Annotated in this window: 53 protein-coding genes (1 of these 53 cut by a window edge); 20 read left to right on the plus strand and 33 right to left on the minus strand. The window is 64.1% G+C overall.

Annotated features, from left to right (window positions below; translation table 11 throughout):
- From AB1A62_RS16560 to pdhA, 3 genes are all read right to left on the minus strand, one after another.
- Positions 1-273, minus strand: a 273-nt coding sequence (locus tag AB1A62_RS16560) for a biotin/lipoyl-containing protein (RefSeq protein ID WP_366662569.1), incomplete at its 3' end; no start/stop codon positions are given.
- Between the two features lie 3 nt (positions 274-276).
- Complete coding sequence (locus tag AB1A62_RS16565; protein ID WP_366662570.1) at positions 277-666, minus strand: VOC family protein; 390 nt, start codon at positions 664-666, stop codon at positions 277-279.
- Between the two features lie 3 nt (positions 667-669).
- Positions 670-1,665: a pyruvate dehydrogenase (acetyl-transferring) E1 component subunit alpha gene (pdhA, locus tag AB1A62_RS16570; protein ID WP_366662571.1), complete on the minus strand. Its 996-nt coding sequence runs from the start codon at positions 1,663-1,665 to the stop codon at positions 670-672.
- Positions 1,666-1,971: 306 nt separating this feature from the next.
- Between pdhA and AB1A62_RS16575 the strand changes: the two genes are divergently transcribed.
- Positions 1,972-2,727 (plus strand): SDR family oxidoreductase, encoded by a 756-nt coding sequence (locus AB1A62_RS16575; protein ID WP_366662649.1) that lies wholly within the window; start codon positions 1,972-1,974, stop codon positions 2,725-2,727.
- A gap of 40 nt (positions 2,728-2,767) precedes the next feature.
- On the opposite strand, the gene AB1A62_RS16580 is transcribed toward AB1A62_RS16575, so the two are convergent.
- The 3 genes from AB1A62_RS16580 to AB1A62_RS16590 form a co-directional block, all read right to left on the minus strand.
- A complete protein-coding gene (locus AB1A62_RS16580) occupies positions 2,768-3,067 on the minus strand; it encodes a septum formation initiator family protein (protein ID WP_366662572.1) in 300 nt (99 codons plus the stop codon).
- Positions 3,068-3,217: 150 nt separating this feature from the next.
- Complete coding sequence (locus AB1A62_RS16585) at positions 3,218-4,345, minus strand: Xaa-Pro peptidase family protein (RefSeq protein WP_366662573.1); 1,128 nt, start codon at positions 4,343-4,345, stop codon at positions 3,218-3,220.
- Positions 4,346-4,500: 155 nt separating this feature from the next.
- On the minus strand, positions 4,501-5,691 hold the full coding sequence (locus AB1A62_RS16590; protein ID WP_366662574.1) for a phosphoglycerate kinase: 1,191 nt from the start codon (positions 5,689-5,691) through the stop codon (positions 4,501-4,503).
- Positions 5,692-5,831: 140 nt separating this feature from the next.
- Here AB1A62_RS16590 and AB1A62_RS16595 point away from each other — a divergent pair, with 140 nt between their 5' ends.
- From AB1A62_RS16595 to AB1A62_RS16605, 3 genes are all read left to right on the plus strand, one after another.
- Positions 5,832-6,338, plus strand: a complete 507-nt coding sequence (locus AB1A62_RS16595; protein WP_019296866.1) for a peptidylprolyl isomerase — start codon at positions 5,832-5,834, stop codon at positions 6,336-6,338.
- The gene (locus tag AB1A62_RS16600) at positions 6,331-6,879 is read left to right on the plus strand and encodes a peptidylprolyl isomerase (RefSeq protein WP_366662575.1); all 549 of its coding nucleotides are present in this window, start codon (positions 6,331-6,333) and stop codon (positions 6,877-6,879) included. Before AB1A62_RS16595 ends, AB1A62_RS16600 begins: the two co-directional genes overlap by 8 nt.
- Before the next feature lie 154 nt (positions 6,880-7,033).
- Entirely contained in the window at positions 7,034-7,996 is a 963-nt protein-coding gene (locus tag AB1A62_RS16605; protein WP_366662576.1) for a DUF3179 domain-containing protein, read from the plus strand.
- Positions 7,997-8,049: 53 nt separating this feature from the next.
- On the opposite strand, the gene AB1A62_RS16610 is transcribed toward AB1A62_RS16605, so the two are convergent.
- The 6 genes from AB1A62_RS16610 to AB1A62_RS16635 all read right to left on the minus strand — a co-directional run bounded on the left by AB1A62_RS16610 (position 8,050) and on the right by AB1A62_RS16635 (position 13,917).
- Positions 8,050-9,417 carry a calcium-binding protein gene (locus AB1A62_RS16610; protein ID WP_366662577.1) on the minus strand — a complete coding sequence of 456 codons (1,368 nt, stop codon included), beginning with the start codon at positions 9,415-9,417 and terminating at the stop codon, positions 8,050-8,052.
- 247 nt (positions 9,418-9,664) lie between these two features.
- Positions 9,665-10,222, minus strand: a complete 558-nt coding sequence (locus AB1A62_RS16615) for a polymer-forming cytoskeletal protein (RefSeq protein ID WP_366662578.1) — start codon at positions 10,220-10,222, stop codon at positions 9,665-9,667.
- Complete coding sequence (locus tag AB1A62_RS16620) at positions 10,212-11,543, minus strand: M23 family metallopeptidase (protein WP_366662579.1); 1,332 nt, start codon at positions 11,541-11,543, stop codon at positions 10,212-10,214. Before AB1A62_RS16620 ends, AB1A62_RS16615 begins: the two co-directional genes overlap by 11 nt.
- A gap of 221 nt (positions 11,544-11,764) precedes the next feature.
- On the minus strand, positions 11,765-12,286 hold the full coding sequence (locus tag AB1A62_RS16625) for a hypothetical protein (RefSeq protein ID WP_366662580.1): 522 nt from the start codon (positions 12,284-12,286) through the stop codon (positions 11,765-11,767).
- A gap of 86 nt (positions 12,287-12,372) precedes the next feature.
- Complete coding sequence (locus tag AB1A62_RS16630; RefSeq protein ID WP_366662581.1) at positions 12,373-13,215, minus strand: ferritin-like domain-containing protein; 843 nt, start codon at positions 13,213-13,215, stop codon at positions 12,373-12,375.
- A 240-nt stretch (positions 13,216-13,455) separates the two neighbouring features.
- A complete protein-coding gene (locus AB1A62_RS16635) occupies positions 13,456-13,917 on the minus strand; it encodes a peroxiredoxin (RefSeq protein WP_366662582.1) in 462 nt (153 codons plus the stop codon).
- A 50-nt stretch (positions 13,918-13,967) separates the two neighbouring features.
- Here AB1A62_RS16635 and AB1A62_RS16640 point away from each other — a divergent pair, with 50 nt between their 5' ends.
- The 5 genes from AB1A62_RS16640 (at position 13,968) to AB1A62_RS16660 (ending at position 21,328) form a co-directional block, all read left to right on the plus strand.
- Positions 13,968-17,432: an AsmA-like C-terminal region-containing protein gene (locus tag AB1A62_RS16640; RefSeq protein WP_366662584.1), complete on the plus strand. Its 3,465-nt coding sequence runs from the start codon at positions 13,968-13,970 to the stop codon at positions 17,430-17,432.
- Positions 17,433-17,493: 61 nt separating this feature from the next.
- Positions 17,494-18,543, plus strand: a complete 1,050-nt coding sequence (queA, locus tag AB1A62_RS16645; RefSeq protein ID WP_366662585.1) for a tRNA preQ1(34) S-adenosylmethionine ribosyltransferase-isomerase QueA — start codon at positions 17,494-17,496, stop codon at positions 18,541-18,543.
- A 202-nt stretch (positions 18,544-18,745) separates the two neighbouring features.
- Entirely contained in the window at positions 18,746-20,020 is a 1,275-nt protein-coding gene (locus AB1A62_RS16650; protein ID WP_366662586.1) for an MFS transporter, read from the plus strand.
- 138 nt (positions 20,021-20,158) lie between these two features.
- The gene (locus tag AB1A62_RS16655; RefSeq protein WP_366662587.1) at positions 20,159-20,737 is read left to right on the plus strand and encodes a DUF924 family protein; all 579 of its coding nucleotides are present in this window, start codon (positions 20,159-20,161) and stop codon (positions 20,735-20,737) included.
- A gap of 135 nt (positions 20,738-20,872) precedes the next feature.
- A complete protein-coding gene (locus AB1A62_RS16660; RefSeq protein WP_366662588.1) occupies positions 20,873-21,328 on the plus strand; it encodes a GFA family protein in 456 nt (151 codons plus the stop codon).
- Positions 21,329-21,335: 7 nt separating this feature from the next.
- Here AB1A62_RS16660 and AB1A62_RS16665 read toward each other — a convergent pair whose 3' ends face one another.
- Complete coding sequence (locus AB1A62_RS16665) at positions 21,336-21,755, minus strand: hypothetical protein (RefSeq protein WP_366662589.1); 420 nt, start codon at positions 21,753-21,755, stop codon at positions 21,336-21,338.
- A gap of 194 nt (positions 21,756-21,949) precedes the next feature.
- Here AB1A62_RS16665 and lpdA point away from each other — a divergent pair, with 194 nt between their 5' ends.
- From lpdA to uvrA, 3 genes are all read left to right on the plus strand, one after another.
- Positions 21,950-23,344, plus strand: coding sequence for a dihydrolipoyl dehydrogenase (lpdA, locus tag AB1A62_RS16670; RefSeq protein ID WP_366662590.1), 1,395 nt, complete (start codon positions 21,950-21,952; stop codon positions 23,342-23,344).
- Positions 23,345-23,667: 323 nt separating this feature from the next.
- The gene (locus AB1A62_RS16675; protein WP_366662591.1) at positions 23,668-24,837 is read left to right on the plus strand and encodes an MFS transporter; all 1,170 of its coding nucleotides are present in this window, start codon (positions 23,668-23,670) and stop codon (positions 24,835-24,837) included.
- A 175-nt stretch (positions 24,838-25,012) separates the two neighbouring features.
- Positions 25,013-27,871 (plus strand): excinuclease ABC subunit UvrA, encoded by a 2,859-nt coding sequence (uvrA, locus tag AB1A62_RS16680; RefSeq protein ID WP_366662592.1) that lies wholly within the window; start codon positions 25,013-25,015, stop codon positions 27,869-27,871.
- A gap of 91 nt (positions 27,872-27,962) precedes the next feature.
- Here the strand turns inward: uvrA and AB1A62_RS16685 are convergent, their stop codons facing one another.
- On the minus strand, positions 27,963-28,397 hold the full coding sequence (locus AB1A62_RS16685) for an excinuclease ABC subunit A (RefSeq protein WP_366662593.1): 435 nt from the start codon (positions 28,395-28,397) through the stop codon (positions 27,963-27,965).
- Positions 28,398-28,518: 121 nt separating this feature from the next.
- Here AB1A62_RS16685 and AB1A62_RS16690 point away from each other — a divergent pair, with 121 nt between their 5' ends.
- Positions 28,519-29,289 carry a helix-turn-helix transcriptional regulator gene (locus tag AB1A62_RS16690; RefSeq protein ID WP_366662594.1) on the plus strand — a complete coding sequence of 257 codons (771 nt, stop codon included), beginning with the start codon at positions 28,519-28,521 and terminating at the stop codon, positions 29,287-29,289.
- A gap of 16 nt (positions 29,290-29,305) precedes the next feature.
- Here AB1A62_RS16690 and AB1A62_RS16695 read toward each other — a convergent pair whose 3' ends face one another.
- From AB1A62_RS16695 to AB1A62_RS16715, 5 genes are all read right to left on the minus strand, one after another.
- Complete coding sequence (locus tag AB1A62_RS16695) at positions 29,306-29,647, minus strand: excinuclease ABC subunit A (protein WP_366662595.1); 342 nt, start codon at positions 29,645-29,647, stop codon at positions 29,306-29,308.
- A gap of 97 nt (positions 29,648-29,744) precedes the next feature.
- A complete protein-coding gene (locus AB1A62_RS16700; RefSeq protein ID WP_366662596.1) occupies positions 29,745-31,316 on the minus strand; it encodes a choice-of-anchor L domain-containing protein in 1,572 nt (523 codons plus the stop codon).
- A 218-nt stretch (positions 31,317-31,534) separates the two neighbouring features.
- Positions 31,535-32,410 (minus strand): 3-hydroxyisobutyrate dehydrogenase, encoded by an 876-nt coding sequence (mmsB, locus tag AB1A62_RS16705; RefSeq protein WP_366662597.1) that lies wholly within the window; start codon positions 32,408-32,410, stop codon positions 31,535-31,537.
- A complete protein-coding gene (locus AB1A62_RS16710; RefSeq protein ID WP_366662598.1) occupies positions 32,407-33,453 on the minus strand; it encodes an enoyl-CoA hydratase/isomerase family protein in 1,047 nt (348 codons plus the stop codon). Before AB1A62_RS16710 ends, mmsB begins: the two co-directional genes overlap by 4 nt.
- 50 nt (positions 33,454-33,503) lie before the next feature.
- A complete protein-coding gene (locus tag AB1A62_RS16715) occupies positions 33,504-34,643 on the minus strand; it encodes an acyl-CoA dehydrogenase family protein (protein ID WP_366662599.1) in 1,140 nt (379 codons plus the stop codon).
- 222 nt (positions 34,644-34,865) lie between these two features.
- Between AB1A62_RS16715 and AB1A62_RS16720 the strand changes: the two genes are divergently transcribed.
- The gene (locus tag AB1A62_RS16720; protein WP_366662600.1) at positions 34,866-36,698 is read left to right on the plus strand and encodes a hypothetical protein; all 1,833 of its coding nucleotides are present in this window, start codon (positions 34,866-34,868) and stop codon (positions 36,696-36,698) included.
- A gap of 75 nt (positions 36,699-36,773) precedes the next feature.
- On the opposite strand, the gene AB1A62_RS16725 is transcribed toward AB1A62_RS16720, so the two are convergent.
- The 3 genes from AB1A62_RS16725 to AB1A62_RS16735 all read right to left on the minus strand — a co-directional run bounded on the left by AB1A62_RS16725 (position 36,774) and on the right by AB1A62_RS16735 (position 40,264).
- The gene (locus AB1A62_RS16725; protein ID WP_366662601.1) at positions 36,774-37,379 is read right to left on the minus strand and encodes a L,D-transpeptidase; all 606 of its coding nucleotides are present in this window, start codon (positions 37,377-37,379) and stop codon (positions 36,774-36,776) included.
- 148 nt (positions 37,380-37,527) lie between these two features.
- Positions 37,528-38,562, minus strand: a complete 1,035-nt coding sequence (locus AB1A62_RS16730) for a fatty acid desaturase (protein WP_366662602.1) — start codon at positions 38,560-38,562, stop codon at positions 37,528-37,530.
- A gap of 202 nt (positions 38,563-38,764) precedes the next feature.
- Positions 38,765-40,264: a CoA-acylating methylmalonate-semialdehyde dehydrogenase gene (locus tag AB1A62_RS16735; protein WP_174144791.1), complete on the minus strand. Its 1,500-nt coding sequence runs from the start codon at positions 40,262-40,264 to the stop codon at positions 38,765-38,767.
- A 137-nt stretch (positions 40,265-40,401) separates the two neighbouring features.
- Between AB1A62_RS16735 and AB1A62_RS16740 the strand changes: the two genes are divergently transcribed.
- The 3 genes from AB1A62_RS16740 to coaD all read left to right on the plus strand — a co-directional run bounded on the left by AB1A62_RS16740 (position 40,402) and on the right by coaD (position 42,385).
- Positions 40,402-41,298 (plus strand): LysR family transcriptional regulator, encoded by an 897-nt coding sequence (locus AB1A62_RS16740; protein WP_065267135.1) that lies wholly within the window; start codon positions 40,402-40,404, stop codon positions 41,296-41,298.
- Positions 41,299-41,353: 55 nt separating this feature from the next.
- Positions 41,354-41,788, plus strand: a complete 435-nt coding sequence (locus AB1A62_RS16745) for a CBS domain-containing protein (protein WP_366662603.1) — start codon at positions 41,354-41,356, stop codon at positions 41,786-41,788.
- A 96-nt stretch (positions 41,789-41,884) separates the two neighbouring features.
- Positions 41,885-42,385 carry a pantetheine-phosphate adenylyltransferase gene (gene coaD, locus AB1A62_RS16750; RefSeq protein WP_366662604.1) on the plus strand — a complete coding sequence of 167 codons (501 nt, stop codon included), beginning with the start codon at positions 41,885-41,887 and terminating at the stop codon, positions 42,383-42,385.
- A 146-nt stretch (positions 42,386-42,531) separates the two neighbouring features.
- Here the strand turns inward: coaD and AB1A62_RS16755 are convergent, their stop codons facing one another.
- Together AB1A62_RS16755 and gap are read right to left on the minus strand one after the other, a co-directional pair.
- Positions 42,532-42,675 (minus strand): hypothetical protein, encoded by a 144-nt coding sequence (locus AB1A62_RS16755; protein ID WP_366662605.1) that lies wholly within the window; start codon positions 42,673-42,675, stop codon positions 42,532-42,534.
- 76 nt (positions 42,676-42,751) lie between these two features.
- Positions 42,752-43,753, minus strand: a complete 1,002-nt coding sequence (gene gap, locus AB1A62_RS16760) for a type I glyceraldehyde-3-phosphate dehydrogenase (RefSeq protein WP_366662606.1) — start codon at positions 43,751-43,753, stop codon at positions 42,752-42,754.
- A gap of 244 nt (positions 43,754-43,997) precedes the next feature.
- Between gap and AB1A62_RS16765 the strand changes: the two genes are divergently transcribed.
- Positions 43,998-44,969 (plus strand): DUF808 domain-containing protein, encoded by a 972-nt coding sequence (locus AB1A62_RS16765; protein ID WP_366662607.1) that lies wholly within the window; start codon positions 43,998-44,000, stop codon positions 44,967-44,969.
- A gap of 126 nt (positions 44,970-45,095) precedes the next feature.
- Here the strand turns inward: AB1A62_RS16765 and AB1A62_RS16770 are convergent, their stop codons facing one another.
- Both AB1A62_RS16770 and tkt read right to left on the minus strand, forming a co-directional pair.
- On the minus strand, positions 45,096-45,695 hold the full coding sequence (locus AB1A62_RS16770; RefSeq protein WP_366662608.1) for a hypothetical protein: 600 nt from the start codon (positions 45,693-45,695) through the stop codon (positions 45,096-45,098).
- Positions 45,696-45,861: 166 nt separating this feature from the next.
- A complete protein-coding gene (gene tkt, locus AB1A62_RS16775; protein ID WP_366662609.1) occupies positions 45,862-47,883 on the minus strand; it encodes a transketolase in 2,022 nt (673 codons plus the stop codon).
- A gap of 243 nt (positions 47,884-48,126) precedes the next feature.
- Here tkt and AB1A62_RS16780 point away from each other — a divergent pair, with 243 nt between their 5' ends.
- Together AB1A62_RS16780 and AB1A62_RS16785 are read left to right on the plus strand one after the other, a co-directional pair.
- Positions 48,127-48,969, plus strand: a complete 843-nt coding sequence (locus tag AB1A62_RS16780; RefSeq protein ID WP_366662610.1) for a colicin transporter — start codon at positions 48,127-48,129, stop codon at positions 48,967-48,969.
- Entirely contained in the window at positions 48,969-49,364 is a 396-nt protein-coding gene (locus tag AB1A62_RS16785) for a cell division protein ZapA (RefSeq protein WP_366662611.1), read from the plus strand. Before AB1A62_RS16780 ends, AB1A62_RS16785 begins: the two co-directional genes overlap by 1 nt.
- An 84-nt stretch (positions 49,365-49,448) precedes the next feature.
- On the opposite strand, the gene grxD is transcribed toward AB1A62_RS16785, so the two are convergent.
- From grxD to AB1A62_RS16820, 7 genes are all read right to left on the minus strand, one after another.
- Complete coding sequence (gene grxD / locus AB1A62_RS16790; protein WP_366662612.1) at positions 49,449-49,811, minus strand: Grx4 family monothiol glutaredoxin; 363 nt, start codon at positions 49,809-49,811, stop codon at positions 49,449-49,451.
- A gap of 138 nt (positions 49,812-49,949) precedes the next feature.
- Complete coding sequence (locus tag AB1A62_RS16795; RefSeq protein WP_366662613.1) at positions 49,950-50,210, minus strand: hypothetical protein; 261 nt, start codon at positions 50,208-50,210, stop codon at positions 49,950-49,952.
- Between the two features lie 5 nt (positions 50,211-50,215).
- Complete coding sequence (locus tag AB1A62_RS16800) at positions 50,216-50,452, minus strand: BolA/IbaG family iron-sulfur metabolism protein (RefSeq protein ID WP_366662614.1); 237 nt, start codon at positions 50,450-50,452, stop codon at positions 50,216-50,218.
- A gap of 65 nt (positions 50,453-50,517) precedes the next feature.
- Positions 50,518-51,036, minus strand: coding sequence for a hypothetical protein (locus tag AB1A62_RS16805; protein ID WP_366662615.1), 519 nt, complete (start codon positions 51,034-51,036; stop codon positions 50,518-50,520).
- 79 nt (positions 51,037-51,115) lie between these two features.
- On the minus strand, positions 51,116-53,281 hold the full coding sequence (gene purL, locus AB1A62_RS16810) for a phosphoribosylformylglycinamidine synthase subunit PurL (protein WP_366662616.1): 2,166 nt from the start codon (positions 53,279-53,281) through the stop codon (positions 51,116-51,118).
- Between the two features lie 103 nt (positions 53,282-53,384).
- Positions 53,385-54,455 carry a BamA/TamA family outer membrane protein gene (locus AB1A62_RS16815; RefSeq protein WP_366662617.1) on the minus strand — a complete coding sequence of 357 codons (1,071 nt, stop codon included), beginning with the start codon at positions 54,453-54,455 and terminating at the stop codon, positions 53,385-53,387.
- A 43-nt stretch (positions 54,456-54,498) separates the two neighbouring features.
- Positions 54,499-55,972, minus strand: the 3' portion of a protein-coding gene (locus AB1A62_RS16820) for a mechanosensitive ion channel family protein (protein ID WP_366662618.1). The gene runs 797 nt beyond the window's last position; the window shows 1,474 of its 2,271 coding nt (coding positions 798-2,271); the start codon falls outside the window, past its right edge; the stop codon is at positions 54,499-54,501.

Here is a 55,972-nt window from a genome sequence, read left to right on the forward strand (position 1 = left end):
GGCAGGGGCGGCGGAGGCGTCGTAGCTTTCGCCGTCTTCGACCAGCACCGCGATCGGGGTGTTGACCTTGACGCCTTCGGTGCCTTCGCCGATCAGGATCTTGCCGACGGTGCCCTCGTCGACGGCTTCGAATTCCATCGTTGCCTTGTCGGTTTCGATCTCGGCGAGGATGTCGCCGGAATTCACGGTATCGCCTTCCTTGACCAGCCATTTGGCCAGGGTGCCTTCCTCCATGGTCGGCGACAGGGCGGGCATCAGAATTTCAGTTGCCATGTCTCAGTTTCCCTCCGGGGCCGGGGTGATCATCCCGACGATGTTTCCTTGTCCGTCTTCCACATAGGCGCAGCGGCCGATGCCGGGGTAGTCGGTTGGCGGCAGTGCCTCGGCGCCGCCGTTGGCCAGCGCCCAGGCGTAACGTTCGTCGCAGTCCGTGACCTCAAAGGTCATGGTGCCGCCGCGCACCGGGCTGCCTGCATCCGGTGCATCGCCTAGGCGCTGCATCAGACCGCCGGTGAGGCCGAGGCCCATGCCGATCTGGTTGCCTTCGATCAGGTGATAGCCGACGTCTTCGCCGCCGGGCATCGGGTCGAAGCTCCAGCCGAGCAGGCCGGTGTAGAAGGCCTTGGCCTGCTCTACGTCGCTTGCGTGAATTTCAAAATGAGGCATCGGTCACGCCTCGTCGTAGATGTCGGTCCACAGCTCTTCGAGAGCCGGTTCGGGGCTCTCCTTGGCGAATTCTGCGGATTTGTTGACGATCTCCTTGATCTCCTTGTCGATCGCCTTGAGATCCTCTTCGGTGGCGTGCTTGCCGGTCAGCAGCATCTCGCGGACCTGCTCGATCGGGTCGCGCTCCTCGCGCATCTTCTGGACCTCTTCGCGGGTGCGGTACTTGGCCGGGTCCGACATCGAGTGGCCGCGGTAGCGGTAGGTCTTGACCTCCAGGATATAGGGGCCGTCGCCGCTGCGGCAGTGGGCCACGGCGCGCTCGCCGGCCTCCTTGACGCTGAGGACGTTCATGCCGTCCACCGCTTCGCCCGGGATGCCGAAGGCCTTGCCGCGTTCCCAAATCTCGGCGCTGGAGGTGGAGCGCTGCTGGGCGGTGCCCATGGCGTACTGGTTGTTCTCGATCACGAAGACCACCGGCAGCTTCCACAGGGCGGCCATGTTGAAGGTCTCGTAGACCTGGCCCTGGTTGGCGGCGCCGTCGCCGAAATAGGCGAAGGTCACGCGGCCGTTGCCCTTGTATTTGTCGGCAAAGGCGAGGCCGGCGCCGATCGGCACCTGGGCGCCGACGATGCCGTGGCCGCCGTAGAAATGCTTCTCTTTCGAGAACATGTGCATGGAGCCGCCCTTGCCCTTGGAGTAGCCGCCCTCGCGGCCGGTGAGCTCGGCCATCACCCCGTCCGGGTCCATGCCGCAGGCCAGCATATGGCCGTGGTCGCGGTAGGAGGTGACGCGCTTGTCGCCTTCCTCTGCTGCCGCCTCAAGACCGACGACAACCGCTTCCTGGCCGATGTACAGGTGGCAGAAGCCCCCGATCAGGCCCATGCCGTAAAGCTGGCCGGATTTCTCTTCGAATCGGCGGATCAGCAGCATCTCGCGGTAGTGTTTTGTCAGTTCTTCGGCAGAAACGTTTGGTTTCTTTGCGCTTTTTCTAGCGGCCATGGTGGTCAGCTCCCCCTGAAGGCTAGATAGTTTAGTGTTAAACAAATTCATAGCGGGTTTTGCCGCGGCTGAATAGTGCTATTCTGACGCGGGGCGGACGCGGGGTAAAGATCCGCCGACGGACGCGCAAAAATGCAACGCTTGCGGGGCTGGTGAGGGGGCAGGGCGGGTCTGTTTGGCGCTGCCCCGCCGGCCCGGATCTTGCGCCTTCCTTTCCGGGGTGCGCGGCAAGCGCAAGAAACGGGTCGCCGCGCACAGGTTTTCCTTTTTTGCTGATTGGCGTGCAAAAAAGCGAAAGGCATGACCATGGAACTGAAGGACAAGACAATCATCATCAGCGGGGCGAGCAGCGGGATCGGCGCGGCCGCGGCGCTGTTGTTTGCCGCCGAGGGGGCAAATGTGGTGCTGGGCGCGCGCAGGGAGGCACGGCTGAAATCCATTGCCGGGCAGATCGGGCAAAGCAACGGGAACGCCGTTTTCCTGGCCGGGGATGTGCGTGAGGGGTCTTATGCCGAGGCTCTTGTCGCATTGGCTGAGGAACGCTTTGGCGGCCTTGACAGCGCGTTCAACAATGCGGGCATGATGGGCGACGTGGGCCCCATTGCGGAAATGGAGCCCGGCAATTGGCAATCCGTCCTGGAAACCAACCTGACCAGCGCATTTCTCTCTGCCAGAGCCCAGATCCCTGCGCTGCAAAGGCGGGGCGGCGGATCAATTGTCTTTACGGGAACCTTTGTTGGCGTCAGCAACGGCGGCATGCCGGGCATGGCCGCCTATGCAGCGTCAAAGGCCGGGTTGCTGGGGCTGACCCGATCGCTGGCCTCAGACCATGCGGCTGAGGGGATCCGGGTGAGTACGATTCTGCCGGGGGGCACCAAGACGGACATGGCTGGGGACGATCCTGCGGTGCATGAGTTCATCGCGGGTCTGCACCCGCTCAAGCGGATGGCGGAGCCTAAGGAGATTGCCCAGTCTGCAATGTTTCTGCTGTCGGACAGGGCAAGCTTTGTGACCGGCGGCCCGGTCTCCGTTGATGGCGGGATATCGGCCCGCCTGCTTTGAACGTCTTGCTGCTGGCGGCTGTGCGGCCGGCGGCCGCGGATCAGCGGATCACGATCTCGTCCGCGCGGACGAGACCGAGAACCGTGCGTGCCTGTTCGTCGAGGAGGTCGAGGTCGAGGTAATCGTCGGACAGGCGACGGGTCAGATTCTCCATCTCGCTGATGCGGGACTGGAGGCGGCTGAGATCCTGCTGAAGTTCTTCCGCTTCGGCCTGGATCTCAACCCGTCTGAACAGCCCGAAGTCGCCCTGCACCGCCGCGAAGGTAAAATACGCGCTGAGCGCGAAGGCGATGGCAAAAAAGGCGATGGCGCCGAGGGACGGCCGTGTGCTTCGGGTCACTTTGGAGGTGCCTGTATGTTACTGCTCTTGATATGTTTTGCGCCGTTTGCCGGCGTCTATATTCAGCATGCCACAAGCGAATCTTCTTGGGAATCCTAAATCTGTCCAAAGCTGGGAAAATTTGCGGAAGATGCTAAGCGACGGAAGGCGTCAGAGGATGACGTCCTCCAGCGCCTTGGGATGGGAAGTGATCTGCTCGTAGCCATCCTGGGTGATGATGAAGCTGTCGCCGACCTGGGCGCGGAAGCTGTCCGTCGAGACGGAGCCGTCGACGGCGAACACCATGCCGGGCTGCAGTACCGTGGTGTCGCCGGTGACCAGCTGCGGGCGCTCGAGGAAGCTGAAACCGGTGGCACGGCCGCAGCGGAACGGGTAGCTGAAGCCCGCGTCCTGGATCGCTTCGGCATAGGCGCGGTGCACCTCCTGCGCCTCGACGCCGGGGCCAAGGACATCCAGCGCGGCCTTCTGGCTGGCCACCGCCACCTCGTAGATGCGGGCCTGTTCCGGGTCCGCTTCGCCGATCCAGAAGGTGCGGTCGAAGCCAAGCTTGAAGCGGTGGAAATTGGTCATGCCGCAGAAACACAGGAACACCGGCTCGCCCTGCTGCATGATGCGGGTGGAGGCGCGGTGGTGGGTCTTGGTGATGTCCCGGCCTGAGGCCATGATCTGCAGGAAATGGGTGCTGGGGGACATGTTGGCATCGCTGTAATACGTGCTGAGCAGTTCCGCCGCGGTGCGGGTGCCGGCCTGGGAGGTGGCGATGGCGACCTCGTATTCCGGCACACCGGCGGCAATGGCGCCGCGGCCTGCGGCCATCATGGCGCCGGCGACCTGGCCTGCGTGGCGCGCGAGCTGCAGTTCCTCGGCTGATTTGATCATCCTGAGGTCCGACAGTGCCGGGGTGATGCTGGTGATCTCCGTGCTGCCCGCCAGCTCATTCACACAGGCGCGCACCATTGGCGGCATGTGGTCCGGTTCAACCGCGATGCGGGCGGCGCCTGCCAAGGTGGCTGGAAGTTCAGCGCGCCATTCAGCGCCGTCGCCGTCGTTCCAGGCAGCGATGCGGTCCACCTGCGCAACCTCCTCAGCCATCACCACGTCGATCATCGGGGTGATCAGCAGGGAAGGGCCGTCGCAGGGAACCACCAGGATGGTGGGGCGGCCGAACTCCATATGCAGGTAGTCGTAGTAGCCGGTCAGGTAATAGACGCTGTCGTCGTCGGTGATCAGGGCAACGCCAACTTCGGCCTCTGCCATCTTCTGCCGCAGGCGGGTCATGCGCTCCTGAAACATCCCTGTGCCTCCCTGTTCCGGATATCTGCGGAAGACGCTAGGGGCAGGCGGTGACTCGCGGCAAAAGCTTTATTGTCCCGTGACAAAGAAAACGCCCCGGCGGTGAGGCCGGGGCGCGGTCATGCGTGGTTGCGTGAGGGTTACTGGTCCAGCGCTGCAACGCCGGGCAGCACTTTGCCTTCCATCCATTCCAGGAAGGCGCCGCCGGCGGTGGAGATATAGGTGAAGTCGCCGGCAGCACCCGAGGCGTTCAGGGCTGCCACGGTGTCACCGCCGCCGGCAACCGAAATCAGCTGGCCGGAACGGGTCATTGCGGCGGCCTTGAGGGCTGCGGCGTTGGTGGCGGCGTCAAACGGTTCCAGCTCAAACGCGCCCAGCGGGCCGTTCCAGATCAGGGTCTTGCTGTTGGCAAAGACCTCGATAATGCGGGCGACGCTTTCCGGGCCTGCGTCCAGGATCATGCCGTCCTCGGGGCATTGATCGGCTGGCAGGACTTCGTGCGGAGCGTTGGATTCGAACTTCTTGGCGACCACGATGTCGGAGGGCAGGATGATCTCGCAGCCCGCGGCCTCGGCCTTGGCAAGGATTTCGGCGGCGGTGTCCTTCATGATGCGTTCGGCCAGCGAGATGCCGACCGGCAGGCCCTTGGCCACCAGGAAGGTATTGGCCATGCCGCCGCCGATCACCAGGTGGTCGACTTTCTCGATCAGGTTGCCCAAGAGTTCCAGCTTGGTGGAGACCTTGGCGCCGCCGACCACGGCGGTCACCGGGCGCTGCGGCTGGCCGAGCGCGCTTTCCAGCGCTTCTAGTTCTGCCTGCATCAGGCGGCCCGCGCAGGCGGGCAGCAGGCGGGCCAGAGCCTCGGTCGAGGAATGGGCGCGGTGGGCGGCGGAGAAGGCGTCATTGCAGTAGACCTCGCCCAGGCGCGCCATGCCGGCGGCCAGATCGGGATCGTTCTTGGTTTCCGCGGCGTGGAAGCGGGTGTTTTCCAGCAGCAGCACTTCGCCAGGCTGCAGCGCATCCGCGGCGGCCTCAGCCCCGGCGCCCACGCAATCGGCGGCAAACAGCACCTTGGTTTCAAAGGCGCGCTCCAGCGTCGGCACCAGCTGGTTCAGCGACAGGTTCTCGCGGCGCTCGCCGCCGGGGCGGCCGAAGTGGGCCAGCAGGATCGGCTTGCCGCCGGCCGCCAGAATATCGCGCACGGTGGGGGCGATGCGGCGGATGCGGGTGGAGTCGGTCACCACGCCGTCGACGATCGGCACGTTGATATCCACGCGCACCAGCACGCGCTTGCCGTTCAGATCCATGTCGTCGAGTGTTTTCCAGCCCATCTTTCGAGACCCCTTATGGTGAAAGTGCAGTCAAATCCGCGGGCTGTTTCGGGGGTTTTTGCGCATCAGTCAATGCTCCCTTGGCATTTCCGGGCGCTGGCCTTAACTATCGTTGCAAATTTCGACGACAGGAGGGCCACATGGCCGAGATCAAAGATCCCGAAAACACCATCATCATCGAGCTGAAAGACGGCAATGTGGTGATTGAACTGCTGCCCGACGTGGCGCCGAAGCATTCCGAGCGGATGAAGGAACTGGCCCGCGGCGGCGAATATGACAACGTCTGCTTCCACCGCGTGATCGACGGTTTCATGGCGCAGACCGGCGATGTGGCCAACGGCGACATGGAAGACGGCTTCAACATCCGCATGGCGGGCACCGGCGGCTCCAGCCTGCCGGATCTGCCGGCCGAGTTCTCCAAGCTGCCGCATGACCGCGGCACCCTGGGCGCGGCACGCTCGCAGAACCCGAACTCCGCCAACTCGCAGTTCTTCATCAACTTCAAGGACAACCACTTCCTGAACGGCCAGTACACCGTTTATGGCCGTGTCATCGAAGGCATGGAGCATGTGGACGCCATCACCCGCGGTGAGCCGCCTGCGAACCCGGACCGGATGATCTCCGTCAAGGTTGCTGCGGATGCGTAAGGCGCTTTCGCTGGTGGCCCTGCTGGCGGCAGGGCCTGCCTTTGCCTCCGGCCTGGAGATCCAGGTCGAGGGCGAAGCCAACGGCATTATCAAGATCGACCTCTTTGAGGACGTGGCGCCCAAGCATGTGGAGCAGATCACCGCGCTGGCTGCTGAAGGCCAGTATGACGGGGTGGTGTTCCACCGGGTGATCGAAGGCTTCATGGCGCAGACCGGCGACGTGGAGTTCGGCCGCATCGGCGGCGACATGAGCTATGCCGGGCGCGGCGGCTCTGACCGACCGGACCTGCCGGCCGAGTTCTCCGACCTGCCTTTTGACCGCGGCGTGGTCGGCATGGCGCGCTCGCAAAGCCCGAACAGCGCCAACTCGCAGTTCTTCATCATGTTCGATGCGGGCCATTTCCTGAACGGCCAGTACACGGTTGTCGGCAAGGTGACCGAGGGCATGGACGTGGTCGACGCGATCAAGCGCGGCGCAGGGCAGAATGGGTCGGTAATCGGCCAGCCCGACGCGATGACAAAGGTGACCGTGACCGAGTAATCGGGTCCGGTTGTCCGAAAGAATGAGGCCCGCGCCCGGCATTCCGGGGGCGGGCCTTTGCTTTTGCCAGGCGCTAACGGCAGGTCACAAGCCCGTGCCGCCCTCTGTTCTGCGCCGCTCTGCCGCCGTTTACTGGGGCAGGAGGCGTTTGATCATGTTCAAAGGTGTTTTGTTGTGTCTGGCGCTGCTGCTGCCGTCGGGTGCTGCCGCCGATCCGCAGGTCTGGCAGCGGGAGTGGCCGCAGACCGATTTCAGCCGCACCAGCGTGCCGGAGTGGCGCCAGATCCGCTCTGGCGGGGTGGGCAAGGACGCGATCCCGGCGCTGGATGTGCCGAGGTTTGTGGAGGCCACCAAGGCAAGGCGGCTGAAACCGCGGGAGCCGGTGATCACGCTGCAGATGGAAGGGACCAAACCGCGGGCCTATCCACTGCGCTACCTGACCTGGCATGAGATCGTGAACGATGTTGTTGCCGGGGTGCCGGTGGCGGTGACCTATTGCCCGTTGTGCAATTCCGCGGTGACATTTGACCGGCGCACGTCTGCAGGCACGTTGAGCTTTGGCGTCAGCGGCAAGCTGCGGTTTTCCGACATGGTGATGTATGACCGCGAGAGCCAGAGCTGGTGGCAGCAGGCGACCGGTACCGGCATCGTCGGGCGGATGACCGGCACCAGGCTGAAAACGCTGCCGAGCTGGGTTGAGAGCTGGCAGGAGTTCACAGCGCGCAACCCGGACGGGCTGGTGATGGCAGAGCCGGGCTGGAACCGGGATTACGGGCGTAACCCCTACCGCGGCTATGATACCGCGAAATGGCCGTTCCTCTATGACGGCAGCCCGCCGCCGCACGGGCTGGCACCGATGGCGCGGGTGGTGCGGGTGGGCAGCCGCGCCTGGCCGCTGGCCCGGTTGGCCCGGGAAGACGAGATCCGCGAGGCCGGTCTGGTGCTGAGCTGGCGGGCAGGCCAGGCCTCGGCGCTGGACACGCGCAGGCTGGCGCAGGGGCGCGACATCGGCAGCGTCCGGGTGCGCGACGCGCAGGGGCGCGACGTGGCCCATGACGTGATGTTCGCCTTTGCCTTTCACGCCTTCTGGCCGGACGGCACTTGGATGCTGAAATGAAAAAGGCGCGCCGGGCAGGGCGCGCCTTAACGAGATTTCAGGTGAACCCCCAGTTAGAACAGGAAGTTGTCCGAGTCCTGCAGCTGTGCGACAGTGATGTCCTCTACTAGAATGGTCACATTGTCAAAGGAGATCAGAACGTCATCGCCCTGGCGCTGGAAGTCGAGGTCGCTCATGCTGGAGGCGCCGCTGCCGATACGGATGATGTCCTGGCCGGCCGCGAAACTGCCGATGGTGTCATTGCCATAGTTGCGGTGGAACACAAACACGTCGGCGCCACCGCTGCCGATCAGCAAGTCATCGCCTCTCTGGCCGATCAGCGTGTCAGCGCCGCCTTGCCCCATGAGCGTGTCGTTGCCGTCGCCGCCATGGATCCAGTCGTTGCCGTTGCCGCCAAGGATTCTGTCGTCATGGTTGCCGCCTATAAGCGTGTCCCGGCCATCGCCGCCATTCAGGGTGTCATTGTGGGCCCCGCCCAGAAGCCGGTCATCACCATCATCGCCGGTTAGGTGATCTTTGCCGGCCTGGCCTTGCAGATTGTCGTTGCCGCCGCCGCCGCGCAGCATGTCGTTGCCTTGATTCCCTTTCAGGACGTCGTTGCCTTCTCCCCCTTTGAGGAGGTCGGCGTCATAGCCCCCCACCAGCGTGTCGCCGCCGTCGCCGCCCAGGAGAGTGTCGTTGCCGCTGTGGCCGCGGATCAGATCGTTGCCTGTTTCCCCATTCAGCAGGTCGCGGCCCGAGTAGCCGTTGAGGGTGTCGTTGCCGCCGCCGCCAAGCAGAACGTCGTGGCGGGATGCGGAAACCGTATTGCCGTTCAGGGTGTCGGCAGAGGATTCTCCGGCCTTCAGAGCTACGGTGAGGTTGTTGAATTGCGCGAGTTCAACAAGGTCGAGGCTATCGCGGCCGTCGGGGCCGTCAAGGATTACGTAGCCGTAGCTGGAGGAGAAGCTGGCGCCGCCATAGTTGCCATCAACTATCAGCCGGTCGGTGCCGGAGCCGCCGTAAATGTAATCGTTGCCGCTGCCCGAATTGATGGTGTCGTTGCCTGCTCCAAGCGACCAGGTGCTGCCGCGGGTGGAGTTGATGGAAAACAGGTCGTTGCCGCTCGTTGCAGCACTTGTAAAGGAAGAGTTGCTGGAGCCGGAGTAGGTGGAAAAGGAGACATCCATTCCGGTGGCCGAGTAGACCTGCGATCCGCCGATGGTGAAGGTGATTCCGTTGACGCTTCCGTAGACCGATGTGCCAAAGACACTGAAGCTGCCAGTGACGGTCGCGGTGAATGACTGTCCGGCATAGTTAGTGCCGTTCAGCACAACAACATTGCTGTTAACAGTGCTCGCGGAGGCGTTGTAGATCCGGTAGGTCTGAAGATCGCCGACATCCCAGCTGTAGCTGGAGTCATTAACGGTAAAAGTCGCCATGGAGACAGCCTCTTGGTCTGAATTATGTTTGGGTTGTAACCCGGAAAGAGAATGCAATTCAGAGGTCTGATGCCGGACCGTTGGCCGGATTTCAAGGCAGGGAATTTCTTACCGTAAGGTAAACGTGATGTTTTTGCAGCTTCTGCGGGTGTTACACCCCGAACAGAAAACGCCGCAGGGTTTTCCCTGCGGCGTTCTGGAGGTCCCTGTCAGACCCGGCCGTGCTGAGGGCCTGCCGGACGGCGGCTCAGCTTTCTGCCTTATGTGCCTTGGTGGCGGCCTGCACTGCGGCCGACGGCGCCGGCGCTGCGGCTGCGGCCGGTGCTGCGGCTGCAGCCGGGGCGGACTTGCGGCCGCCCGGGTTCAGCGGGTCGTCCTGGCGCTGCACGGAGCCTTCGAAATGGGCGCCGCTTTCGATCGCGATGGTCTTGTGGATGATGTCGCCCTCGACCCGCGCGGTGGAGGTCAGGCGCACCTTGAGGCCGCGCACGCGGCCGACGATGCGGCCGTTGATGACCACGTCATCGGCGGTGATTTCGCCCTTGATGGTGGCGGTTTCGCCAACGGTCAGCAGATGCGCGCGGATGTCGCCCTCGACGGTGCCTTCGACCTGGATGTCGCCGGTGGTCTTGACGTTGCCGGTGATGTGCAGGTCAGAGCTCAGCAGCGATGCGGCGGGCTTGGCCTTGGGCATGCTGGAGGTGTAGTCGCTGGCGGCCGGCGCAGCTGCCGGGGCTGCCGCGGGTGCCGGGGTTGCTTCGGCCTGCTTCGGCCCGGGCTCGTTGATTTTGCTCTTAGAAAACATTTCTCGCAGCCTTGATGTAGATCATGGGGTTAACAGCTTGCCCGTTGACCCTGACCTCGTAATGGAGGTGGGTCCCGGTGGACCGTCCGGTGTTACCCATATCAGCAATGTGATCCCCGCGCGAGACCCTTTGGCCCTTTGTCACGCGGATCCTGGAGTTATGGGCATATCTGGTTTCGATGCCGAAGGCGTGGCGGATGGTGACCATCTTGCCGTAGCCGGATTGCCAGCCGGCATGGGTGACGACGCCGTCGGCGGTGGCAAAGATATCGGTGCCGGTGCTGCCGGCGAAATCGGAGCCCTTGTGCAGGCGGCGGCCGCCGGTTTTCGGGTCGCGGCGGTAGCCGAAACCGGAGGTCTGGCGCACATGGCCGAGGTTCACCGGCGTGGCAAACGGCGCCTGTTCGGCGGCCAGCCGGTAGAGGTTCAACTGGTCCAGCTTGGCCAGGATTGCATTGGCGCGCAACGCTTCCGGGCTGGGCTCCTCACCGCGGGTGGACATCGCCAGCGGCTCCAGCGGGCCGCCCTGGCCGTTGTAGCCGCGGCGCACCTGTTCGAGGATGCGGTCGGGCGGCATGCCGGCGTTGCGGAACATCTTGTCGAGCGGAGTGACGGAAACCGCGACCGCCTCTTCCAGCTGGCGGAAGATCTGGCTGTTGCGCTCATTCATCAGCTGTAGTTCCAGCTCCAGCTCGTCGCGCTGCTCCAATGCGCCCCGGGCGTCAGCCTGGATCCGGTCGCGTTCGTTGGCGGTGTCGGCCAGCACATCCGCCAGCAGGTCCATCTGCGCCTCGGCGCTAGCCATCACAGCATGCGGGCTGGCGCCGCCCTCGGTCTCTTCCTTCAGCTGCGCCAGGGCCTTGCGGGCGCCGTCGCGCTGGCTCATGGTGTCGCGCAGTGTGGTCTGGATCACCTCGATGCCGGTTTCCAGCTCGCGGCGGCGGGTTTCCGAGGCCAGCAGTTCCGACTGCATGACGGAGATCTGCGCCAGCGCGGCGTTGAAGCGTTCCTGCGCGGCCAGCGCCTCTTCGGCGCGGGCGTCGCGTTCATCGGAAATCGCGTTGAGGCGGGCGCGGTAGGTCTGCTGATCGCGCTTGGCCAGCTCGCGGAAGTTGCCGGAGCCGATGCTGTCCATCAGCACGATGGCGGTGGCGACAATCGACCAGGCCACAAACAGGGTGACGCCGGCCACGGCGATCAGCTGGGTTTCCGAGCGCAGACGGATAAAGCGCGTGTCGGTATCGGACTTCAGGAACACCCGCCGCTCCGGGAAGCGGCGTTCGAGAAAGCTGTGGATTCTGATCGCGAGCCGTGTGCGCAATGTGTCTTCCCTGTCTGTCCGTCGTCCGGTCCCGCGACGGCACCGCAGGGCGGTTCCGGGACCTTGGGCGAAGTCAATAGACAGGGCGGGCCGATTGGGCAAGCCTGTTGACCCATTGGTGCGGGCAGCGGCGGTCTGGGGGAAGGGATCGGCGGAAACCTGCCGAGCGCCGGGCCTGCCGGGCGCCCCCGGCAAGGCGCATGCGGCAGGAAAAGGCGGGATCAGCGCAGCTGTTCTCTCCGCCGTTCCTCCTTCGCCTCGGTCCAGCCGCTCTCCCAGGCCTGGTGGTCGGCGTTGTCGAAGGCATAGGGGTTGGCGGTGAAGGGCTGGCCGTTCATGCACGCGCGGAACCCCTCGTCGAAATGCTCGCCGCGCGGATCCATGCCGCAGGGCTGGTGGGCGGTGTCGCGCAGGTGGGCGGCAAATTCCGGGTAGCGGGCAAGATCGGTCTGGTCGAGGCCCTCGGGGTGCTGCTCCAGCGCCCGGCGGCCGCGGCGGGTCAGCTGCCAGCCGCCGTCCGGCACCGGTTCCAGAATGCAGGCGGTCTCCAGGTCGGACAGATGGCCCGCGAGCCGCTCGCGCAGTTCCTCCGGCGGCAGGCCGGGAACCTCGTTGGCCTGCTGGAACAGGGCGGCAAGGGCGGTTTCGCAGCTCTCCAGCGTGACCGGACCGGTGCCGGCCTTGTGCATGATCAGGGCGACAAGGCTGGCTGTGCTCAGCAATGGAAAGTCGTTTTCGAACATGGGGTCAACCCGGTTCCCGGGCCTCCCATTCTACGCCTCCGCGGCCTTCAGGTAAAGGCTGCGGGCGGGGCGCCGTTCCGCCGGGGTCACCAGCCCGGCAGCGGTTTCACCTGATCCGCCAGCGGCCAGTAGAAATCCGGCGGCAGGCCGGCATCGGCGCGCTTTTCCTCGTTGAAGGGCGGTTTCAGGGCGCCGCGGAAGTATTTGCGCACCAGCGCATGGAACTCTTCCTTGGGGTCCAGGTTGTCCCGGCCGCAGAGGAAGTTGAACCATTTGGAGCCATAGGCGACATGGCTGACCTCCTCGGCATAGATCAGCTCAAGCGCCTCCACCGCCTGGTTCAGGTTTGCCTTGCGGAAAATCCCGATCATGCCGGGGGTCACGTCGAGGCCGCGGGCCTCCAGCACCATCGGCACCACGGCGAGGCGGCCCATCAGATCGTCCGCCGTGTCCTCGGCGGCGCGCCACATGCCGGCATGGGCAGGCAGGGCGCCGTAATGGCTGCCGAGCGCCTCAAGACAGTCGCACATCAGGTTGAAATGCTTGGATTCTTCATCCGCGGCTTTAACCCAGTCGTCGAAGAACCCGAGCGGCATCGGAACATGGGAAAACCGCGCGATGATGTCCCAGTGCAGGTCCACGGCGTTGAGCTCGATATGGGCGACTGCGTGCAGAAGCGCGATGCGGCCGGCCTCCGAGCCGGGCTTGCGCTTGGGCACATCGCGCGGGTTCAGCAGTTCGGGTTCCTGCGGCCGGGCCGGGTGCAGCGGCGGGCTGGCGGTGCCGACAGGGATTTCCGGCCCCTCGCCGGTGCGGCTGGCGAACCACGCGGCGGCATGGCGGCGCGACAGGGCGGTCTTGGCACGGCCGTCGGCGGTGGTCAGCACCTCGGCGGCGCGTTCGGCAAGCGAAAGGGGCTGATCGGTCATCCGGGTCTCCTGTTGCGGCGGGCTCGCGGTCCCGGGTTCACCTGATTTGTGCAGCGGAGTCCAGAGCGGAAAACGGGGGCTCCCGCGCCTGCGGGTGATCAGCAGGCTGATCGCCCTGGCCGGCTTGGGCATGGCAGCGCGCGTGCCGCGCGCTGCGCGCCGCCCCAAAGGGCGGCGCCGGGCCCAACAGCCGCGGCCGTGCCCGTCAGGGCGCGGGCAGGGCTGGCGGGAGTGCCTGGGTTACAGGGCGCGGACCGCTTCCAGCACTTCCTCCGCGTGGCCGTCGACTTTCACCTTGCGCCAGACGCGGGCAATCTTTCCATCGGCACCGATCAGAAAGGTGGAGCGTTCGATGCCCCAGTGCTTCTTGCCGTACATGCTCTTTTCCTTCCAGACGCCGTAGTCCTCGCAGACGGTGCTGTCCGCATCCGACAGAAGCGGCGTGGTCAGCCCGTGTTTGGCGGTGAAATTCTCATGCTTCTTGAGGCTGTCCTTGGAAATCCCGAAAACGTGAGCGCCGACATCGGCGAAGGCCTGCAAAGCCTCTGAAAAGGCGATGGATTCTTTGGTGCAGCCAGGGGTATTATCGCGGGGGTAGAAGAACAGCACCACGGGCGCGCCCGCGAGACTGGACAAAGTGACCTCTCCGCCGCCGCCGCGGGGCAGGGTAAAGGAAGGGGCGGGATCTGAAACGTCGAGCATTGGCCTGTCTCCTGTCTGTTGCGCAAATCACTGCGCGGCGACCATAACCCATGAGCAGCGAAGGGAAAGCTGAGATCAAACCCGCCGGCGAGAATAACCGCGCCGCCGCCGAGGCGGTGCCTGTTCCCGGCCCCGTGCCGGAACCGGAAGCGCAGGCCGCGCCGCGGCGCCGGCGCCGCTGGCGGCTGCTGCGCGGGCTGGTCTGGGTGCTGGCGCTGCTGTCCTTCCTGGGCGCCGGCGCGGTCTATTTCGGGATCGGCACAAGGCTGGATGCGCCGGACTGGGTGCGCGGCCGGGTGGAAAGCCGGATCGAGCGGCATCTGAACGGGCTGCAGATCGAATTCGGCGCCATTCATGTGGTGGTGAACAAGGGCTGGCGGCCGCGGGTGAGCCTGCGGGACGTGGTGCTGCGGCACCCGGACGGCAGCGTCTTTGCCCAGCTTGCGGATGCTCAGGCGAGCCTGGCGATGCGGCCGTTGCTGCGGGGGCGGATCCAGCCCAAGCGGATCGCGCTGAGCGGGCTGTTTGCGGCGCTGCGGCGCAACGAGGACGGCAGCCTGGCGCTGAGTTTTGCCAGCGGCGCCGCGCCGTCGCGGCAGGCGCGCACGCTGGTGGAACTGATCGAGCAATGGGACAGCCAGTTGCAGAAACCGGTTCTGTCGGCGCTGACCAGCATCGAGACCAGCGAATTGACGCTGTCTTACACCGATGACCGGCTGGGCCGCGGCTGGACCCTGGACGGCGGCCGGATCGGGCTGCAGCGGCAGGGCGGTTCAGTGTCGCTGTCGGCGGTGTTCTCGGTTCTCAGCGGACGCGGCGATGTGGGCACGGTTGAGGCCAGCTACGCCTCAGAGATCGGCAGCCCTGAGGCGGAGTTCGGCGTGCTGGTGTCGGATATCGCAAGCGAAGACATCGCGGTTCAAAGCCCTGCGCTTGGCTGGCTGGGGGTGCTGCAGGCGCCGATTTCCGGTTCGCTGCGCGGCGGTGTCGGCGGGGACGGTACGGTGCAGCCGGTGCAGGCCAGCCTGCGCATCGGCGAGGGGGTGATCCAGCCGGCCGCGCAGACCCGCCCGGTGCCGATCACCGGCGCGCGCAGCTATTTCACCTATGATCCGGCCCGCCAGGTGCTGGCGTTTTCAGAACTTGCCGTGCAAAGCGGCTGGGGCTCCGGGGTGATGCAGGGGCAGGCCAGCCTGGCCGGGATCGAGAACGGCCAGCTGGCCGGTCTGGTCGGGCAGCTGCGGTTCACCGATCTGGAACTGAACCCGCGCCGCCTGTTCGAAACCCCGGTGAAGTTTCCCGCGGTGGATGCCGACTTCGATCTGCGGCTGAAACCGTTCCGGCTGCGGCTGGGCGAGATGCTGGTGCGCGACGGGGACAGCCGCATTCATTTTGACGGCACGGTCGGCGCCGGGCCGGAGGGCTGGGACTACGACCTGAACGGCAGCGTCGACCAGGTGCGCGCGGAGCGGGTCAAGGAGCTGTGGCCGTCGGTGCTGGCACCCAAGCCGCGGGAGTGGGTGCGGGAGAACCTCTATGCCGGGCTGGTGCGCGACGTCGGGTTTCACATGCGCGGGCGCGGCAGCGGCAAGCCCTTTGTCAGCCTGGATCTGGCCTTTGAAGGCGCCGAGGTGCTGTTTCAGAAATTCATGCCGCCGGTGCGGAATGGCTCCGGCCAGCTGAGCCTTTACGGGCGGAGATTTGTGGTCACCGCCTCCGGCGGAACCGTCACCGCGGACCAGGGCGGCGAGGTCGAGGTGGCCGGCACGTCCTTTATCATTCCGGATGTGTCGGCCAAGGACGGCACGCCGGGGATTGCCCGGATCAAGGCGCGCGGCTCTGCCACGGCGGCGCTGTCGCTCTTGAACCGGGAGCCGCTCAGGGTGATGGACAAGGCCAGCCTGCCGGTGGATCTGGCGGAGGGGCAGGTGGAGGCCACCGGAACCCTGTCGCTCCCGCTGCAGAAAGAGGTGCCGGTGGAGAAAATTCTCTACCACTACCGCGGCACGGCGCGCAGCGTGCAGTCGGACAAGCTGGTGCCGGGCCATGTTGCAGCAGCACCGCTGTTGCAGGTTGAAGGCGACCAGGGGCAGGTGCGGATCAGCGGCAATGGCAGCCTGTCCGGGGTTCCGCTGAGCGCAAGCTGGCAGCAGAAGATCGGCAAGGATGCCGCGCCGGACAGTCGGGTCGAGGGAACGATCGAACTGTCGGCGGCGGCGGTGGAAGCCTTCAACATAGGCCTGCCGCGCGGCTCGGTCTTCGGCAAAACCCAGGGGCGCTATGCGGTGGACCTGAAACCGGGCGCGGCGCCGCGGCTGGAACTGGAGGCGGATCTGAAGGGCGCGGGCCTCAGGATTCCGGAAATCAGCTGGCGCAAGGCAGAAGCCGCAAGTGGCAAGCTGTCGCTGACGGCCACCCTGGGCGAAAGCGCCACGGTGGACCGGCTAGAGCTGCAGGCGCCCGGGCTGTCTGCCACGGGACGGGTGACCACGCACAAAAGCGGCGGTCTGGATCAGGCGGTATTCTCTTCGGCCCGCGCGGGCAATTGGTTCCAGGGCGCGGTGACCTTCAGCGGCCGCGGCGCCGCGGCGCCGGCGATTGAGGTGACCGGCGGGCGGCTGGACCTGAACCGCTCGCCGTTTGCGGACACGGCGAGCGGCGGTGGCGGCGGCAGCAGCAGCGGCGGCGATGTGCCGATCACGCTCAGGCTGCAGAACCTGCAGGTGACCGACAGCATCGGGCTGCGGAATTTCCAGGGGCGGTTTTCCACCCGCGGCGGCATGAACGGGGAGTTCACTGCACGGCTCAACGGCCAGACGCCGGTGGCCGGCACCGTGGTGCCGCAGAACGGCGGCACCGCCTCGCGCATCCGATCCAATGACGCGGGCGGGGTGTTCCGCTCCGCCGGGGTGTTCGAGCATGGCCGCGGCGGCCGCTTTGACATGACACTGGTTCCGGCAGCCGGTGCGCCAGGCGAATATGACGGCAAGGTCAATGTCCGCAACATCCGGGTGCGGAACGCGCCGTCGATGGCGGCGATCCTGAATGCGATCAGCCTGGTGGGCCTGCTGGATGAGATGACCGGCCAGGGCATTCTGTTCACCAGCATGGAGGGGCGGTTCCGGCTGGGGGATTCGCATCTGATCCTGCATCAGAGCAGCGCGGTGGGCCCGTCGATGGGGCTGTCGCTGGACGGCAACTACAACCTGAACAGCAGCCGGCTGAACATGCGCGGGGTGATTTCTCCCGTTTACCTGCTGAATGCCATCGGGCGGGTGCTGTCGCCCAGGGACGGCGAGGGGCTGTTCGGCTTTACCTTCACCCTGCGCGGCACCGCTGAAAACCCGTCGGTCTCGGTCAACCCGCTGGCCGGTCTGGCGCCTGGGTTCCTGCGCGAGATTTTCCGCGGCCCGGCACCGAAAGTGCCGGGGGACAACAGGGCGTTCTCCGCGGACGGACAGGAGCTGGAAGAGGGCGAGGAACAGGTCCGGACCCCGCGGGGCGGCGACAAGTAAACTTGGCGGCGGGTGAAAATCGCCATAGATTTCCCCTGCAGCACATCCTATAGCGCGCGCCATGAAACTCAGCGATTTCGACTTCGACCTGCCTGACCATCTGATTGCCACCCGGCCTGCCAATCCGCGCAGCTCGGCCCGCCTGCTGGTGGCCGAGGGAGGTGATCTGCATGACGGCCAGGTGACCGATCTGGTGAACTGGCTGCAGCCCGGCGACCGGCTGGTGCTGAATGACACCAAGGTGATCCCGGCACGCCTGAGCGGGCTGCGCCACCGCGACAGCGCGCAAGGCCCGGTGGCGGCAAAGATTGAGGCGACCCTGCTGGAGCCGCGCGCCGATGGCAGCTGGGCGGCGCTGCTGAAGCCCTTGAAGAAAATCAAGGCGGGCGAGGAGATCGTCTTCTCCGATGACCTCAGTGCCAAGCTGGAAACCATCGGGGACGGCCAGGGCGTTCTGCGCTTCAACCTGAGCGGCACCGATTTCGACGCGGCGCTGGCCGATGCCGGCGCGATGCCGCTGCCGCCCTATATCGCCGCCAAGCGCGCAGCGGATGAGCAGGACAAGACCGATTACCAGACCGTCTGGGCCAAGAACTCCGGCGCGGTGGCGGCGCCGACGGCCTCCCTGCATTTCGATGCGCCGCTGCTGGCGGCACTGAAGGACCGCGGCGTTGAGATTTCCTATGTCACGCTGCATGTGGGCGCGGGCACGTTCCTGCCAGTGAAGGTGGAGGATGTGACCACCCACCGGATGCACGCGGAATGGGGTAAGGTGAGTGAAGATGCCGCGGCACAGATCGCGGCGACCAAGGCGGCGGGCGGACGGGTGATTCCGGTCGGCACCACGGCGTTGCGGCTGATCGAGAGCGCCGCGAAGGACGGGCAGATCCACCCGTGGGAAGGCGACACCGATATCTTCATCTATCCCGGGTTCGAATTCCAGGTGGCGGACGCGCTGATGACCAATTTCCACCTGCCGAAATCGACGCTTTTGATGCTTGTTTCCGCGCTGATGGGGCAGGAGGAGATCCGGCGCATCTATGCGCACGCGGTTGATAACCGCTACAGGTTCTTCTCATACGGCGATGCGTCGCTTTTGATCCCGGCTTAGACGAATACATCTCAGAAATGCGGCGGAAAATCATAGACAAGCGCCGCAACTACGGGCCCTGATTTCGCGAACGGGGTCATCAAACTGAAACCGGAATCGGCGATACCGGCCCGGCGGGCTTGATCGCCCGGACATAACAATCAAAGGTGAAGGCAGCCCGTCCCGTTGTGGAGGGCTGCTTTGCTTTCGAAGGAGGCATGAAATGCTGCAGGTGCTGTCGAGCGCATGGGCGCTGCTGTTGGGGGTTTGCTTGCTGATGGTGGGCAACGGCCTGCAGGGCACCATGCTGGGGGTGCGCGGCGAGCTGGAGGGCTTCTCCACCTTCCAGATGTCGATCGTGATGGCGGCCTATTTCGTTGGCTTCCTGGGCGGCTCGCGGCTGGCGCCGGAGATGATCCGGCGGGTCGGCCATGTGCGCGTCTTTGCGGCGCTGGCCTCCTTCATCTCGGCGGTGATGATCCTCTATCCGCTGCTGCCCAACACCGTCGCCTGGGCGCTGGGGCGGATGATCATCGGTTTCTGCTTCTCCGGCGTGTATGTAACCGCCGAGAGCTGGCTGAACAACGCCGCCGACAACACCAACCGCGGCAAGGCGCTTTCGCTGTACATGATCGTGCAGACCATTGGCATCATCACGGCACAGGGGCTGATCCAGGTCGGCGATCCGGCCGGCTATGAGGCCTTCATCATTGCGTCGATCCTGGTTTCGGTCTCCTTCGGGCCGATCCTGCTGTCGATTTCGCCGACCCCGGCCTTTGACACCACCAAGCCGATGACCTTGCGCCAGCTGTTTGAGACCTCGCCGCTGGGCTGTATCGGCATGTTCCTGCTGGGTGGCGTGTTCTCGGCCCAGTTCGGCATGAGCGCGGTTTACGGCTCTGCCGCCGGGCTGACCCTGACGCAGCTGTCGATCTTCGTCTCCGCTTTCTATGTGGGGGCGATGCTGCTGCAGTATCCGCTGGGCTGGCTGTCGGACCGCATGGACCGCCGGGTTCTGATTCTGTTTGTCGCCCTGGTGGGCGGCGGCGGCGCGGTGATCGGCTTCCTGTTCGGAATGGAGTTCAAGATGCTCCTGGTCGCGGCCTTCTTCATCGGCGGTTTGTCGAATCCGCTCTATTCGCTGCTGATCGCCTATACCAACGACTACCTGGAGCATGACGACATGGCGGCCGCATCGGGCGGACTGGTGTTCATCAACGGGCTCGGAGCCATCGCCGGGCCGCTGATCACCGGCTGGCTGATGGAGGATGCGGTGTTCGGGCCGGCCGGCTTCTTTACCTTCATCGGCGCGCTGATGTTCTCGATGGCTGCCTACGCCGCCTATCGTGCAACCCAGCGTGCGTCGACCCCTGTGGGCGAGACCGGCAGCTACGCGGTGATGTCGCCGGCGGTGTCGCCGGTGGCGGTGGAATTTGCCCAGGAATACGCCATCGAGAGCGAGCTGGAAGAGCAAGAAACTGCCCAAGAAACAGTCTGATTGCGCTAACCAGCCGGAATTGTGAGGATTATTTCACACAGAGGGCTTGTCTGATACAACTTGTGACCCAAGGTTACTTGTAAACGGTATGTAAATTGGCCTGAAGTTAAGGTCAGGAGAAACTTGGAGTTACGACCGATGGCTGGTCCCGAAGAGATACTTGCATTCTGGCTCGACAAAGTCGGGGAGAAGGGATGGTATCTGCAGGATGACGCGCTGGATCAGGAGATCCGCGAAAAGTTCCAAACCACATGGGAGGCGGCCTGCGAAGGCAGGTTCTCCTTCTGGCTCACCTACCCGAGCGGCACGCTGGCCTATATCATCCTGATGGACCAGTTCCCGCGCAACATGTTCCGCGGCGATGCCCGGGCCTTTGCCTCTGACCGCGCCGCGCTGTCGGCGGCGAAGATCGCGATCAACAAGAACTGGGACCTCAAGATCGATGAGCCGGCCCGGCAGTTCTTTTACCTGCCGCTGATGCATTCGGAAAACCTGTGCGACCAGGAACGCTGTATCCGGCTGATGATTGAGCGGATGCCGGAGAGCGGCGGCAGCAACCTGCTGCATGCGCGCGCCCACCGCGAAGTGATCCGCCAGTTCGGCCGCTTCCCCTACCGCAACGAGGCGCTGCACCGTGCCAGCACCAGCCCGGAACGGGCATATGTGCAGGCGGGCGGCTACGGCGAGACCGTGCGGCAGATGCAAGCGGCTGGCTGACGTCACACCAGCAGACAATTTGAACGCCGCGCCCCGCACCAGGGCGCGGCGTTTTCTTTTGCCCGGTCCTTGTGCCGGAGGGGTACTTGCGGCAGGGAAGCGGTCCCCGGTTTCAGACATGCACTGGAGGCCCCCATGACCGTTTCACCATTTCCGATGACCGGCACTTGCCGCTGCGGCGCTGCCGCAATTGAAGTCTCCGCGCCGCCGGTTCTGACTGCTGCCTGCCACTGCCGCGGCTGCCAGAAAATGAGCGCCAGCGCGTTTTCCCTGACCGCGATGTTTCCGGCGGAGGCTTTCAGCGTGCTGCACGGCGCCCCGGTCATTGGCGGTGCCAAAGGAGAAGAGCTGGCGCATTACTGCTGCCCGGAGTGCCTGACGTGGATGTTCACCCGGATCAGCGCCGTGGAGGCGTTTGTGAACGTGCGGCCGACGATGTTCGAAGATACCAGCTGGTTCCGTCCCTTCATCGAAACCTGGACCGCGGCCAGGCATCCGTTTGTGCAGGTCGCGGCTAAGCATAGCTTTGAGCATTTCCCCTCGATGGAGGAATTCGGCGGACTGCTTGAGGCTTACGCCGCGCAGAGCTGAACCCAGATCAGCTCTCGGGCGCGCTGCAGGCGCTGCCGTCCTGCAGCAGCGGGGCGGCGCGGATGATGCGGCTGGCAAGCTCTGCGGCGCCGGCGCGGGCGGCCTCTGCCGCGGCCTCCTGCGGCAGGGCGCGCATTTCCGAGACGCTGGTCTGCAATTGCGCCAGCCGCGCCTCAAGCTGGGCAAACCGGGCGGCGAAGGCGGTGCTGCTGCCGTCTTGCACCGCGTTGCGCAGGGCGGCAACTTCCTCTTGCAGCCCGGTGACGGCGGTGTGCAGCGGCGTTAGGCGGTCTGCGGCATCCGCGGCGGCAGCGGTGACGACCTCTGTCGCCGCCATCAGTTTCCATCCCAGGAACAAGCAGAGTGCCAGCAGGATCAGTGTGGCGTTCAAAAGCGCCTTGGCGAGGTCGAAGAGGGTTTTTGACATATGCGGTCTGTCCGGGGCTGTGGATTGCGGCAAACTTCCGGCCTATGCTGGCCCAGAGCTGTCCGCTCTGCCAAGCGGAAACCTGCCGGAAAACGCATGGCCGCTATGACGCAGCAGAGGGTGATTGCAGTGCAGCAAAATATAGTTTAACGGTAAACTAGTTTTTGGAACCTGTTCGAGGGCGAGGGAGCACCATGGCCGCACAATCTTATGACGTGATCGTAATCGGCGCAGGGCCGGGGGGCTATGTTGCGGCCATCCGTGCCGCGCAGCTGGGTCTGAAGACCTGTGTGGTCGAACGCGAGCACCTGGGCGGCATCTGCCTGAACTGGGGCTGTATCCCGACCAAGGCGCTGCTGCGCTCCTCGGAAGTGTTCCACCTGATGGAGCGCGCCAAGGATTTCGGCCTGAAGGCGGAGAACATCGGCTATGACCTGGACGCGGTGGTGAAACGCTCGCGCGGGGTGGCAAAACAGCTGTCCTCCGGCATCGGCCACCTGATGAAGAAGAACAAGATCGACGTGGTGATGGGCGAGGCGTCCATTCCGGCCAAGGGCAAGGTCTCGGTCAAGACCGACAAGGGCACGCAGGATCTGACCGCCAAGAACATCGTGCTGGCCACCGGTGCCCGCGCCCGCGAGCTGCCGGGGCTGGAAGCGGACGGCGATCTGGTCTGGACCTACAAGCACGCGCTGCAGCCGGTGCGGATGCCGAAAAAGCTGCTGGTGATCGGCTCTGGCGCCATCGGCATCGAATTTGCCAGCTTCTACAATACGCTGGGTGCCGAGACTACGGTAGTTGAGGTGATGGACCGGGTGCTGCCGGTCGAGGACGCGGAAATCTCCGCCTTTGCCAAGAAGGCTTTCGTCAAACAGGGCATGAAGATCATGGAGAAAGCCATGGTCAAGCAGCTTGACCGCGGCAAGGGCAAGGTGACGGCCCATATCGATGTCGGCGGCAAGGTGGAGAAACAGGAATTCGACACCGTGATCTCCGCCGTGGGGATCGTAGGCAACGTCGAGGGGCTGGGGCTGGAAGAGCTGGGCGTCAAGGTCGACCGCACCCATGTGATCACTGATGAATTCTGCCGCACCGGCGTTGACGGCCTTTATGCCATCGGCGACATCGCCGGCGCGCCCTGGCTGGCGCATAAGGCGTCCCACGAGGGCGTCATGGTGGCGGAGCTGATTGCGGGCAAGCATGCGCACCCGGTGAAGCCCGAGAGCATTGCCGGCTGCACCTACTGCCAGCCGCAGGTCGCCTCCGTCGGTTATACCGAAGCCAAGGCCAAGGAACTGGGTTACGACATCAAGGTCGGCCGCTTCCCCTTCATCGGCAACGGCAAGGCGATTGCCCTGGGAGAGGCCGAAGGCATGGTCAAGACCATCTTTGACGCCAAGACCGGCGAACTGCTGGGTGCCCATATGGTCGGCGCCGAGGTGACCGAGATGATCCAGGGCTATGTGGTGGGCCGCCAGCTGGAGACCACCGAGGAAGACCTGATGAACACCGTCTTCCCGCACCCGACGCTGTCCGAGATGATGCATGAGAGCGTGCTCGATGCCTACGACCGGGTGATCCATATGTAAGCTGCCTACGGCAGTGGACGTTATGAAAGGCGGTCTGTAACAGGCCGCCTTTTTTCCTGGAGCCGCGCATCGTCGGCGCGCGTGGAGGCGATCCTGACGTCTTTGAGTGGCAGTTTATACCGGCCACATTCGTAGAACGTCTGAGCCGAACGCCAAGACCAGCCAGATCGCCGCCGCGTGGGGGCGCGACGGCGGTGCGCGGCGGCCTTGCGGCCTTGTTCCGCGCTGGGGGATGTCGCGCTGCGTCGGTTTGTCTGTGCGCTATGGCCTCCCGGACCGGACCGGGGTAACCAGAGGCAAATCAATAACAAAAGGCAGCGGACATGATCACATCCAGGAAAACCCGCTGGGGCGCGATCCTGGCGGTCTGGGCCGCGGGTCTGGGTGCGGCGGCGCAATACGGCAAGGTGTCAGTTGTCTTTGACCAGCATGGCGCGCTGTATCCCGAGGCTGGCGCGGCGCTGAGCCTCAGCGTGTCGATGACCGGGGTGCTGGGTATTCTGCTGGGTGCGGTGGCCGGGCTGTTTGTTTCCGCCTTTGGCTACCGGCGCACGCTGGTTTGGGCGCTTTGGACAGGCGCCGTGATGTCGGCGCTGCAGGTGCTGCACCTGCCCTACGGGCTGTTCCTGGTGACACGCGCGGTGGAAGGCCTGTCGCATCTGGGCATCGTGGTGGCGGGGCCGACGCTGATGGCGCTGCTGGCTGATGACCGCCAGCGGGGCACGGCGCTGACGGTTTGGAGCACGTTTTTCGGCGTTGCCTTTGCGCTGCTGAATTGGCTGGGGCTGCCGCTGGTGGCCTCCTACGGGCTGCTGGCATTGTTTGCGGCCCATGCCGCGCTGATGGCGGCGCTGGCGGTGCTGCTGCAGTGGGCGATGCGCGATCTGCCGGTGCCGCCGCGCCAGCCGATGCCGCCGCTGGCGATGCTGCCTGCGCTGCATCTGAAGATCTACCGCTCGCCGTTCAAGCTGGCGCCGGCTGCGGGCTGGCTGTTCTATACGACCTGTTTTGTGGCACTGCTGACGGTGCTGCCGCCGCATGTGCCGGAGGGGCAGCGGGCCTTTGTGATGGGGGCGTTTCCGCTGATCTCCATCGCCTCGTCGATGATCATCGGGGTGGCCCTGCTGCGGATGATGCCGGCGGTGCCGCTGATCCAGCTGGGGTTTGCGCTTTGTGCCGCGGCGGGCCTGTGGCTCTGGATGATGCCAGGGGACTGGCTGGCCTGTTTCGCGCTGGCCGCGGCCTTTGGCCTGGTGCAGAGCGGCAGTTTTGCCTGCGTTCCGCAGCTGAACACCACCGCGGCAGACCAGGCCGAGTCGAACGGCGCCATGTCACAGGCAGGCAATGCCGGCAATGTGATCGGCACGCCGCTGCTGCTGGGCTCGCTTGGGTTGGCGGGTTACGGCGGCATGATGCTGGTGGTCTGCGCGCTGTTCCTGGCGGGCATTCTGGTGCACCTGCTGCTGGCCGCGCGGCGGCGCGCCTGGGCCTAGACACGCCGGATTCCAGGTCGGAAAACCTGTGGCTTCCGGCTGCTGCCAGCTACTGTCAGCAAGTTTCAACCTGTTCGCGCAATGTTCTCTTTTTGGGCTTGGCGTTTTCCACAGCATTCCCTATCTGTAGGGCGGGCGTCCGCCAAGGGTTCGGCGGCGCGGGTACGGGGGCATTATGGCTGAGCTGAAATCCATCGAAGTGCGCGGCGCGCGCGAGCACAATCTGAAAAGCATCGACGTGGATATTCCGCGCGATGAACTGGTGGTGATCACCGGCCTTTCGGGCTCGGGCAAGTCCTCGCTGGCGTTCGATACCATCTATGCCGAGGGCCAGCGCCGCTATGTGGAAAGCTTGAGCGCCTATGCGCGCCAGTTCCTCGACATGATGGAAAAGCCGGATGTGGACCATATCAGCGGCTTGTCTCCGGCGATCTCGATCGAGCAGAAGACGACCTCGAAGAACCCGCGCTCCACCGTTGGCACGGTAACCGAGATCTATGACTATTTGCGCCTTTTGTTTGCCCGTGCGGGCACGCCTTATTCGCCGGCCACCGGGCTGCCGATCGAGGCGCAGCAGGTGCAGGACATGGTCGACCGGATCATGGAGATGGAGGATGGCACCCGCGGTTACCTGCTGGCGCCGATCGTCCGGGACCGCAAGGGCGAGTACAAGAAGGAATTCCTGGAGCTGCGCAAGCAGGGCTTCCAGCGCGTGAAGGTGGACGGGGAGTTCTATGAACTGGACGAGCCGCCGGTGCTGGACAAGAAATTCCGCCATGACATCGACGTGGTGGTCGACCGGCTGGTGGTGCGCGAAGGCATGGAGACGCGGCTGGCGGACAGCCTGCGCACGGCGCTGGACCTGGCCGATGGCATCGCCATTCTGGAAACCGCCCCGCGCGAGGGCGATCCGGAGAGGATCACCTTCAGCGAAAACTTTGCCTGCCCGGTCAGTGGCTTCACCATCCCGGAGATCGAGCCGCGGCTGTTCTCCTTCAACGCGCCGTTCGGGGCCTGCCCGGAATGCGACGGGCTGGGGGTTGAGCTGTTCTTTGACGAGCGGCTGGTGGTACCGGATCAGAGCCTGAAGGTCTATGACGGCGCGCTGGCGCCCTGGCGCAAGGGCAAGTCGCCCTATTTCCTGCAGACCATCGAAGCCATCGCGCGGCACTACGAGTTTGACAAGAACACGGTCTGGAAGGACCTGCCGGAGAAGGTGCAGCAGGTGTTCCTGTATGGCTCCGGCGACGAGGAGATCATGTTTCGCTATGACGAGGGCGGGCGGGTCTACCAGGTGGAGCGCACATTCGAAGGCGTCATTCCGAACATGGAGCGGCGCTACCGCGAGACCGATTCCAACTGGATCCGCGAGGAGTTTGAGCGCTACCAGAACAACCGCTCCTGCGGGGCGTGCCGCGGCCACCGGCTGCGCGAAGAAGCGCTGGCGGTGCGGATCGCGGAGAAGCATGTGGGCCATGTGGTGCAGCTGTCGATCCGCGAGGCGCTGGCCTGGATCGAGGATGTGCCGAACCACCTGAGCCAGCAGAAACAGGAGATCGCCCGCGCCATCGTTAAAGAGATCCGCGAGCGGCTGGGATTCCTGAACAACGTGGGGCTTGAATACCTGACGCTGTCCCGGTCATCCGGCACGTTGTCCGGCGGCGAGAGCCAGCGGATCCGCCTGGCGAGCCAGATCGGTTCCGGCCTGACCGGGGTGTTGTATGTGCTGGACGAGCCTTCCATCGGCTTGCACCAGCGCGACAACGACCGGCTGATCGGCACCCTGAAAAACCTGCGCGACCAGGGCAACACGGTGATCGTGGTGGAGCATGACGAGGATATGATCCGGCAGGCGGATTACGTCTTTGACATCGGCCCCGGCGCCGGGGTGCACGGCGGCGAGGTGGTGAGCCACGGCACGCCGCAGATGATTGCCTCTGACACTAATTCTATCACCGGCCAGTATCTGGCAGGCACGCGGGAGATCGCGGTGCCGGCCAAGCGGCGCAAGGGCAACAAGAAGAAGATCAAGGTGGTGAAGGCCACCGGCAACAACCTGAAAGAGGTGACAGCCGAGTTCCCGCTGGGCAAGTTCGTCTGCGTGACCGGCGTGTCGGGCGGCGGCAAGTCGACGCTGACCATCGAGACGCTGTTCAAAACCGCCTCGATGCGCCTCAATGGTGCGCGCCAGACGCCGGCGCCTTGCGAGAGCATCAAGGGGCTGGAGCATCTTGACAAGGTGATCGACATCGACCAGCGTCCGATCGGCCGCACGCCGCGGTCGAACCCGGCAACCTATACCGGCGCCTTCACCCCGATCCGCGACTGGTTTGCCGGCCTGCCGGAGGCCAAGGCGCGCGGCTACAAGCCCGGGCGGTTCTCCTTCAACGTCAAGGGCGGCCGCTGCGAGGCCTGCCAGGGCGACGGTGTGATCAAGATCGAGATGCATTTCCTGCCCGACGTCTACGTCACCTGCGAAACCTGCAAGGGCGCGCGCTACAACCGCGAGACGCTGGAGATCAAGTTCAAGGGCAAGAGCATCGCCGATGTGCTGGATATGACGGTGGAGGACGCGCAGCAGTTCTTTGCGGCGGTGCCTTCAATCCGCGACAAGATGGACGCGCTGATGCGGGTCGGCCTTGGCTATATCAAGGTGGGCCAGCAGGCGACGACGCTGTCGGGCGGCGAGGCGCAGCGGGTGAAGCTGTCGAAAGAGCTGTCGAAACGCTCCACCGGGCGGACGCTGTATATTCTGGATGAGCCGACCACAGGGCTGCATTTCGAGGATGTGAAGAAGCTCTTGGAAGTGCTGCACGAGCTGGTCGAGCAGGGCAACTCTGTGGTGGTGATCGAGCACAATCTGGATGTGGTCAAGACCGCTGACTGGATTATCGACATCGGCCCGGAAGGCGGCGACGGCGGCGGCGAGATCGTGGCGGCCGGCACGCCGGAAGCGGTGGCCGAGGAGCCGCGCAGCCACACCGGGCGCTATCTGAAGGACATTCTGGCGGCGCGGAAGGTGGCGGCGGAGTGAAAAGGAGGGCGCTGCCCCTCTTGGCCTTTGGCCAATTCACCCCGGAGTATTTCGGCAAAGGTGAATGAGGGGGGCGGTGACGCCTCCTTTCTTACGCGGTTTGCGCGGTGGCGGGGCGGGCCAGCATCAGCGGCACCAGGAACAGCGCCAGGAAGGCAGTGTTCATCACCACGTTGAACCAGGCGCCGGCGGCGAGGGAGCCGAGGCTGTCGGGGATGTACCAGGCCAACAGCGCCGGGATCAGCAGGCGGCGGCCGAGGGCAGGGTTCTTGCTGCAGACGTGGTCTGCCACCAGATAGATCAGCACGCAGAAACCGCACATCAGCCCGCCGCTGATGGCGGTCATCAGCGACGCCGCGCCGGGGGTGAGCATCTGGGCGCCGTCCACCGGCAGGAAGGCGAGGTCGATGAACAGGCCAAGTGCCGTGCCCAGCGGGGTGGCCAGCGCCAGCACCATGGCGAGCCCGAAGGCGGCGGAGAAAATCGAGACGGTCTTGAGCATGCGGATCGAGGCAATGTGGGTCATTGGAAGCTCCTGAAGGTTACTGCGGGCAGCGTGCAGCAGAGCCAGGAAGCAAAACAATTACCTTGGAGGTAAGTGAACTTCCGGGCGCGACTGCCTATGCTGCGGAAAACGGAGGCAGCAGATGGCAGAGGGATTTGGCGCGGTTCTGAAGAAATGGCGCGGGCTTCGGCGGATGAGCCAGATGGAGTTGGCGCTGGAGGCCGGGGTCTCGGCCAGGCATCTGTCGTTTCTGGAGAGCGGCCGCGCGCGCCCCAGCCGGGGCATGGTGCTGCGTCTAAGCGAGGAATTGCAGCTGCCGGGCGGGGCGCAGAACCAGATGCTGACGGCAGCGGGGCTGGCGCCGGCCTATGCGAGCCGGGACCTGGACGACGCGGAGCTGGCGCCGCTGCGGCAGGCGGCGGAGCAGATGCTGGCCGCGCATGAGCCCCTACCGGCGATGGTGATCGACCGGCACTGGCGGCTGCTGGACCTGAACCGGCCCATGGCGCTGATGCTGGGCGGCGCCGGGATCAGCAAGGGAAGCAGCCTGATCGAGGCGCTGCTGGACAATGCCGCGCTGCGGGATGCGCTGGACAATCTGCAGGAGGTGGAGCGGCACAGCCTGGCGCGGCTGCGGACCGAATTGGCGCATTTCGGCGCTGACCCGGTTCTGGAGCGGGCAATGGCGCGGCTGCAGGCTCATGCCGCCGCCCATGCGGTGCCGCAGGAGGGGGTGCTGCCTGCGGTGATCCCGGCGCGCTACCGCATGGCAGGGCAGGTGCTGGCGTTCTTCTCCACCATCACGCAGTTCGGCGGTACCGGCGATCTTGCGATGTCGGAGCTGCGGATCGAAATGCTGTTCCCGGCAGACAACTCCACACGCGAGGCGATGGAGGCGATGGCCCGGTCCTGACCTGGCAGCATGGCCCCTATTGCGAGAGATTGTCCGCAGCGCCGATCAGGCGCAGCACTTTCTGTGTCTCGCGGTTGACCTGGTAGACATAGCCGCCGGCCTGCACATAGGTGCCATAGGGATCCGGCGCCCATTTCCCGGGGTTCCCGATCCAGGTGTAATCATACAGGATATGGTCGCCGCGCCGGTAGAACTTCTTGGCCACCCGGGCAGGGGTGCATTGCGAGGCCTTCAACGCCAGGCCCTGCGGGCAATCCAGCGCGGCCTTCTCAACGCCGCCATTGCCTGCGGCCAGCGGAATCGCCAGAGCGCAAGCCGCGGCAAGAACGGTGATCGGGACAAGGTGACGGCGTACCATTTACAGCGGATCCTTTCTTCGCTGCCCTTGTCATAAAGAGCTGTGCAGCAAAGCCAAGGGAGCTGGAAAGGGGCGGCGGCGGGCTGCCGGTTGCCGCTCAGGCGGTGGCAAGAACCCGCGCTTCGAAGCTGCGCAGCGACAGCCGGGCGGCGTTTCCGTAGCCGCGGCCGGTTTCAGCGCAGAGTTCCGGGAACAACTCGCGGATTTCCGCCTGTGTGCCGGCATCAAAGCCAGCGGCCGATTCCGGTCCGGGCTGGTAGCTTTCGCTGAGGGCGCCGTTGGCCCAGAGAATCTGGTGGCTGCCGAACAGCAGGTGGAAGTACTCCGCCTGCGGCATGTCCAGCGCCGGGCGCACGGTCTTGTCATTGACCAGGTCCTTGGCCTTGACCAGCACTTCGTCCTCGCCGAACAGCAGCTGCGCCGGCGGGCCGTCGACCAGCATCCGGTGCTGCGGCGAGACATAGAGGTCGCGGCTGTTGCCGCAGCTGCCGGCGGCAAAGCGGATCGGCGCCGTGTCCGGGGTGCAGGAAGTGCGGCGGCTGCCGGTCCATTGCAGCACCTGGGGACCGTTATCGTAGGTCAGCACCTCCATGCCGGGGCGCAGATCCTCGACCGGGATCTCGCCGTCGGGGGTGCGGATCAGGGTGCCGCGCAGAAAGCAGGGCACGGTCTGGTTGATCTGCACCAGGCCGGTGTCCGAATTGCCCAGGCCGTTGTCCGCGGTGTAGTTGAAATAGACGGTTTCCAGGTCGCCGTCGGTGACCACGGTCAGGGTGCCGTCGGCGTTCAGGGTGATCTGCTGGCCGGTGGTGAGCGTTACCGTGTCACCGGCCGAGACCGCCTGGTCGTTGATATGGGTGATTGTCAGCGTGCCGGAGGTGGCGGTGTCGTTCTCCAGGACGTCAATCACCCGGGTCTTGTTGATGGCGATGTCGTCCTGGTCGTCCTGGGCGACCACGGCGGTCTGAACCGACCCGCCGGCAATCAGCAGGTTGGTGTCATAGCTGCTGTCGGCGGTATCGGCGACACCGATCTTGAGGGTGTTGATTTCGCCTGCATTCACCGGGGCGACAAAGGTCAGGGTGATGGTGAACCCGTCCATCTCGGTGTTGTACTGGTCGCTGGTATTGTCGACGTAGACGTTTTCGGTGCCGTCATTGATGTTGCCGATCGATGCGGTGCCGTCGCCGATGGAGACCTGCGCCTCGACCCCGTTCACCCAGACGCCGATGACGTCGTTGTACTGGGAGTCGGCGAATTCCGGGTATTCCTCGGACGACAGCACGAAGTCGATGGTCAGAACGTCGCCGTCGGGGATGAAGTCCACTTCAAGGAAGGAGGCGTCATAGGTGGCAGCCCCGGCCAGCGCGTCGAAATCGGCGTCCCCGTTGGTGCCGGAAGTATTGGTGCTGGTGTTGGTGCGGACGTTGGTATTGGTGGAGCCGTCGCTGTTGGTGAAATCGCGCACGTAACCGGTTGACAGGATGACGCCTGAATCCGCGGGCGCCACGCCCGGGGTGGTGGTGTCGGCGCCGGAATAGATGCCGGAGGACAGCGTGTCGCCGCTGTAGGAGGCGCTGGTCACCGTGACGCCGTCGCCGAAGATCTCCTCTGCCATCTGGATGGCGGTGGCATTGGAGTCGATGTTCAGTTCGGTTGCGGTGGCCATGTCGGGCAGATTCAATCCGGATGCTGGGTTTGACGGTCGCTTACCGGAATGCTGCTGAATTGGGACGGAACTGTGGCAGGGCGGGGCCGAAATCCGGGAGTTTAGTCGAACTTTAGCGGTTTTTGCCGGAAGCCTGGAAAACTGAGGCCGGCCCGAAGGAGGGCCGGCCTGGCGCGGTGCCGGTTTGGGAGGTGGCCGCGCGGGCGCGGCTGGGCGTGTCAGCCCTCGCGGCTGCGCTTTTCGAAACGGGGCAGCATGGCGGAGAAATCCATGCCCTTGCCGTCTTCTTCCTCGACGAATTTCTTATAAAGCGCCATCGCCAGTTCGCCCATCGGGGTGTCGGCATCGGCGCTTTCGGCGGCCTGCTGGCTGAGGCCAAGGTCCTTGAGCATCAGCTCCGCCGCAAAACCGGGCTGGTAGTTGTTGTCGGCGGGCGACTGCGGGCCGACGCCGGGGGCCGGGCAATAGGCGTTCATGGTCCAGCTGTAGCCGGAGGAGGTGGAGACCACGTCGAACATCTTCTGCCGGTCGAGGCCCAGCTTGTCGGCCAGGGCAAAGGCCTCGCAAGTGGCGATCATAGTGACGCCGAGGATCATGTTGTTGCAGATCTTGGCGGCCTGGCCGGCGCCGGCCTCGCCGCAATGCACGGCTTTCTGGCCCATGATGCCGAACAGCGGTTCCGCGGCCGCGAACGCCTCTGCCGAGCCGCCGGCCATGAAGGTGAGCGTGCCGCCGGCAGCGCCGCCGATGCCGCCGGAGACCGGCGCGTCGACGGAAAGCAGCCCTGCGGATTCGGCCTGTTCGGCCACTGCGCGGGCAGAGTCGACGTCGACGGTGGAGCAGTCGATGAAGGCCGCGCCCTTGGTCATGGCCGGGATCACCTCAGCCGCGACCAGGCGCAGGATAGCGCCGTTGGGCAGCATGGTGATCACCGCATCGGCGCCTGCCGCAGCCTCAGGGCCGGAGGCCGCCATTTTGACGCCTTCGATGCTGACATCAGCCATGTCGAAACCGGTGACCTCATGGCCGGCCTTGGCCAGGTTGGCGGCCATCGGCCCGCCCATGTTGCCGAGCCCGATAAATCCGATCTTCATTGCACTTCCTCCTCAAATGTCAGCGCATCAGCGCCCAAAGGCGCCAGCATGTCGTCAACCGCCTGCGCAGGCACCGGCTGGCCCGCATATAGCCATTGCGGATTGCGGTCCTTGTCAATGATCTGCGCCCGGATGCCCTCCAGGAAATCGCTCTTTTCCATGGCGCGGAAGGTGTAGCGGTATTCCAGGTCCAGCGCCCGGCGGATGGCGGGGCCGTCGGCGCGCAGGCGGCGCAGCATCTCCAGCGTGCAGGCCATCGACAGCGGCGAATTGCGCTTCAGCGACTTCAGAGCGGCAGCGGCGAACTCGCTGTCCTCTGCCTCGAGGCCCGCAAGGATGTCCTCCAGGCTGTCCTTTCCGAAGTGTTTGGCGGTGTCCTTGCGGACCGCGCGCAGCTTGCCTTCCGGCGCGGGCCGTGCGGCGTCCTCCACCAGCTTGGCGGAGCCGGTTTCCTCCAGCGTGGCAATCAGCGCGGGCCATTGGTCCTGCGGGATGAAATAGTCGGCAAAGCCCGCAAGGATCGCATCATCGGCGCCCATCCGCGCGGCGGTCATCCCGAGGTATTCGCCCAGGTGATCCGGCGCCAGCGCCAGCATCAGCGAGCCGCCCACATCCGGCACCAGGCCGATGCCGACCTCCGGCATGGCGATCTGGCTGCCTTCGCCGACCACCCGGTGGGTGCCATGGCAGCCGATGCCGACGCCGCCGCCCATGGTGAAGCCCTGCATGAAGCTGATCACCGGCTTCTTGTACTCGAATATGCGGGCGTTCAGCCGGTATTCGTCGCGCCAGAAGGTGCGACCATAGGAATAGTCGCCCTTGGTGCCGGTGTCGTAGAGCTCGGCAATGTCGCCGCCGGCGCAGAACGCCTTGTCGCCCTCGGCGTCGATCACCACTAGCTTGACGTCCTCATCGTCGGCCCAGCCGCGCATGGCGGCGTCGATCGCCATGCACATGCCGTAGCTCATCGCGTTCAGCGCCTTGGGGCGGGTGAAGGTGATGCGGCCAGTGTGGCCGACTTTGCGGATATGGATATCACTCATCAGGCGGGCTCCAGCAGTGTTTGCGCCGCGGACAGTCTGCTGATTGCAGATTACTCCGCAATCAGCTGGCGCGCGACAATCAGGCGCATGATCTCGTTGGTGCCTTCCAGGATCTGGTGCACCCGCAGGTCGCGGACGATCTTCTCGACGCCGTAGTCGGCCAGATAGCCGTAGCCGCCGTGCAGCTGCAGGCAGCCGTTGGCGACGTCAAAGGCGGTGTCGGTGACCATCAGCTTGGCCATGGCGCAGAACTTGGTGGCGTCATGGGCGCCGGTGTCCAGCTTCCACGCCGCCTGGCGCAGGAAGGTGCGGGCAGACTGCAGGCGAGTCTCATACTCCGCCAGCCGGAACTGCAGCGCCTGGAACTGGTTGATGGATTTACCGAAGGCCTTGCGCTCGGACATGTACTGCACGGTCTGATCCAGAGCGGCCTGGGCGCCGCCGAGCGCGCCGGCCGAAATGTTCAGGCGGCCGCCGTCGAGGCCCGCCATCGCGTAAGAAAAGCCCTTGCCCTCTTCGCCGATCAGGTTGTCCGCGGGGATCGCGCAATCGTCGAACTGCACCTGCGAGGTGGGCTGCGCCTTCCAGCCCATCTTGTCCTCCAGCGCGCCGAAGGAGAGCCCCGGGTTGCCGTCCTCGACCACCACGGTGGAAATGCCCTTGGGGCCGTCCTCGCCGGTGCGGCACATCACGACGTAGGCGTCGGAGTAAGAACCGCCGGAGATAAACGCCTTGGTGCCGTTCAGCACATAGCCCTCATTGCTGCGCTCGGCGCGGGTTTTCAGCGCCGCCGCGTCGGAGCCGGAGCCGGGTTCGGTCAGACAGTAGGAGAAGATTTTCTCCATGGTGCACAGGCTCGGCAGCCATTTTTGCTTGGTCTCCTCGGAGCCGAACTTGTCGATCATGCCGCCGCACATGTTGTGGATCGACAGGAAGGAGCCAACCGCGGGGTCGGCCATCGCCAGCGCTTCGAACACCAGGGTGGCGTCGAGCCGCGAGAGGCCGGAGCCGCCGTATTCCTCGGACACATAAAGCCCGCCAAAACCCAGCTCCGCCAGTTGCGGCCACAGCGATTTGGGGATGGTGCCTGCCTTTTCCCATTCACGGGAATGCGGTGCGATGTTTTCCTGGCCGAATGCATGGGCCATGTCGAAAATGGCCTGCTGTTCCTCTGTCAGTGCGAAATCCATGCGCCGCTCCTCCCGTCGATCAGATGAATTGAACAGTTGTTTATTTAATACCCGCCGGCGGACGCTGAGGCAAGCTGCGCAAATGCAAAGCCGCCGTGCAGCAATGCCGCGCCATACCGCCACGGGATCAGGAGAAAATTAAGAAACTTCGGCGAAACTCTGTCTCAAACCGGTCAAGTGCAGGTGAATCCTGCCAAACGCATTCCAAAAGGAGCAGGCGCAGTGTCGAATTCTGGGGCTCAGCATTTTCTGGCATCTTCCACCCCGCTAAACCCGGACAAGGCCAAGCAGGGGTTCGCCAGCGCCGTCACCGCCAATGCCCGCGCCGATTTTGCCTTGTCGGTAAAACATGGGATGCTGAAGTCAAACAACCGCGGCCCCAAGGAACAAGCCGCGCAGCTGATGAAACTCGCGCGGCGCAAGGCCGTTGAACGCGGCTTTGACGACGCGATCTACCTGCTGAAGCAGGCGCTGGAACTGGACAGCAAAAACCGCAAGCTCCACACCACGCTCGGCGAGGTTTACGAGCTGATGGAAAAGCGCGACAAGGCGATCCTTTGCCATATCGAAGCGCTGCGGCTTGAGCCGCAAAACCCGGAATGCCTGGCCTATATCGGCAGCTACCTGATGCGGATCGGGCAGGATGAGGAGGCCATCAACTATTTTCAGGACACGCTGAAGTTCGCGCCGAACAATGAAGTTGTCTTTGCCCGCATGATGCACCTGAAACGGCAGAAATGCGACTGGTCCGACTTTGACAAAGCGCGCCGGAAGATCAAGCACAACACCAAGGGCATGTCGGCCATCGACCCGTTTTCCTTCCTGAGCCTGGTCGATGATCCGGACCTGCAAAAGCAGTTTTCGGTGCTTGCAGCCAAGGCAACCAAGGTCTGCAAGACCGAGACCGCCAGTTTCACCGCGCCGCTGGCGAAGAAAGACAAGATCCGGATCGGCTATTTCTCCTGCGACTTCCTGGATCATGCGACCATGTTCCTGATCGGCCGGATGTTCGAACTGCACGACCGGGAGAAGTTCGAGATCTACATCTACGACTATGGCGCGATGAACGACAATGCAGGCCGGCTGCGGGCGGAGAAATCCGCGGATGTCTACCGGCACGTCGGCGGCGTCGACAGCGAAACGATTGTAGAACTGGCGCGGGCAGACGGACTCGACATCGCGATAGACCTGAAGGGGCACACCAAGGGCAACCGGATCAACCTGTTCGATCACCGCATGGCGCCGGTCCAGATCTCCTATCTCGGCTACCCCGGCACCTCCGGTGTCGAGGCCATCGACTATATGGTGGCGGATTCCGTTGTGGTGCCGCCGAAGTACCGCAAGTTTTACACCGAAAAAGTCCTGTATATGCCGGACTGCTACCAGTCCAACGATGACGGCCGCAAGGCCGCGGCATTCAAACCCACACGTGCGGACATGGGGCTGCCGGAAGATGCGGTGGTGTTCTGTTCCTTCAACAGCCCCTACAAGGTGTCGCCGGATGAATTCGACATCTGGATGAAGCTGCTGAAGCTGGTTCCCGACAGCGTTCTGTGGTTCTACGCCGCCCGCGACCATATCCAGGCAAACATTCTGGCCGAAGCGAAACGGCGCGGCATCGGCCCTGAGCGTATCGTTTTTGCCGGGTTTGCAAAGCAGGAGGAGCACCTGGCCCGCCTGCCGCTGGCGGATATCTTTCTGGATACTTTCTTTGTTAACGCGCATACCACGGCCAGTGACGCTTTGTGGGCAGGCGTCCCTGTCGTCACCAAAGCGGGCAAACAGTTCGCCGCACGGGTGGCTGCCAGCCTGCTGCACTCGGTCGGCCTGGATGAGTTGACCGCCGCAACGCCGCAGCAATACCAGGCGCTGGCCCTGAAACTGGCCCGCGACAAGGCATACCTGGCGGATGTGAAGGCACGGGTGAAACAGGGGATCGAGACCGGCCCGCTCTATGACACCGGGAAATTCACCCGCAACTTCGAGGCGCTGCTGGAAAAGACCCTGGAACGTTTCAATGCCGGGTTGAAGCCGGACCACATCAGCCTGACCTGACTTGGGCAAACAATGAACGAAGGGCGCGGGAATTCCCGCGCCCGCTTCATTTGGAGCCAGCCTGGTCAGCTGAGATCAGAGCAGCCGCACCTGGGTGCCGACTTGCACCAGCTCATACAGCTCTTCGACATGCTGGTTGTAAAGGCCGATGCAGCCGGAGGAGCTTTGCCGCCCGATCTTGCGGGTGTCATGGGTGCCGTGGACCAGGTAGGCGGGCCAGTCCAGATACATCGCGCGGGTGCCCAGCGGGTTGCCTTTCTCGCCGCCCTCAATGCGTTCCGGCAGGGTCGGATCGCGCTCGCGCATCGAAGCGGTCGGGGTCCAGCTGGGGTTCTCGGCCTTGCGCACGATCTCGCTGTAGCCGCGCTTGGTCAGGTCCTCGGTCATCGGAACCGAGGAGGGGAACAGCCGGTAGGTCTCGCCGTCCGGGCCCCAGTAGTGCAGCGCGCGGGAGCTGATGTCGGCCAGCAGGCAGCCGACGCCCAGGGTTTCGAAATGGTCCTGCCAGTTCTGCTGGCTGAAAGCGGAGACGTTCCGCTGCACCGGCACCTCGTCGCGGATGGCGGGTTCGTTCTGCGGGAAGGCGTCAGTTGATGACTGCGCGCGCAGGAGCGCGGGGGTTGCCAGCGTGGCGCCAAGGCCCATCAGGGTTGCGCGGCGGGTGATGCGGAGTTTGGTCATGTTGCCTCTACCGTGCTGCTCGAAAACTCCGCCGCAAGATAAGCATCCAGGCAAGTTTTCCTAGGGCCGGCATAGCGGAAATTCCCCGCCTCACAAGCTTGTGTTGCGCCGGGCGGCGGAAGATTGCCGCCCGGGCATCAATCGCGGGTCAGGCCGGCAGGGTGCGGGCCTGGGCAAAGGACAGGAGGCGCTTGCTGTCCTCGTCCCACAGGTGCAGCCGGGCATTGGCCAGGCTTTCGCGGATGGTCATCCGGTTGCCCTCGGCCAGTTCGGCATGGTCGCGCAGCACCTCGGGCAGGCGGTAGAAGGGGATGCGGCTGTACAGGTGGTGCACATGGTGGATGCCGATATTGGCGCTGAGCCATTGCAGCACCGGCGGCAGCACGTAGTGGGAGCTGCCGTGCAGCGCGGCGTCATGCAGCTGCCAGTCGCTGTCCTGCTCCCACTGGGTGGTCTCGAACTGGTGCTGGACATAGAACAGCCACAGGCCTGCGGTGGCGGCAATCAGGGTGGCCGGCAGGAAGATCAGCAGCAGCGGCATCAGCCCGCCGAAATACCAGATCAGCCCCAGCGCTGCCAGGATCGACGCGTTGGTGCCCATGGCGCTGATCCAGTAGCGGGCCTGGCCTGTCAGGCCGTAGGGGATGCGGTTCTGCAGGAAGAACAGGTAGCCGGGGCCGATGCCGAACAGGGTCACCGGGTGGCGGTAAAGCCGGTAGATCAGGCGGTCCCAGCGGCCTGCAGCGCGGTATTCGGCCACGGTCATTGTATGAATGTCACCCATGCCGCGCTTGCCCAGGTTGCCGTGGGTGCTGTGGTGGATCGAATGGGTGCGGCGCCAGACGTCGTAGGGAGTCAGGGTCAGCACCCCGATGATCCGGCCCACCCAGTCGCTGATGTGGCGGTTGTTCAAGAAAGATCCGTGGCCGCAGTCGTGCTGGATGGTGAACAGGCGCAGCAGGAAGGCAGCGATCAGCACGGAAATGGCCAGCGTCAGCCAGTAGCTCACCGACAGCGACCACCAGGCCAGCGCCCAAAGCAGCAGGAAGGGCACCACCGTCACCGCCAGCTCGAAGCTGCTGCGCAGAGGGTTGGGTTCGCGGTACTGGGCCAGGATCTTGACCCAGTCACGGGCGGTTCGTGCAGCCGCCTGCGGCTGGTTCCGGTCTTGTGTCTTGCTCATGCGCCTGCCGTTTATCTTTCAGTTCAGGACCGGATAGACGACCGGCAGCGGGGAGCAAGCAAAAATTGGGTGGAAACCTTATTTAAACTGGTTCCGTGCCGGGAAAGACGCCGCGGGTCATGGCGCACAGATTGTCCAAGCCTGCCGCCAAAGAAAAAGGCCCCGGAAAATCCGGGGCCTTTTCCTGTTAAGGGGCAGGAGGTTAGTCCATTGCCTTGAAGTTGAACTCGCCGCCTTCCTTGATGCCCGAGGGCCAGCGGGAGGTCACGGTCTTGGTGCGGGTGTAGAACTTGAAGCTGTCCGGGCCGTGCTGGTTCAGGTCGCCGAACATCGACTTCTTCCAGCCGCCGAAGGTGTGGTAGGCCAGCGGCACCGGGATCGGCACGTTGATGCCCACCATGCCGATGTTCACACGGGACGCGAAGTCGCGCGCGGTGTCGCCGTCACGGGTGAAGATCGCGGTGCCGTTGCCGTACTCGTGGTCCATCGCCAGCTTCAGGGCTTCCTCGTAAGTGCCTGCACGCACAGTGGAAAGCACCGGTCCAAAGATCTCCTGCTTGTAGATGTCCATGTCGGGGGTGACATGGTCGAACAGGTGGGCGCCGACAAAGAATCCGTCCTCGTAGCCCTGCAGTTTGAAGTCGCGGTTGTCGACCACCAGCTTTGCGCCCTGATCGACACCGGACTGGATCAGGCCCAGGATGCGCTCCTTGGACGCTGCGGTCACAACCGGGCCCAGGTCGACGTCGTCGCCGGCGGTGTAGGGGCCGACCTTCAGGGTTTCGATGCGCGGGATCAGTTTTTCGATCAGCTTGTCGGCGGTTTCCTCTCCGACCGGCACCGCAACCGAGATCGCCATGCAGCGTTCGCCGGCCGCGCCGAAGCCTGCACCGACCAGCGCGTCAGCGGCCTGGTCCAGATCGGCATCTGGCATGATGATCATGTGGTTCTTGGCACCGCCGAAGCACTGGGCGCGCTTGCCGTTGGCGGTGGCGCGGGAATAGATGTATTGCGCAATCGGGGTGGAGCCCACGAAGGAGACGCCCTGGATGATTTCGCTGTCCAGGATGGTGTCGACGGCTTCCTTGTCGCCGTTCACGACCTGGAACACGCCTTCGGGCAGGCCGGCTTCGATGAACAGCTCGGCCAGCATCAGCGGCACGGAGGGGTCGCGCTCGGAGGGCTTCAGCACCACGGCGTTGCCGCAGGCCAGCGCCGGGCCGACGTGCCACAGCGGCATCATGGCGGGGAAGTTGAAGGGCATGATCGAGCCGACAACACCCAGCGGCTGGCGCATGGAGTACATGTCGATGCCGGGGCCTGCGCTGTCGGTGAATTCACCTTTCAGCATCTGCGGCGCGCCGACGCAGTATTCGATCACTTCCAGGCCGCGCTGCAGGTCGCCCTTGGCGTCCGGGATGGTCTTGCCATGCTCGCGGCTCAGCGCTTCTGCCAGCTTGTCCATGTCGCGGTTCATCAGGCCGACCATCGCCATCATCACGCGGGCGCGTTTCTGCGGGTTGGTGGCGCCCCATGCGGGCTGCGCCGCGGCGGCCTTTTCGATCGCATCGGTGGTCTCTGCAGCGCTGGCCATCGGGCACTGGTACTGCACCTCACCGGTTGCGGGGTTGAAAACATCGTCAAAGCGGCCCGAGGTGCCGGAGACCAGTTTGCCGTTGATAAAGTGGCCGAGTTCTTTCATCGGATCCTCCTCTGTTCATCTTGCCTCCATCGTAGGCTTGCAAAAAACATCGGAAAAGAGGAAACATTTCAAAGAGGCTTTGCAGGAACGCAAAAGGTTAACGCCGCGTTAGCAGGAAAACGGAGGACCCGGGGCCAATGGATCCGCAGTGGGATGATATGAAAGTGTTTTTGGCGGTGGCGCGGGAGGCGAGCCTGTCCGGCGCCGGCCGTATCCTCAAGATGGATCCCGCCACCGTCGGCCGCCGCATTGCCCGGTTCGAGGCAGCACTGGAAACGCCGCTGTTCGTGAAGTCGCCGCAGGGCTATGCCCTCAGCGCCGCCGGCGACCGTCTGCTGGTCCATGCCGAGGCGGCAGAACAGGCGATGCGGGCAGGCACCGAAGCGCTGAGCGGCCCCAGCGACACCATGTCCGGCCAGATCCGCATCGGCGCGCCGGACGGCAGCGCCAACTACATCCTGCCGCAGGTCTGCGCCCAGATCGCCGAGGAGAACCCGGACCTGGACATCCAGATCGTGGCGCTGCCGCGGGTGATCAACCTCAGCCGCCGCGAGGCCGACATGGCGGTCACCGTCAGCGCGCCGACCGCAGGCAAGCTGCTGGTGCAGAAGATCTGCGACTATAAGCTGCACCTGGTCGCCTCGCGTCATTACCTGAAGGAGCATCCGCCGATCGAAAAGCTGGAGGACCTGAAGGGCCACAAGATGATCGGCTATATTCCCGACATGATCTTTGACAAGGAACTGGACTATCTGAACGACATCGGCGTGGAGCGGGTGGCGCTGGCGTCCAACTCTGTCTCGGTGCAGATCAAGATGGCGGCGCAGGGCACTGCGGTCTGCGTGGCGCATGACTTCAGCCTGCCGGCCCACCGGATGCTGCGAAAAATCCTGACTGACAAGGTGAGCCTGACACGCAGTTTCCATCTGGTGCGGCATCAGGGCGACCAGCGCAGCGAGCGTCTGAACCGCTTTGCCCAGGCGTTGTCAAAGGGCATCCGCGACGAGGTGGCCCGGCTGGAAGCCTTGACTTAAAGCTGCGTTGCGGCAAACCTCTTAAATACGCAATATTATTTCGGAGGTTTGCTGAATGCTTGTCCAAGTGATTTTGAAGTCGAAAGCCAGCACTGGGGTCGTCACGGTCAAGCCGGACGCCAGCGTGGCCGAGGCGGCAAAAGTGATGTCGGACAACCGGTTCGGCACCGTTGTGGTCTCAGGTGACGGGGAGACGCCGGACGGCATCCTGTCGGAACGGGATATCGTCCGTGAACTGGCCAAGGTCGGCTCCGGCTGTCTGGACCGGCCGGTCAGCAGCTATATGACAAGGGATCTGGTCACCTGCACCAGCCAGTCCAACGTCGGCGAGATCCTGCAGCAGATGACCGACGGACGGTTCCGCCACATGCCGGTGGTTGAGGACGGCAAGCTGATCGGCATCGTGACACTGGGCGATGCGGTCAAGGCGCAGCTGTCGCAGGTGGCGATGGAAAAGGACGCATTGCAAGACATGATCATGGGGCACTGAGCCGCAGGCGGGCCCATCCGTATTTCTGCCCCCTTGCAATGGCGGCGGCAAATATGTTTGCGTGTGCAGAAATTCTGACAAGGCAGGAGGCCGCCCATGCGCGTGGGTCTGTATCCCGGCACCTTCGACCCGATCACCATCGGGCATATCGACATCATCCGCCGCGCCAGCGCGCTGGTGGACAAGCTGGTGATCGGCGTCGCCATCAACCGCGACAAGGGGCCGCTGTTCAACCTGGAAGAGCGGGTTGCGATGATCGAGGCGGAATGCGCCAAACTGAGCGATGAGACCGGCACCGAGATCATCGCGCATCCGTTCGAGAATCTGCTGATCGATTGCGCCCGCGATGTCGGCGCCCAGATCATTGTGCGCGGCCTGCGGGCGGTGGCCGATTTCGAGTATGAATTCCAGATGGTCGGCATGAACCGGGCGCTCGACAGCTCAATCGAGACCGTGTTCCTGATGGCCGAGGCCCGGCATCAGGCGATTGCTTCGAAACTGGTCAAGGAAATCGCCCGGCTGGATGGCGATGTGTCGAAATTCGTCACCCCGCTGGTCAAGGACAAGCTGATGGACCGGCTCGGCAAGACCGGCTGACCCGGTTCACAGCATCGGACACAGGCAAAGCCGGGCTGACGCCCGGCTTTGTTCTTTCGGCGGCGCGCTGCGCGCACAGGCGGCTGACGCAGCCGCTGGTATTCGGGGTAGGGCGCTTGGATCCCAGCGCATCCGCGTCAGGGTGATCAGCGCCAGAAGGCAACCCAGTCGATCAGCGCAAACAGCCTCTTGCCGAGAAAGATCATGTGGCGGTCGCCGAACAGGGCAATGTCGATGACGGCCGCGGCAATCAGGAACAGGCCCAGAAAAATGGCAATCCGGTTGGTCATGAAGGCTCCGCCGCAAATGAAAACGCCCGCCCAGATAACCTGAGCGGGCGTGAATTCTCAAGCGGTTAAGGCAGGTTTAGCCCAGCTTGCCCATCGCCACGGCGACGTCGGCCATACGGACCGAGAAGCCCCATTCGTTGTCGTACCAGGCCAGCACGCGCACCATGCGGTCCTCGACCACGCGGGTCTGGTCGGGCGCGAAGATCGAGCTTTCCGGGGTGTGGTTGAAGTCGGTGGAGACCAGCGGCGCAGGTTCAAAGCCCAGCACGCCTTTCATCGGGCCTTCGGCGGCTTCTTTGACGGCGGCGTTGATCTGCTCGGCAGTGACGTCGCGGCCGGCGCGGAAGGTCAGGTCCACGGCAGAGACATTCGGGGTCGGCACACGGATGGCGGAACCGTCCAGGCGGCCTTTCAGGTTCGGCAGCACTTCGCCCAGGGCCTTGGCAGCTCCGGTCGAGGTCGGGATCATCGACATGGCGGCGGCGCGGGCGCGGTACAGGTCCTTGTGGCGGCGGTCCAGGGTCGGCTGGTCGCCGGTGTAGGCGTGGATGGTGGTCATGATGCCGTGCTCGATGCCGAACGCCTCGTCCAGCACCTTGGCCAGCGGCGCCAGGCAGTTGGTGGTGCAGGAGCCGTTGGAGATCATCTTGTCGCCGGCTTCCAGCTGGTCGTCGTTGACGCCGAAGACGATGGTCTTGTCGACGTTCTTGCCGGGGGCGGACAGCAGTACTTTCCCCGCGCCGCGCTCCAGGTGCGCCTTGGCCTTCTCGCCGTCATTGAACTTGCCGGTGCATTCCAGGACCACGTCGCAGCCCGACCAGTCCAGCTCGTTCATGTCGTAGGTGGAGAACATCTGCATGTCGCCGCGACCCAGGTTCATGGTGCCGTCGCCGATGGTCACTTCACCCGGGAAACGGCCATGCACGGAGTCGTACTTGATCAGATGCGCCGCGGTCTCCAGCGGGCCGGTGGCGTTCACCTTGATCACTTCGATGTCGTCGCGGCCCGAGGCGGCGATGTGCGACAGGGTGCAGCGGCCGATGCGGCCAAAACCGTTGATCCCGACTTTGATGGTCATGAGTACGTCTCCAAGCGAGCAAAACCTTTGGCCGCCATATAGACCGGGGCGGATGTGGTCTAAAGGGGTAAAAGCGTCATTAAATGAAACTGTTAGCGCAAAATCATGATGTTGGCGATAACGGTTTTTGCCGGTGGCGTTAACGGAAATTTGCCACCGGGGAGCGGTGGCGCTAACGCTTGTGCTGCGGCGCGGAAGCGGGCAGATTGCCACTCAGACGCGAACAGGATTTGAGGGAATTGGCATGAGCGGTTTGCTGGCGCTGCTGGATGACGTGGCGGGGATTGCCAAGGTGGCGGCGGCCTCGGTCGACGATGTGGCGGCGGCGGCGGGCAAGGCCGGGGCCAAGACCGCCGGTGTGATCATCGACGATGCCGCGGTGACCCCCAAGTACCTGCAGGGCTTTGCACCTGCACGCGAGTTGCCGATCATCTGGCGCATCACTCGCGGCTCATTGTTCAACAAGCTGATCCTGCTCTTACCAGTCGCCATGCTGCTGGCGAATTTTGCGCCCTGGCTGATTACGCCCTTGCTGATGCTGGGCGGGGCCTATCTGTGTTTTGAAGGCGCGGAGAAGGTCTTTCACGTGCTGTTTCCCCATGCCAGCCACGCCATAGACGAGGACATGAGCATCAAGGACCCGGGCCATCTGGAGGAGCAGAAGGTCAGGGGCGCGATCAAGACCGATTTCATCCTGTCGGCGGAGATCATGACCATCGCGCTGGCCGCCATTGAGGCGCCGAACGTCTGGATGCAGGCGGCGACGCTGGCAGTGGTGGCGATTGGCGTGACGGTTGCGGTCTACGGCTCTGTCGCGCTGATCGTGAAGATGGATGATGTCGGCCTGTATCTGGCCCAGAACGCACCGACGCCCGTGGGTCGCGGGCTGGGGCGCGGGTTGGTCAAGTTCATGCCGGTGCTGATGAAGATCCTGTCGGTGGTCGGTACCGCAGCGATGCTGTGGGTCGGCGGCTCCATCATCATCCACGGGCTGGAGGTGCTGGGCTTTGGTTGGCTGGGCCATCTGATCCACGACTGGGCCTATGCCGTGGGCTATGCGGTGCCTGAGGGCTGGACCGGCTTTGCCGAGTGGACCGCCAAGGCGGCAGTGGACGGCGTGTTCGGCGTCGCGCTGGGGCTGCTGCTGATCCCGCTGGCGACCAAGGTGATCGGGCCGGTGATTGCGGCGGTTTCGGGGCGGAACGCCAGCCATTGAGCGAAATGCCCGTGTGAAGCACGGGCAGCGCCCGGACCGACCCCACGGGGAGGGCGCTTCACGCCTACCCCTCGGCCCGGGCGCCGATGAATGTTCGCTATCGGAGCTAACCGTTTGGAGCTGCTTCTAGTCACCAGATTGAAGTTTCTTGGCAACATCTATGAACTTAGCAGCGCGTTCATGTAGGTAGTCAGCTTCATTTTGATCAAGCCGCGTTGCCGTTATTAATGTCCCTGGCTGGATATTGAGTATGCCAACACCTGCGGAATCTGGTTTCGCCAATCGCAGTATTGTCAGTAAACCTTTCTCCTTGTTACGGGGCATCGGTTCTTTTCCAAAGTGCAGGAAAACAATTCTTCTCTGGTTGTTTGCTTCAGTTCGCAAGTACCACGCCGTGGAGATACTCAGTCCAGCAATCTCCGCTTCGATTGGGCTACGCCCCTGCCATGTGAGCGCGTGGTCCTCTTTTAGGTCCAGGTAGTTTTTGCAGAGAACCTTGTATCCAGCAGACTTATTTGCGGAAACGTTTGAGTGCAGTTCTAAAAACTTCTTCGTCGAAATTTTTTTCTCTTCAAGAGAAGCCATAGCTTCTCGAAACTGCTTGTAGCGATCTTTGGCAGGTTCATACGGCAAGTCGAAGCCATCAATTATGCTCTTGGCTCTTGCCTTATCTTTGCGCTTGTCGCCGTAAGCAAACTCGATGAATTGACTAACTCTTATCTTCATGCAGCTTTCCCTTAAGATGTGCCCAGGACCCTATGACGTGTATGAGGGTAATTAAAGAGAAATTCCGTGCAGGCAGTTCAAAATATTGGATCGCCTCAAGAGGGGGCGCTGTAAACGAAAAGGGCACCCAATTGGGTGCCCTTTGTGTTCTTGTTGAACGTCGGCGTCAGCCCAACAGCTCTTTCACCTTCGCCACTGTGCCCTCGGCCGTAATGCCAAAGCGCTCGAACAACTCGCCTGCGGGGGCGGAGGCGCCGAAGCGGTCCATGCCGACGAAACCGGCTTTCTTCTCCTGGCCGCGCTCGCCCAGCAGCCAGCGGTCCCAGCCGCCGTCACGGACGGCTGCTTCGATACCCACACGCACCGGGCCTGCGGGCAGGACCTTGCGGCGGTAAGCTTCGTCCTGGGCGGCGAACAGCTCCATGCAGGGCATGGAGACGACGCGGGTGCCGATGCCCTCGGCTTCCAGCTTGGCCTTGGCTTCCATCGCAACGGAGACCTCGGAGCCGGTGGCGATCAGGATCACCTGGCGCTTGTTCTCGGCCTCGGCCAGCACATAGGCGCCTTTTTCGACCATGTTGGTCAGCTTGTGCTCGGTCCGTACGGTGGGCAGGTTCTGACGGGTCAGGGTCATCACCGAGGGGGTTTCCTTGGCGGTCAGGGCGATTTCCCAGGCCTCGGCGGTTTCAACGGTGTCGGCGGGGCGGAACACATAGGTGTTCGGGGTCGCGCGGCAGATCGCCAGATGCTCCACCGGCTGGTGGGTCGGGCCGTCTTCGCCGACGCCGATCGAGTCGTGGGTCATCACGAACACGGTCGGGATCTTCGACAGCGCGGCCAGGCGCATCGCCGGGCGGGCATAGTCGGTGAAGCAGAAGAAGGTGCCGCCGTAGGGGCGCATGCCGCCGTGCAGCGCCATGCCGTTCATCGCGGCGGCCATGCCGTGCTCGCGGATGCCCCAGTAGACATAGCGGCCCTTGCGGTTGTCGGTGTCAAACACACCCAAGTCGCCGGTCTTGGTGTTGTTGGAGCCGGTGAGGTCGGCGGAGCCGCCCACGGTTTCCGGCATCAGCGGGTTGATGACGGCCAGCGCCATTTCGGAGGATTTGCGGGTGGCAACCTTGGGCTGCTCCTCGCTCACCTGCTTTTTCAGCGCCTTGATGGCAGCCGACAGCTTCTTGGGCGCGTCCAGGTTGTAGGCGCGGTTGAAACGGTCCTGTTTCTGCTGCGACAGCTCGGCAAAGCGGGCTTCCCAGGCTTCGCGCTCGGACTTGCCGCGGGCGCCGATCTCTTCCCACTGGGATTTGATCTCTGCCGGCACTTCAAACGCGCCGCCGGCCCAGCCGTAGGCGTCCTTGGCCGCCTGCAGCTGCGCAGGATCGGTCAGCGCGCCGTGGCCCTTGGAGGTGTCCTGCGCCGCATGTCCCAGGGCGATATGGGTCTTGCAGGCGATCATCGACGGCTTTTTGGACTTCTTCGCCGCGGTGATGGCCTCGTCGATGGCCTTGGGGTCGTGGCCGTCGATTTCCAGAACCTGCCAGCCCGACGCCTTGAAGCGCTGCACCTGGTTGGTGCGGTCGCTGAGGTCCACGGTGCCGTCGATGGTGATGTTGTTGTTGTCCCAGAACACGATCAGCTTGCCCAGCTGATGGCGCCCGGCCAGGCCGATCGCTTCCTGGCTGATGCCCTCCATCAGGCAGCCGTCGCCGGCGATCACATAGGTGTGGTGATCGACAACCTTCTTGCCGTAATGGGCGCGCTGCATTTCCTCTGCCATGGCAAAGCCGACGGCGTTGGAGATGCCCTGGCCCAGTGGGCCGGTGGTGACTTCAACCGCGTCGATCAGGAAGTTTTCCGGGTGGCCCGCGGTGATCGCGCCGGTTTGGCGGAAGTTCTTGATCTGATCCAGGGTGACCTGCTTGTCGCCGGTCAGATACAGCAGCGAGTAGATAAGCATCGAGCCGTGGCCCGCCGACAGGACAAACCGGTCGCGGTCCGGCCACTGCGGGTTGGCGGCATCGAATTTGAGGTGCTTTTCGAACAGAACGGTGGCCACATCGGCCATGCCGATCGGCATGCCGGTATGCCCGGAGTTGGCGGCGGCGACGGCGTCCAGTGCCAGCGCGCGGATGGCGGCGGCCTTGTTCCAATGATCGGGATTGGCGGTGCGCAGGGCTGTCAGGTCCACTTGGATTGTCCTTTGGCGTTAACAGGCGTTTGCTGCGCTCAATAACAGCGATGAGCCAAAGATCAAGCGTGGTTGCGCCGATCGCCGGTATTCTGCGCGAAGATGGCGCGGCAAGTGGTTGAAACGCAAAGGGGGGTGATTTATCCCTGAAAGGGAAGAACTGGCCCATGCCGGCCGCGCGTGCTCGATTCGGGCAGGCAGCGGGACGACAAAGGAACGGCAGGGTGCGGGTGAGGGACAGGCATGAACCAGATTGAAGAACTGCAAGGCCGCATCCAGGCCGCGCTGGAACGCATCAGCGCAGGCGCCGCCGCGCTGCAAGAGGCGCGCGCAGCGGACAAGGTCAGGGCCGAGGAAGCGGCCGCCGAAGCCGTGCAGGCTGCTGAGGCCGCCGCCGCCGGTGCCGCCAATGCCGAGCTTGAGCAGGCGCTGGACGAGGAAAAGACCGCCAACGCCCAGCTGGAAGAGCGGGTGAAGGTGCTGCACGCCCGCCTGAAAGAGGTTGAGGGCAGCGCGCCTGCCGGGTCTGCCAGCGATGAAAACGTGGCTGCCATGCAGGCTGAGCTGGAGCTCTTGCGCAACGAGGCCGGCGACCCGGCTGAGAAACAGGCGCTGCGGGCCGAGGTTGCCCGCCTGAAGGGGGAGCTTGAGGCGGCCGCAAACACTGCGGCAAGCGAAAGGGAAGCACTGGGAGATCAACTTACCGAGGCCAAGGCCGCCAATGCCAGCCTGAAGGCGCAGCTGGAGGCCGCCCCTGCCGAAGAGGGCGCCCCGGCGGAGCAACCTTCAGCCCCCGGCATGAGCGCCGAGCTTGAGCGCCAGAACGAGGCGCTGGTGCGGCTCGACACGGAGCTTCAGCAGTTGCGCCAGGCCAATGAGGAACTGCGCGCCTCAAATGCCTCCCTGCGGGAAGCAAACGCGCAAAGCCTCGGCGATGCGGGGCTTATCAATTCCGCGATGGAAGCCGAAATCGAAGGGCTGCGCGCGGCCCAGGCCAGCGATCAGGCCCAGGTCAACGCGGTCCTGGCCAAGCTGGAGCCGCTGCTGGCCACCGCCCGCAACCTGCCTGAGGGAGAGGAAGTCTGATGCCCGAAGTGACCATTCATATCGGCGGCCGCGGCTTTGAGGTCTCCTGCCAGGAGGGCGAGGAAAGCTATCTGCACTCTGCCGCCAAGATGCTGGACGACGAGGCCCAGGTGCTGTCGGACCAGATCGGCCGCATGCCCGAGGCGCGGATGCTCTTGATGGCCGGGCTGATGCTGGCCGACAAGACCGCCGCCGTCGAGGACCGGATCAAGGAAGTCGAGGCCGAACTGGCCGAGCGTATGCAGGAACTGGAAGCGCTGAAAGCCGCGCCGCCGCCGGAGCCCGAACGGATCGAAATCCCGGTGGTGCCGCCGCAAGTAACCGAAAGCCTGGCTGAGCTGGCTGCCCGCACCGAGGCGCTGGCCCAGGAGATCGAGGAACAGGCGGCAGGCTGAGGTCGTTGCCCCAAGACATTGCAATAAAAGGAAAAGGCGCCGCAAGGGCGCCTTTTTTTTGGTTGCGGAGGATGGCGCCTGGGATCAGGCGTTGGCTTCGCGGATCTTGTCGGCGGCGTCCTTATTGAAGGCGATGCCGTTGTCCTCGAACAGGGTGTCCAGCTCCGACGACAGGGCCATCTCGGTGATGATGTCGCAGCCGCCCACGAATTCACCCTTCACATAGAGCTGCGGGATGGTCGGCCAGTCGGAATATTCCTTGATGCCGGACCGGATGTCCTCATCCGCCAGCACGTTCACGTCGGTGTAGTCGACGGCGATGTAATTCAGCACCGCCGCCACGCGCGAGGAGAAGCCGCACTGCGGCATGTCCTTGGTGCCTTTCATGAAAAGCACCACGTCATTGGCTTTGACGGTTTCGTCGATGCGGGTCTTTGCGTCGGTCATTAATCCATTTCCTCTTGGCGCTTTCGCCGGTCGCGTTCGGTTCGGATATAGGGCAGAAGCTTCAGAAAAGTAAGCCCCGCAAGCAAGGCAATTGCAGAGACCGCGACAGCCGCATTGGAAAATAGCTCATAGAGCAACTCACCACCTCCGCCGGCCCCAGGCTCTTCTGCCGTTCAGCTTCTCGAGGCGCTCGTTTTCCTTGTTTACGCTGTCCACCTTTTCTAGATCGACAGCTTCCAAACCTAAATCGCGATCAGGCGTCAGCTTATGGTATTCGTAGTCTGGCTGGCTTTGCGACAAAGGTCGCTTTCGGCTTCGTTTCCTTAACTGCGAGTCGATGGCATAGATCACTGCAGCCAGGCCTAGAAGGCCGATCATGAACAACCAGCCAGAAGACATTCAGATCACTCCGGCGCCTTGGTGGTCAGCGCCAGCGCGTGCAACTCGCCATCCGGGCCGTCCATCTTGCCTTTCAGCGCGGCATAGACGGCGCGCTGCTGCTGGACGCGGTTCTTGCCGCGGAAGCTTTCGTCGACCACCATGGCGGACATATGCACGCCGTCGGTGCCGCCGACCTGGATGTCGGCGTCAGGGAAGGCCTGGCGCAGCAAATCTTCAATTTCATGGGCTTGCATAGGCATCTGGGGGAGTCCTTTGTCTGATTTGACAAAAATGTAAGTGCCCGCTGAAGGCTGTGCAACCCGGATTAGCTGCGGTCTTGCGTATAAGGGGCGAGAGTTTCAACGAAATCCGGCAGTTCAGCCAGAGCCGCCTGAACGCTGTCTTCCTCGAAATCCCAGATGGATGACGGGGAGCCCGGGCAGAGTGCGCGCGTCATCTCCGCGCAGCGGTCCCGCAGGTCCTGCGGCAGCGGCAGTGCGGCGGCCTCCTGCAGAACCAGCAGCGCCTCGTGGATCGGGCGCAGCACCCGCAGGGCGTGGGTCATGTGGGTCAGAAGGTCCGGGTCGTCGCGCCAGGTTTCGCCATCGAACAGGGCTTGCGTCACCCGCTGGCCGGCGCCTGCGCAGGAATAGGCGACGCAGCCGCCAAAGCCGCATTTGGCCAGATCGGCATGAATGGAGCAGCGGAAATCCGGAGCAAGGTTGGGGCAGGGGGTGTCGGCCCCTTTCAAGAGGCCGAAATCCTCATGCGCCTCGAACGGATAGGCCACACAGCACAGGCCCGCGCAGCGGCTGCAATCCTCTGTCAGCTCAGGAAGGGTCATCGGCCGGTTTCCGATCAAAGGAAAGGGCGGGACAGCTGCGCCATCCCGCCCGTTTAATGTCAACGCTTTGCGCCGAAGATCAAGCCACTGCAGCGGCGAAACTGGAGCGGAAGATGTCCTTCAGCTCGGCCAGCGGCGCTTCGGAGCCGCCGATCTTCACCGTGTCGCCGCCGAACTTGCCGACGGTGGTCAGCGGAACGCCCGCCTGACCTGCGGCCAGCATCAGCGCCTCGGCCTGGTCGAAGTTGCAGGCAATCAGGTAACGTGCCTGGTCCTCGCCGAACACGGTCTGGGTGTCGCCCGCGTCGAGCTGTACGCCGACGTCGGCCTCTTCCGCCATTTCAAACGCGGCCAGCGCCAGGCCTCCGTCGCCGAGGTCGGTGCAGGCCTTGATCAGCTCGCGGTTGGCGCGGATGAATTCGCCGTTGCGCTTCTCGGCTTCCAGGTCCACCGCCGGGGCGTCGCCGTCCTCGCGGTTGAAGACCTCTGCCAGCAGCGCCGATTGGCCCAGGTGGCCGGTGGTTTCACCCACCAGCAGGGCGACATGGCCGTCGCGCGCCTCGCCGATGATCGGCTCTTCGCCAGCGGCAATCAGGCCGACGGCGCCGATGGTCGGGGTCGGCAGGATGCCCTTGCCGTCGGTTTCGTTGTAGAGCGACACGTTGCCGGAGACGATCGGCATATCCAGCGCGGCAACTGCTTCGCCGATGCCCTTGATGGCGCCGACGAACTGGCCCATGATTTCGGGCTTTTCGGGGTTGCCGAAGTTCAGGTTGTCGGTGGTCGCCAGCGGCTTGGCACCCACGGCGGTCAGGTTGCGGTAGGCTTCTGCGACTGCCTGCTTGCCGCCCTCAAACGGGTTCGCCTTGACGTAGCGCGGGGTCACGTCGGAGGTAAAGGCCAGTTTCTTGTCGGTGCCATGCACCCGCACGATGCCGGAGCCTGCACCCGGACGGCGCTGGGTATCGCCCATCACGGTGGTGTCGTACTGCTCATAGACCCACTGCTTGCCCGCATAGTTGGGCGAGGACAGCAGTGCCTTCAGGCCGTCAATCGGGTCGATGGTAGGCACATCGGCATCGGTCAGCGGTTCAGCGGCCGGGGTTTCCACCCAGGGGCGGTCGTATTCCGGTGCGGTGGAGGACAGTTTCGACAGCACCAGATCGGCTTTCACTTCGCCGTTGTGCATGATCAGGAAGCGGTCTTCTGCAATGGTTTCGCCGACGATGGCGAAGTCCAGATCCCACTTTTCGAACACCGCGCGCGCCTCGGCTTCCAGCTCCGGCTTCAGCACCATCAGCATCCGCTCCTGGGATTCCGACAGCATCATCTCGTAGGCGGTCATGTTCTCTTCGCGCTGGGGCACCTTTTCCAGGTCCAGGCGCACGCCCAGCTTGCCCTTGTCGCCCATTTCCACGGCAGAGCAGGTGAGGCCCGCCGCGCCCATGTCCTGGATCGAGATCACCGCGCCGGTCTGCATCAGCTCCAGCGTGGCTTCCATCAGGCGCTTTTCGGTGAAGGGGTCGCCGACCTGAACGGTGGGGCGCTTTTCCTCGATGGTGTCGTCGAACTCGGCGGATGCCATGGTTGCACCGCCGACACCGTCACGGCCAGTCTTGGCACCCAGGTACACAACCGGCATGCCAACGCCGGAGGCGGCGGAGTAGAAGATCGAGTCGGTGCGTGCGAGGCCCGCGGCAAAGGCGTTTACCAGGCAGTTGCCGTTATAGGCGGGGGGGAAGCGGACTTCGCCGCCTGCACAAGGCACGCCAAAGCAGTTGCCGTAACCGCCGATGCCTTCAACCACGCCGTTGACCAGCTGGCGGGTTTTGTGGTGGCCGGGCTCGCCGAAGGACAGCGAGTTCATCGAGGCGATAGGCCGCGCGCCCATGGTGAAGACGTCGCGCAGAATGCCGCCAACCCCGGTTGCCGCGCCCTGGTAGGGTTCGATGTAGGAGGGGTGGTTGTGGCTTTCCATTTTGAAAACAACGGCATCGCCGTCGCCAATGTCCACGATGCCCGCGTTCTCACCGGGGCCGCAGATCACCTGCGGGCCGTCGGTCGGCAGGGTGCGCAGCCATTTCTTGGAGGACTTGTAGGAGCAGTGCTCGTTCCACATTGCCGAGAAGATGCCCAGCTCGGTGAAGGTCGGCTCCCGCCCGATGATTTCGAGGATCAGATCGTACTCATCGGGCTTCAGCCCGTGGTTTGCGATCAGTTCAGGCGTGATGGCGGGTTCCTGCATCCGTAAACGTCCCCAATGGCTGCGATTGCGCGCCTTTTAGAGCAAGCTTTGCCATTGGGAAAGAGGGGTTGCGCAAACGGATGCACGCAGAGTGGCCGCAGGGTCAGAACCGCTGCCCAACATAGACATAGAGCTGGGTTTCCTGCTCGTTGTTGCGGCTGACATCAATGGAGAAATCGACCGGAAACTTCCTGGACACCCGGTAGCGGACGCCTGCGCCCGCAGCACTGTGGCTGCCGCCCTGCGTCAAATCGCCGAACTCCGGCCCGGTCCAGCCGGCGCCGGCAAAGACCACGCCGCCCCAGCGCTTGGAAAACCGCCTGCGGTACTCTGCCTGGACGGAGGCAGAGCGCGCGCCAATAAACCGGGTGCTGTTGAAGCCGCGCATGTTGTCGGTGGCCCCGATTGAGCATTGGTCAAAGAACGGCGTGCTGGCGGAGGCGGCACACAGGGTGCCGCGCAGCGCAAACACTCCGTGGCGCCCCAGCGGGCGGTAGCCGTCGAGAATGGCATAGCCCTTGTCATACCGGCGGCTGAGCCCGCCCAGCGCGTGGGAGCGGGTGGCAAATGCCGTCAGCCGGGTGCCCTGGGTGGGATAGTCGCTGTCATCGCGCCGGTCCCAGTCAAGGCTGAGGCCGAAGGTGCCGATCTCCAGATCGGCGTCCGGTTGCAGCTCCGGCGGCAGCAGGCCCGCGTTTGGCGTGATGCTTGTCTCCAAGTAGCGCAGCACGATCCCGGCCGACAGATCCGGCGCCACCCCGTAGGCGGCGTTGATCCGCACCAGCGACCCGTCCTGACTGACCGGCAGCACCCCAAGCCCGGTATAGAGGTCGTAAACCGCATCCGCCCGCGCTGCGAGCGCCTTGATCTGCCAGCGGTTGCCGGGCAAGGCGAGGCTGACCATACCCGCCGCCGCCTGGCTGCCATTGTCGGACCTGAGCCCGCCCAATCCGATCACCGAGGTATTGGCATCGGGGCTGGTCTTGAACAGATACCCGGCGCCCAGCGCCAGACCGGAGCCGATCATCGGGCTGGAAAACGGCACCGGCGCAACCACGACGGAGCCGTTGCGGAAGCCATAGCCCTCAGACTTCTGCGCCGTCTCGATATGGCCGAGGTGCCGCTCGGTTTGCTCGGGCCCAGCGGCCAGCCCGGCAGAGGCAAGGACCGCCACACCCGCCGCCAGGGCGGCGGACCTGATGGCACGGAACAGGCAGTTACTTCTTCTGCCCGGCACCGTCTTCGGCCCCTTCGGCTGCCTGCTGCTGTGCAGCGCTGCCGGCGGCGGCGGCGATGGCGGCCTTTTCGGTGTCGTTCAGCTGGTCGGTATCCTCCAGCCCCGGAATCGCCACCCGGACCTCGCGGCGGGCAAAGTCGATGCCGTTCTCGGCAAAGGCGGCCTTGACCCGGTTGTAGATCTCCTTGCGGATGGTGAACTGGGTGCCCGGCTTGGCCATGAACTTGCCGCGGATGATCATCCCGACGTCATCAAAGTCGAAGACACCCTGGCTTTTGAACGGCTGCAGGAAGTCGTCCTTGTAAAGCTCATCCTCCAGCATCGAGGCGCCGATTTTCTTGAAGATCTTCTTCACCTTGTTGGGGTCGGTGTCAAACGGCACGGTGAAACGCAGCTTCATGATTACCCAATCGCGGCTGTAGTTGGTCAGCTTGGGAATCTCGCCGTAGGGAATGGTGTTGATCGGGCCGCGGTGGTGGCGCAGCTGCATGGAGCGGATCGAGATCTTCTCAACCGTGCCGCGGGTGCCTTCGACCTCAACATATTCGCCGACCCGGAAGGCGTCGTCGATCAGAAAGAAGATGCCGGAAACCACGTCCGACACCAGCTTCTGCGCGCCAAAGCCGATGGCGAGGCCCAGGATCCCGGCCCCGGCCAGCAGCGGCGTGATGTCAATGCCCAGCGCCCCGATTGCCAGCAGCCCGAAGATCACCACAATTGCGATCTGGGCGGTGACCAGCAGCAGCGGCAGCACCGTTGCAAGCCGCGAGCCGCCCGCGCCGCCGCCTTCGCCGCCGGCCTCGGCCTCTTCGCCGGAGGTCTGCTCCTTGGCGAGGCGCCGGTTGATCCAGAGCGACACGCCCTCATAGACCACATAGCCAACCGCGATGGTCATGAGGCAGCCGATGATATTGCCGCCGATGCCCTCCGCGCCGGAGGCGATTTCCATCAGGTCGACATCCCAGGCATTGGAGATGATCATCAGCACAATGCCCGCCACCAAGACACGGCCAATCCGGATATAGCTGCGCTTGGTCGACTTATAGGCTTCGGCCGCCAGCCGGCCCTCGCCGGACATCGGCGGCACCAGATGCTTGACCAGCCCGCGGATGGCGGTGTCCAGCGCCGGCGCGGCCAGCAGCCAGAACATGGTGACGTAGTGGGCGCCGTGGATCAGCTGCGCCACCTTGCCCAGCCCGACCAGGGTCCCCACCACCACCCAGGTCAGGGCAGCCACCGCCATTGCGAAGTAGGGATAATAATGTGCTGCAACCTCGTCATACCGGGTGCGGTCCGGGTCGGTGCCGCGCATCATGTCTGTCAGGCCCTCTCGCGCGGTCCAGGCAATCCAGATGATGTAGACATAGACCAGGCTGTCCAGCCAGTAGGCCAGGCGGATCGATTCCGGAGCGATGCCGTTAGAAGTGTTGAAATTGACCGAGAAGATAGTCAGC

Origin of the sequence: Leisingera sp. JC11 (genome assembly GCF_040704725.1) — a bacterium.
Taxonomy (GTDB): domain Bacteria; phylum Pseudomonadota; class Alphaproteobacteria; order Rhodobacterales; family Rhodobacteraceae; genus Leisingera.

Coding starts and splice junctions, on each gene's coding strand:
- AB1A62_RS16715 (WP_366662599.1), bottom strand. CDS start 34,643: ATGGATTTCGCACTGACAGAGGAACAGCAGGCCATTTTCGACATGGCC.
- AB1A62_RS16700 (WP_366662596.1), bottom strand. CDS start 31,316: ATGGCCACCGCAACCGAACTGAACATCGACTCCAATGCCACCGCCATC.
- lpdA (WP_366662590.1), top strand. CDS start 21,950: ATGGCCGCACAATCTTATGACGTGATCGTAATCGGCGCAGGGCCGGGG.
- AB1A62_RS16710 (WP_366662598.1), bottom strand. CDS start 33,453: ATGAGTGATATCCATATCCGCAAAGTCGGCCACACTGGCCGCATCACC.
- AB1A62_RS16725 (WP_366662601.1), bottom strand. CDS start 37,379: ATGACCAAACTCCGCATCACCCGCCGCGCAACCCTGATGGGCCTTGGC.
- AB1A62_RS16805 (WP_366662615.1), bottom strand. CDS start 51,036: ATGACCCTTCCTGAGCTGACAGAGGATTGCAGCCGCTGCGCGGGCCTG.
- AB1A62_RS16565 (WP_366662570.1), bottom strand. CDS start 666: ATGCCTCATTTTGAAATTCACGCAAGCGACGTAGAGCAGGCCAAGGCC.
- purL (WP_366662616.1), bottom strand. CDS start 53,281: ATGCAGGAACCCGCCATCACGCCTGAACTGATCGCAAACCACGGGCTG.
- AB1A62_RS16600 (WP_366662575.1), top strand. CDS start 6,331: ATGCGTAAGGCGCTTTCGCTGGTGGCCCTGCTGGCGGCAGGGCCTGCC.
- AB1A62_RS16655 (WP_366662587.1), top strand. CDS start 20,159: ATGGCTGGTCCCGAAGAGATACTTGCATTCTGGCTCGACAAAGTCGGG.
- AB1A62_RS16595 (WP_019296866.1), top strand. CDS start 5,832: ATGGCCGAGATCAAAGATCCCGAAAACACCATCATCATCGAGCTGAAA.
- AB1A62_RS16585 (WP_366662573.1), bottom strand. CDS start 4,345: ATGACCCGCCTGCGGCAGAAGATGGCAGAGGCCGAAGTTGGCGTTGCC.
- AB1A62_RS16800 (WP_366662614.1), bottom strand. CDS start 50,452: ATGCCTATGCAAGCCCATGAAATTGAAGATTTGCTGCGCCAGGCCTTC.
- AB1A62_RS16605 (WP_366662576.1), top strand. CDS start 7,034: ATGTTCAAAGGTGTTTTGTTGTGTCTGGCGCTGCTGCTGCCGTCGGGT.
- AB1A62_RS16740 (WP_065267135.1), top strand. CDS start 40,402: ATGGATCCGCAGTGGGATGATATGAAAGTGTTTTTGGCGGTGGCGCGG.
- AB1A62_RS16640 (WP_366662584.1), top strand. CDS start 13,968: ATGAGCAGCGAAGGGAAAGCTGAGATCAAACCCGCCGGCGAGAATAAC.
- queA (WP_366662585.1), top strand. CDS start 17,494: ATGAAACTCAGCGATTTCGACTTCGACCTGCCTGACCATCTGATTGCC.
- AB1A62_RS16695 (WP_366662595.1), bottom strand. CDS start 29,647: ATGGTACGCCGTCACCTTGTCCCGATCACCGTTCTTGCCGCGGCTTGC.
- AB1A62_RS16675 (WP_366662591.1), top strand. CDS start 23,668: ATGATCACATCCAGGAAAACCCGCTGGGGCGCGATCCTGGCGGTCTGG.
- AB1A62_RS16795 (WP_366662613.1), bottom strand. CDS start 50,210: ATGTCTTCTGGCTGGTTGTTCATGATCGGCCTTCTAGGCCTGGCTGCA.
- coaD (WP_366662604.1), top strand. CDS start 41,885: ATGCGCGTGGGTCTGTATCCCGGCACCTTCGACCCGATCACCATCGGG.
- AB1A62_RS16690 (WP_366662594.1), top strand. CDS start 28,519: ATGGCAGAGGGATTTGGCGCGGTTCTGAAGAAATGGCGCGGGCTTCGG.
- grxD (WP_366662612.1), bottom strand. CDS start 49,811: ATGACCGACGCAAAGACCCGCATCGACGAAACCGTCAAAGCCAATGAC.
- mmsB (WP_366662597.1), bottom strand. CDS start 32,410: ATGAAGATCGGATTTATCGGGCTCGGCAACATGGGCGGGCCGATGGCC.
- AB1A62_RS16625 (WP_366662580.1), bottom strand. CDS start 12,286: ATGTTCGAAAACGACTTTCCATTGCTGAGCACAGCCAGCCTTGTCGCC.
- AB1A62_RS16685 (WP_366662593.1), bottom strand. CDS start 28,397: ATGACCCACATTGCCTCGATCCGCATGCTCAAGACCGTCTCGATTTTC.
- AB1A62_RS16785 (WP_366662611.1), top strand. CDS start 48,969: ATGCCCGAAGTGACCATTCATATCGGCGGCCGCGGCTTTGAGGTCTCC.
- AB1A62_RS16755 (WP_366662605.1), bottom strand. CDS start 42,675: ATGACCAACCGGATTGCCATTTTTCTGGGCCTGTTCCTGATTGCCGCG.
- AB1A62_RS16780 (WP_366662610.1), top strand. CDS start 48,127: ATGAACCAGATTGAAGAACTGCAAGGCCGCATCCAGGCCGCGCTGGAA.
- pdhA (WP_366662571.1), bottom strand. CDS start 1,665: ATGGCCGCTAGAAAAAGCGCAAAGAAACCAAACGTTTCTGCCGAAGAA.
- AB1A62_RS16635 (WP_366662582.1), bottom strand. CDS start 13,917: ATGCTCGACGTTTCAGATCCCGCCCCTTCCTTTACCCTGCCCCGCGGC.
- AB1A62_RS16730 (WP_366662602.1), bottom strand. CDS start 38,562: ATGAGCAAGACACAAGACCGGAACCAGCCGCAGGCGGCTGCACGAACC.
- AB1A62_RS16650 (WP_366662586.1), top strand. CDS start 18,746: ATGCTGCAGGTGCTGTCGAGCGCATGGGCGCTGCTGTTGGGGGTTTGC.
- AB1A62_RS16765 (WP_366662607.1), top strand. CDS start 43,998: ATGAGCGGTTTGCTGGCGCTGCTGGATGACGTGGCGGGGATTGCCAAG.
- AB1A62_RS16630 (WP_366662581.1), bottom strand. CDS start 13,215: ATGACCGATCAGCCCCTTTCGCTTGCCGAACGCGCCGCCGAGGTGCTG.
- AB1A62_RS16590 (WP_366662574.1), bottom strand. CDS start 5,691: ATGGGCTGGAAAACACTCGACGACATGGATCTGAACGGCAAGCGCGTG.
- AB1A62_RS16610 (WP_366662577.1), bottom strand. CDS start 9,417: ATGGCGACTTTTACCGTTAATGACTCCAGCTACAGCTGGGATGTCGGC.
- AB1A62_RS16770 (WP_366662608.1), bottom strand. CDS start 45,695: ATGAAGATAAGAGTTAGTCAATTCATCGAGTTTGCTTACGGCGACAAG.
- AB1A62_RS16665 (WP_366662589.1), bottom strand. CDS start 21,755: ATGTCAAAAACCCTCTTCGACCTCGCCAAGGCGCTTTTGAACGCCACA.
- gap (WP_366662606.1), bottom strand. CDS start 43,753: ATGACCATCAAAGTCGGGATCAACGGTTTTGGCCGCATCGGCCGCTGC.
- AB1A62_RS16745 (WP_366662603.1), top strand. CDS start 41,354: ATGCTTGTCCAAGTGATTTTGAAGTCGAAAGCCAGCACTGGGGTCGTC.
- AB1A62_RS16660 (WP_366662588.1), top strand. CDS start 20,873: ATGACCGTTTCACCATTTCCGATGACCGGCACTTGCCGCTGCGGCGCT.
- AB1A62_RS16575 (WP_366662649.1), top strand. CDS start 1,972: ATGGAACTGAAGGACAAGACAATCATCATCAGCGGGGCGAGCAGCGGG.
- AB1A62_RS16615 (WP_366662578.1), bottom strand. CDS start 10,222: ATGTTTTCTAAGAGCAAAATCAACGAGCCCGGGCCGAAGCAGGCCGAA.
- uvrA (WP_366662592.1), top strand. CDS start 25,013: ATGGCTGAGCTGAAATCCATCGAAGTGCGCGGCGCGCGCGAGCACAAT.
- AB1A62_RS16735 (WP_174144791.1), bottom strand. CDS start 40,264: ATGAAAGAACTCGGCCACTTTATCAACGGCAAACTGGTCTCCGGCACC.